General features: G+C 66.1%; 55 protein-coding genes and 1 tRNA gene (1 of these 56 cut by a window edge). 25 read left to right on the top strand and 31 right to left on the bottom strand.

Features of this window, described 5'->3' with window-relative positions; translation table 11 throughout:
• On the bottom strand, window positions 1–818 hold the beginning of the coding sequence (locus tag ABZ004_RS31210; protein WP_355684669.1) for an FtsX-like permease family protein. Its footprint begins 1966 nt before the window's first position; the window shows 818 of its 2784 coding nt (coding positions 1–818); it begins with the start codon at window positions 816–818; its stop codon lies off the left edge, out of view.
• 118 nt (window positions 819–936) lie between these two features.
• On the opposite strand from ABZ004_RS31210, the gene ABZ004_RS31205 reads away from it, so the two are divergent.
• Complete coding sequence (locus tag ABZ004_RS31205) at window positions 937–1578, top strand: hypothetical protein (protein WP_355684668.1); 642 nt, start codon at window positions 937–939, stop codon at window positions 1576–1578.
• Window positions 1578–2345, top strand: a complete 768-nt coding sequence (locus ABZ004_RS31200; protein WP_355684667.1) for a GNAT family N-acetyltransferase — start codon at window positions 1578–1580, stop codon at window positions 2343–2345. The genes ABZ004_RS31205 and ABZ004_RS31200 overlap by 1 nt, the downstream gene beginning before the upstream one ends.
• Before the next feature lie 388 nt (window positions 2346–2733).
• On the opposite strand, the gene ABZ004_RS31195 is transcribed toward ABZ004_RS31200, so the two are convergent.
• Window positions 2734–3180, bottom strand: a complete 447-nt coding sequence (locus ABZ004_RS31195; protein WP_355684666.1) for a GNAT family N-acetyltransferase — start codon at window positions 3178–3180, stop codon at window positions 2734–2736.
• Window positions 3181–3204: 24 nt separating this feature from the next.
• Window positions 3205–4722, bottom strand: coding sequence for a phospholipase D-like domain-containing protein (locus ABZ004_RS31190; RefSeq protein WP_355684665.1), 1518 nt, complete (start codon window positions 4720–4722; stop codon window positions 3205–3207).
• A gap of 43 nt (window positions 4723–4765) precedes the next feature.
• On the opposite strand from ABZ004_RS31190, the gene ABZ004_RS31185 reads away from it, so the two are divergent.
• The gene (locus ABZ004_RS31185; protein ID WP_355684664.1) at window positions 4766–5503 is read left to right on the top strand and encodes a hypothetical protein; all 738 of its coding nucleotides are present in this window, start codon (window positions 4766–4768) and stop codon (window positions 5501–5503) included.
• Here ABZ004_RS31185 and ABZ004_RS31180 read toward each other — a convergent pair.
• Window positions 5463–6848: an FAD-binding oxidoreductase gene (locus tag ABZ004_RS31180; protein WP_355684663.1), complete on the bottom strand. Its 1386-nt coding sequence runs from the start codon at window positions 6846–6848 to the stop codon at window positions 5463–5465. The two genes, ABZ004_RS31185 and ABZ004_RS31180, sit on opposite strands and share 41 nt — an antisense overlap.
• 180 nt (window positions 6849–7028) lie before the next feature.
• On the opposite strand from ABZ004_RS31180, the gene ABZ004_RS31175 reads away from it, so the two are divergent.
• Both ABZ004_RS31175 and ABZ004_RS31170 read left to right on the top strand, forming a co-directional pair.
• Window positions 7029–8276, top strand: a complete 1248-nt coding sequence (locus ABZ004_RS31175) for a lactate racemase domain-containing protein (RefSeq protein ID WP_355684662.1) — start codon at window positions 7029–7031, stop codon at window positions 8274–8276.
• 22 nt (window positions 8277–8298) lie between these two features.
• Window positions 8299–9786 (top strand): NAD(P)/FAD-dependent oxidoreductase, encoded by a 1488-nt coding sequence (locus tag ABZ004_RS31170; RefSeq protein ID WP_355684661.1) that lies wholly within the window; start codon window positions 8299–8301, stop codon window positions 9784–9786.
• A gap of 505 nt (window positions 9787–10291) precedes the next feature.
• Here ABZ004_RS31170 and ABZ004_RS31165 read toward each other — a convergent pair.
• Window positions 10292–11665 (bottom strand): cystathionine beta-synthase, encoded by a 1374-nt coding sequence (locus ABZ004_RS31165; RefSeq protein WP_355684660.1) that lies wholly within the window; start codon window positions 11663–11665, stop codon window positions 10292–10294.
• A gap of 77 nt (window positions 11666–11742) precedes the next feature.
• Between ABZ004_RS31165 and ABZ004_RS31160 the strand changes: the two genes are divergently transcribed.
• Window positions 11743–12756: an SGNH/GDSL hydrolase family protein gene (locus ABZ004_RS31160; protein ID WP_355684659.1), complete on the top strand. Its 1014-nt coding sequence runs from the start codon at window positions 11743–11745 to the stop codon at window positions 12754–12756.
• Between the two features lie 247 nt (window positions 12757–13003).
• Window positions 13004–13234 (top strand): DUF4287 domain-containing protein, encoded by a 231-nt coding sequence (locus ABZ004_RS31155; protein WP_355684658.1) that lies wholly within the window; start codon window positions 13004–13006, stop codon window positions 13232–13234.
• A gap of 285 nt (window positions 13235–13519) precedes the next feature.
• Here ABZ004_RS31155 and ABZ004_RS31150 read toward each other — a convergent pair whose 3' ends face one another.
• From ABZ004_RS31150 to ABZ004_RS31140, 3 genes are all read right to left on the bottom strand, one after another.
• A complete protein-coding gene (locus tag ABZ004_RS31150) occupies window positions 13520–14359 on the bottom strand; it encodes a Bax inhibitor-1/YccA family protein (protein ID WP_355684657.1) in 840 nt (279 codons plus the stop codon).
• Between the two features lie 143 nt (window positions 14360–14502).
• Window positions 14503–15051 (bottom strand): hypothetical protein, encoded by a 549-nt coding sequence (locus tag ABZ004_RS31145; protein WP_355684656.1) that lies wholly within the window; start codon window positions 15049–15051, stop codon window positions 14503–14505.
• Window positions 15052–15244: 193 nt separating this feature from the next.
• Window positions 15245–15985 carry a DUF4118 domain-containing protein gene (locus ABZ004_RS31140; RefSeq protein ID WP_355684655.1) on the bottom strand — a complete coding sequence of 247 codons (741 nt, stop codon included), beginning with the start codon at window positions 15983–15985 and terminating at the stop codon, window positions 15245–15247.
• A 224-nt stretch (window positions 15986–16209) separates the two neighbouring features.
• On the opposite strand from ABZ004_RS31140, the gene ABZ004_RS31135 reads away from it, so the two are divergent.
• Complete coding sequence (locus tag ABZ004_RS31135; protein ID WP_355684654.1) at window positions 16210–16677, top strand: peptidase inhibitor family I36 protein; 468 nt, start codon at window positions 16210–16212, stop codon at window positions 16675–16677.
• A gap of 130 nt (window positions 16678–16807) precedes the next feature.
• Here ABZ004_RS31135 and ABZ004_RS31130 read toward each other — a convergent pair whose 3' ends face one another.
• The 3 genes from ABZ004_RS31130 to ABZ004_RS31120 form a co-directional block, all read right to left on the bottom strand.
• A complete protein-coding gene (locus ABZ004_RS31130) occupies window positions 16808–17482 on the bottom strand; it encodes an alpha/beta fold hydrolase (protein WP_355684653.1) in 675 nt (224 codons plus the stop codon).
• 237 nt (window positions 17483–17719) lie between these two features.
• A complete protein-coding gene (locus ABZ004_RS31125; RefSeq protein ID WP_355684652.1) occupies window positions 17720–18100 on the bottom strand; it encodes a DUF4240 domain-containing protein in 381 nt (126 codons plus the stop codon).
• A 431-nt stretch (window positions 18101–18531) separates the two neighbouring features.
• Complete coding sequence (locus ABZ004_RS31120; RefSeq protein ID WP_355684651.1) at window positions 18532–18813, bottom strand: hypothetical protein; 282 nt, start codon at window positions 18811–18813, stop codon at window positions 18532–18534.
• 549 nt (window positions 18814–19362) lie between these two features.
• On the opposite strand from ABZ004_RS31120, the gene ABZ004_RS31115 reads away from it, so the two are divergent.
• Both ABZ004_RS31115 and ABZ004_RS31110 read left to right on the top strand, forming a co-directional pair.
• Window positions 19363–20748 carry a HEPN domain-containing protein gene (locus tag ABZ004_RS31115; protein ID WP_355684650.1) on the top strand — a complete coding sequence of 462 codons (1386 nt, stop codon included), beginning with the start codon at window positions 19363–19365 and terminating at the stop codon, window positions 20746–20748.
• A gap of 135 nt (window positions 20749–20883) precedes the next feature.
• Window positions 20884–21519 carry a hypothetical protein gene (locus ABZ004_RS31110; protein WP_355684649.1) on the top strand — a complete coding sequence of 212 codons (636 nt, stop codon included), beginning with the start codon at window positions 20884–20886 and terminating at the stop codon, window positions 21517–21519.
• A gap of 481 nt (window positions 21520–22000) precedes the next feature.
• Here the strand turns inward: ABZ004_RS31110 and ABZ004_RS31105 are convergent, their stop codons facing one another.
• Window positions 22001–24667 (bottom strand): NACHT domain-containing protein, encoded by a 2667-nt coding sequence (locus tag ABZ004_RS31105; RefSeq protein ID WP_355684648.1) that lies wholly within the window; start codon window positions 24665–24667, stop codon window positions 22001–22003.
• A 456-nt stretch (window positions 24668–25123) separates the two neighbouring features.
• Between ABZ004_RS31105 and ABZ004_RS31100 the strand changes: the two genes are divergently transcribed.
• Entirely contained in the window at window positions 25124–25486 is a 363-nt protein-coding gene (locus tag ABZ004_RS31100) for a tyrosine-type recombinase/integrase (protein ID WP_355684647.1), read from the top strand.
• Window positions 25487–25585: 99 nt separating this feature from the next.
• Here the strand turns inward: ABZ004_RS31100 and ABZ004_RS31095 are convergent.
• The 3 genes from ABZ004_RS31095 to ABZ004_RS31085 form a co-directional block, all read right to left on the bottom strand.
• A tRNA-Leu gene (locus ABZ004_RS31095) sits at window positions 25586–25666 on the bottom strand.
• Between the two features lie 46 nt (window positions 25667–25712).
• Window positions 25713–26267, bottom strand: coding sequence for a peptide deformylase (locus ABZ004_RS31090; protein ID WP_355684646.1), 555 nt, complete (start codon window positions 26265–26267; stop codon window positions 25713–25715).
• Window positions 26264–26770: an ACT domain-containing protein gene (locus ABZ004_RS31085; protein ID WP_355684645.1), complete on the bottom strand. Its 507-nt coding sequence runs from the start codon at window positions 26768–26770 to the stop codon at window positions 26264–26266. The genes ABZ004_RS31090 and ABZ004_RS31085 overlap by 4 nt, the downstream gene beginning before the upstream one ends.
• A 105-nt stretch (window positions 26771–26875) precedes the next feature.
• Here ABZ004_RS31085 and ABZ004_RS31080 point away from each other — a divergent pair, with 105 nt between their 5' ends.
• Both ABZ004_RS31080 and ABZ004_RS31075 read left to right on the top strand, forming a co-directional pair.
• On the top strand, window positions 26876–27994 hold the full coding sequence (locus tag ABZ004_RS31080; protein ID WP_355684644.1) for a histidine kinase: 1119 nt from the start codon (window positions 26876–26878) through the stop codon (window positions 27992–27994).
• Window positions 27991–28656 (top strand): response regulator transcription factor, encoded by a 666-nt coding sequence (locus tag ABZ004_RS31075; protein ID WP_355684643.1) that lies wholly within the window; start codon window positions 27991–27993, stop codon window positions 28654–28656. Before ABZ004_RS31080 ends, ABZ004_RS31075 begins: the two co-directional genes overlap by 4 nt.
• A 79-nt stretch (window positions 28657–28735) precedes the next feature.
• On the opposite strand, the gene ABZ004_RS31070 is transcribed toward ABZ004_RS31075, so the two are convergent.
• Together ABZ004_RS31070 and ABZ004_RS31065 are read right to left on the bottom strand one after the other, a co-directional pair.
• The gene (locus ABZ004_RS31070; RefSeq protein ID WP_355684642.1) at window positions 28736–30046 is read right to left on the bottom strand and encodes an NAD(P)/FAD-dependent oxidoreductase; all 1311 of its coding nucleotides are present in this window, start codon (window positions 30044–30046) and stop codon (window positions 28736–28738) included.
• Window positions 30047–30286: 240 nt separating this feature from the next.
• The gene (locus tag ABZ004_RS31065) at window positions 30287–31306 is read right to left on the bottom strand and encodes a zinc-dependent alcohol dehydrogenase family protein (RefSeq protein WP_355684641.1); all 1020 of its coding nucleotides are present in this window, start codon (window positions 31304–31306) and stop codon (window positions 30287–30289) included.
• Between the two features lie 147 nt (window positions 31307–31453).
• Between ABZ004_RS31065 and ABZ004_RS31060 the strand changes: the two genes are divergently transcribed.
• A complete protein-coding gene (locus tag ABZ004_RS31060; RefSeq protein ID WP_355684640.1) occupies window positions 31454–32320 on the top strand; it encodes a helix-turn-helix transcriptional regulator in 867 nt (288 codons plus the stop codon).
• Window positions 32290–32739 (top strand): cupin domain-containing protein, encoded by a 450-nt coding sequence (locus ABZ004_RS31055; RefSeq protein ID WP_355684639.1) that lies wholly within the window; start codon window positions 32290–32292, stop codon window positions 32737–32739. Before ABZ004_RS31060 ends, ABZ004_RS31055 begins: the two co-directional genes overlap by 31 nt.
• An 8-nt stretch (window positions 32740–32747) precedes the next feature.
• Here the strand turns inward: ABZ004_RS31055 and ABZ004_RS31050 are convergent, their stop codons facing one another.
• Both ABZ004_RS31050 and ABZ004_RS31045 read right to left on the bottom strand, forming a co-directional pair.
• Window positions 32748–33590, bottom strand: a complete 843-nt coding sequence (locus ABZ004_RS31050; RefSeq protein ID WP_355684638.1) for a uracil-DNA glycosylase — start codon at window positions 33588–33590, stop codon at window positions 32748–32750.
• A gap of 22 nt (window positions 33591–33612) precedes the next feature.
• A complete protein-coding gene (locus ABZ004_RS31045; RefSeq protein WP_355684637.1) occupies window positions 33613–35046 on the bottom strand; it encodes an MFS transporter in 1434 nt (477 codons plus the stop codon).
• 130 nt (window positions 35047–35176) lie between these two features.
• Here ABZ004_RS31045 and ABZ004_RS31040 point away from each other — a divergent pair, with 130 nt between their 5' ends.
• Window positions 35177–35749, top strand: coding sequence for a helix-turn-helix domain-containing protein (locus tag ABZ004_RS31040; protein WP_355684636.1), 573 nt, complete (start codon window positions 35177–35179; stop codon window positions 35747–35749).
• On the opposite strand, the gene ABZ004_RS31035 is transcribed toward ABZ004_RS31040, so the two are convergent.
• The 6 genes from ABZ004_RS31035 to ABZ004_RS31010 are packed head-to-tail and all read right to left on the bottom strand — an operon-like array spanning window position 35746 to window position 40585.
• On the bottom strand, window positions 35746–36687 hold the full coding sequence (locus tag ABZ004_RS31035) for a Ppx/GppA phosphatase family protein (RefSeq protein WP_355684635.1): 942 nt from the start codon (window positions 36685–36687) through the stop codon (window positions 35746–35748). The two genes, ABZ004_RS31040 and ABZ004_RS31035, sit on opposite strands and share 4 nt — an antisense overlap.
• Window positions 36680–37222 carry a DUF501 domain-containing protein gene (locus ABZ004_RS31030; protein WP_355684634.1) on the bottom strand — a complete coding sequence of 181 codons (543 nt, stop codon included), beginning with the start codon at window positions 37220–37222 and terminating at the stop codon, window positions 36680–36682. The genes ABZ004_RS31035 and ABZ004_RS31030 overlap by 8 nt, the downstream gene beginning before the upstream one ends.
• Window positions 37219–37821: a septum formation initiator family protein gene (locus tag ABZ004_RS31025; protein ID WP_355684633.1), complete on the bottom strand. Its 603-nt coding sequence runs from the start codon at window positions 37819–37821 to the stop codon at window positions 37219–37221. Before ABZ004_RS31025 ends, ABZ004_RS31030 begins: the two co-directional genes overlap by 4 nt.
• Window positions 37822–37839: 18 nt before the next feature.
• Window positions 37840–39120 carry a phosphopyruvate hydratase gene (gene eno, locus ABZ004_RS31020; RefSeq protein ID WP_355684632.1) on the bottom strand — a complete coding sequence of 427 codons (1281 nt, stop codon included), beginning with the start codon at window positions 39118–39120 and terminating at the stop codon, window positions 37840–37842.
• 59 nt (window positions 39121–39179) lie between these two features.
• Window positions 39180–39719: an RNA 2'-phosphotransferase gene (locus ABZ004_RS31015; RefSeq protein ID WP_355684631.1), complete on the bottom strand. Its 540-nt coding sequence runs from the start codon at window positions 39717–39719 to the stop codon at window positions 39180–39182.
• Complete coding sequence (locus tag ABZ004_RS31010) at window positions 39716–40585, bottom strand: LysR family transcriptional regulator (protein WP_355684630.1); 870 nt, start codon at window positions 40583–40585, stop codon at window positions 39716–39718. Before ABZ004_RS31010 ends, ABZ004_RS31015 begins: the two co-directional genes overlap by 4 nt.
• 70 nt (window positions 40586–40655) lie before the next feature.
• Between ABZ004_RS31010 and ABZ004_RS31005 the strand changes: the two genes are divergently transcribed.
• Window positions 40656–41174 carry a hypothetical protein gene (locus ABZ004_RS31005; protein WP_355684629.1) on the top strand — a complete coding sequence of 173 codons (519 nt, stop codon included), beginning with the start codon at window positions 40656–40658 and terminating at the stop codon, window positions 41172–41174.
• Here the strand turns inward: ABZ004_RS31005 and ABZ004_RS31000 are convergent.
• Window positions 41142–41987, bottom strand: a complete 846-nt coding sequence (locus ABZ004_RS31000) for a phosphotransferase (protein WP_355684628.1) — start codon at window positions 41985–41987, stop codon at window positions 41142–41144. The genes ABZ004_RS31005 and ABZ004_RS31000 overlap by 33 nt on opposite strands.
• Window positions 41988–42055: 68 nt before the next feature.
• Here ABZ004_RS31000 and ABZ004_RS30995 point away from each other — a divergent pair, with 68 nt between their 5' ends.
• Window positions 42056–42229: a hypothetical protein gene (locus ABZ004_RS30995; protein ID WP_355684627.1), complete on the top strand. Its 174-nt coding sequence runs from the start codon at window positions 42056–42058 to the stop codon at window positions 42227–42229.
• Between the two features lie 208 nt (window positions 42230–42437).
• Here ABZ004_RS30995 and ABZ004_RS30990 read toward each other — a convergent pair whose 3' ends face one another.
• The 5 genes from ABZ004_RS30990 to ABZ004_RS30970 all read right to left on the bottom strand — a co-directional run bounded on the left by ABZ004_RS30990 (window position 42438) and on the right by ABZ004_RS30970 (window position 49250).
• Complete coding sequence (locus tag ABZ004_RS30990; RefSeq protein WP_355684626.1) at window positions 42438–43481, bottom strand: MazG family protein; 1044 nt, start codon at window positions 43479–43481, stop codon at window positions 42438–42440.
• Between the two features lie 10 nt (window positions 43482–43491).
• On the bottom strand, window positions 43492–44157 hold the full coding sequence (locus tag ABZ004_RS30985; protein ID WP_355684625.1) for a SurA N-terminal domain-containing protein: 666 nt from the start codon (window positions 44155–44157) through the stop codon (window positions 43492–43494).
• Between the two features lie 17 nt (window positions 44158–44174).
• The gene (gene mfd / locus ABZ004_RS30980; RefSeq protein WP_355684624.1) at window positions 44175–47807 is read right to left on the bottom strand and encodes a transcription-repair coupling factor; all 3633 of its coding nucleotides are present in this window, start codon (window positions 47805–47807) and stop codon (window positions 44175–44177) included.
• 193 nt (window positions 47808–48000) lie between these two features.
• A complete protein-coding gene (gene pth / locus ABZ004_RS30975; protein WP_355684623.1) occupies window positions 48001–48576 on the bottom strand; it encodes an aminoacyl-tRNA hydrolase in 576 nt (191 codons plus the stop codon).
• Between the two features lie 47 nt (window positions 48577–48623).
• Entirely contained in the window at window positions 48624–49250 is a 627-nt protein-coding gene (locus ABZ004_RS30970) for a 50S ribosomal protein L25/general stress protein Ctc (RefSeq protein WP_355684622.1), read from the bottom strand.
• A 383-nt stretch (window positions 49251–49633) separates the two neighbouring features.
• Here ABZ004_RS30970 and ABZ004_RS30965 point away from each other — a divergent pair, with 383 nt between their 5' ends.
• Genes ABZ004_RS30965 through ABZ004_RS30935 form a run of 7 tightly spaced genes read left to right on the top strand, consistent with a single transcriptional unit; the run spans window position 49634 to window position 57046 of the window.
• Window positions 49634–51880, top strand: a complete 2247-nt coding sequence (locus ABZ004_RS30965; RefSeq protein ID WP_355684621.1) for a choice-of-anchor M domain-containing protein — start codon at window positions 49634–49636, stop codon at window positions 51878–51880.
• Window positions 51877–53406: an anchored repeat ABC transporter, substrate-binding protein gene (locus ABZ004_RS30960; protein ID WP_355684620.1), complete on the top strand. Its 1530-nt coding sequence runs from the start codon at window positions 51877–51879 to the stop codon at window positions 53404–53406. Before ABZ004_RS30965 ends, ABZ004_RS30960 begins: the two co-directional genes overlap by 4 nt.
• Window positions 53403–54158, top strand: a complete 756-nt coding sequence (locus ABZ004_RS30955) for a choice-of-anchor M domain-containing protein (RefSeq protein WP_355684619.1) — start codon at window positions 53403–53405, stop codon at window positions 54156–54158. The genes ABZ004_RS30960 and ABZ004_RS30955 overlap by 4 nt, the downstream gene beginning before the upstream one ends.
• Complete coding sequence (locus tag ABZ004_RS30950) at window positions 54155–54901, top strand: anchored repeat-type ABC transporter ATP-binding subunit (protein ID WP_355684618.1); 747 nt, start codon at window positions 54155–54157, stop codon at window positions 54899–54901. Before ABZ004_RS30955 ends, ABZ004_RS30950 begins: the two co-directional genes overlap by 4 nt.
• Window positions 54898–55767: an anchored repeat-type ABC transporter permease subunit gene (locus ABZ004_RS30945; RefSeq protein ID WP_355684617.1), complete on the top strand. Its 870-nt coding sequence runs from the start codon at window positions 54898–54900 to the stop codon at window positions 55765–55767. The genes ABZ004_RS30950 and ABZ004_RS30945 overlap by 4 nt, the downstream gene beginning before the upstream one ends.
• A gap of 11 nt (window positions 55768–55778) precedes the next feature.
• Complete coding sequence (locus ABZ004_RS30940; protein ID WP_355684616.1) at window positions 55779–56411, top strand: choice-of-anchor M domain-containing protein; 633 nt, start codon at window positions 55779–55781, stop codon at window positions 56409–56411.
• Window positions 56408–57046 carry a choice-of-anchor M domain-containing protein gene (locus ABZ004_RS30935; RefSeq protein ID WP_355684615.1) on the top strand — a complete coding sequence of 213 codons (639 nt, stop codon included), beginning with the start codon at window positions 56408–56410 and terminating at the stop codon, window positions 57044–57046. The genes ABZ004_RS30940 and ABZ004_RS30935 overlap by 4 nt, the downstream gene beginning before the upstream one ends.
• Window positions 57047–57160: the final 114 nt, after the last annotated feature.

Here is a 57160-nt window from a genome sequence, read left to right as displayed (position 1 = left end):
TCGATCGCCGCGGACAACATCAGCACGTTCCAGGTCACCCGCACGACCAGCCGGCCGACGGTCGTCCGGGGCAGCTGGAGCGCGTCGGAGTACCGGCCGTCGGCGTACCGCTGCCAGACCATCAATTCGGTCCGTTCGAGCTTCGTCGTTCCGTTGGCACCCGACGTCAGCGCGTTGCCGCAGATCGGGGTCCGGCGACGGCCCGGGGCGACCTCGAGGACGGAGTAGTCGCAGTTGGCGAACGGCGGCTTCTTCAACACGGTGCCGTCGGCGTAGATCGGGCCGGGCGGCTGCACGCCGACGACGATCTTCTCGCGATACAACGGGTTGCGGCTGAGGTAGACGTACTTCGGCGCATCGTCGATGACCGTGAGACCGCGGTCCGCGATCCAGGACGGGGTCAGCCGGAAGACCTGCTGGGTCGCGAACGGATCGACCTGATCGGTGAGGTCGACGAGTTGGTCGACCGTCGCGTAGGAGTAGCCGAGCATCGCGATCGGCGCGGCCACGTCGACGTCGCGAACGGCACGGATCTGATCGAGCTGCGCCATCGTGATCCCGCCGAACAATCCCGAGAGGTAGTTCGGCCGGACCAGGTTGTGTTGCTGCTCGAGCCCCGACCGAGCATCCTTCGGCCGAACCAGTACGTCGTACGCCGCGCGGTAGTTGGCGTCGACCGTCCCGGTGGTCCTCAGCTGGGACGTCTCGGCAGCACCACTCAACACCACGAACCCACTCGTCGCCGCCAGCACAGCAATCAGCAGAGCCACCGACCGGCGAACCCGTCCCCGCAACTGAGCAAGGACAAATCCGACCATCCACCAACTCTCGCACCCCGCAGGTCCACCCGCCTATGCGCGGCACAGCGGAGACTGACTGAGCTGCGGATTATCGTGTTGCTCATGATTGAGGAGACTGCTCGGGACGGGGTGGGCTGTGAGCTATGACCTGGCAGTCTGGGAAGGCGACTTGCCGCGTGATGACAAGGCTGCGGCGGGGGAGTTCGAGGAGTTGTACGAGCGGTACTTCGTGGAGTCGCCGCGGCGGGCGCATCCGGCGATCCGGGCGTACGTCGAGGCGCTCGTGGAGAAGTGGCCGGAGGATGGCGGCCCTTGGTCGACCAGCCCGCTGATCGACAGCGCGTCCGGGCCGATCGTGTACTTCTCGATGGTCTACAGCCGGGCGGGTGAGGTGTCCGAAGGTGCCGCGCAGTTGGCGGCGGAGCACGGGCTGGTCTGTTTTGACGCGAACCGGAGTGCTCTACGCGGGACGCACGAAGGTCTCACGGTGACCACGCAGTACGGGCCGGTTGCGATGCCCGCACTCTGGTTTCCCTTTGTGCTCAACGAGCTCCGTCAGTCCGATGGGTTCATCGTCGTCGGGCAGGGGCATTCCTACGCACAGGCTCGGAACGACGGCGGCACCTTGGTGCTGGAGTATCGCGAAGCAGGTGAGCACTTTCGGACCACCGGCGTACCGATGGATCAGATCGCGGATGCGTTGTCGCAATGGGCGGCTGGGCAGCACAGGTTCATCGCTCTTCACGCCTGGCAACGTCTCGAACTCAAGGATCAATGATGCGCCAGCGGGTACTGCAAGCAGCGAACGACTGGACCTGGATTCCACCGGACGCGCGGGACTACATCGAGGACGACTACCGGCTCACCATCTATCCCGACCGGACCAGCGTCCAGTGGTCCGCGACCGAGCGCCCGCTGGACAAGCTCATCGCCGAGGTCCGCGACCGCGCCCGGGGGACGAATCCGGTACTGCGCTGGTGGGTGAAGCCAGGCACCAAGCCGGACGACACGGCCGACACGCTCCTCGGCAACGGCTTCGAGCTGGTCGAGACCGTCGAGATCCTCGCGCGGCAACTCAGCAGCGCCGAGGAGATCGAAGCGGCCGTGAATCCGCCGAGCGAGGTCGACGTACGTCCGGCAGATACGCCGGATCTCCTCTACCTGGCCGGTCAGATCGACGCCGAAGTGTTCGACTGGCCGCCGCCCACTCCGGTGCAGCTCCAGCAGGAGAGCGACACGGCCGCCAAGGCCAAGGGCTCCCCCGGCACCGGCCGCTTTCTGGCCTACCTCCACAACCGGCCCGTTGGAGCGGCCGGCTTCACCATGACAGACGGCGTACTACGTCTGTGGGGTGGCGCCGTACTCGCCGAAGCCCGCGGTCGCGGCGCCTACCGCGCGCTGCTGGCGGCACGCTGCGCCCAGGGCATCCGGAAGGGCGCCGACCTCGCCCTGGTCAAAGGCCGAACCGGGACGTCGGCACCCATCCTGCGCCGAGCCGGTTTCACCTCGTACGGCATCGAACAGTGCTACCAGGAACGCCTGTGACCCCTGGTCAATTCGGCCGGCGAGGACGACTATCGAGCTGAAGCGTCCACAACGGGGTGGGGATCGAGATGTTGTTGGTTGTCGACGGCACCGGTGAGCTGGGTGGACGCGTCGTCCGCCTGCTCGGCGACCAAGGACACGGCCGCGGGCAAGGTCGCCGTCATCGGCAAGGGTGATACGCGGCAACGATAGATCAGCCAGGAGCCCAGACCGCTCGCCCGGCTCGCGGTCGGGCTGCTCGGCCGACCCAACGACGCACTGGCCTCGGTGTTCGGCGCCGGCCTGCTCCAGGACCTGCACGGCGCCGACTGGGACGACGGACCCCTTCGCCAACGCGGCATCGAGCCGCGCTCCACCACCACCTACCTCCAGGAACAAGCCCGCCAAGTCACCGAGGCAGACCGTCCGCGAGACGCAAGGTGATGAAAGGAATCGTGTCGCCCGGCAGCACATAGCGCTCGATCTCGACGAACCCATGCGACGCGGCGAAAGCAAGACCGTCCACGTTCGACGCCAGGACGATCGTCTCGACCGAATCCCCACCAAGCTGCCGAGCCCGATCCAGACCCCGCCGGTAGAGCACCTCACCGAAACCGCGCCGCCGGTACGCCGGGAGGATCCGCGCGATCACCGTCACCGCCGAAGTCTCCGCCGATGGCGGCCGAACCGTCGAGCAGCCAACCAGCACGTCGCCGTCATACGCGACCTCCAGCACATTCCGCCCGACCCGCTCGCGAACATCCTCCAGCGACAACGGATCGGTCGGAATGATCTCGTTGTGCACCAACTGCCAGTCGAGCATCAACGCTTCGCTGTCCACCCGCTCGATCCGCACCTTCGGCCCCTCGCCTGTCGACCTTCAGAACTCGCCCCGCCGCCGCATCGCCCGTGGACGACCGTCGGGATCATAGACGTGATCGCTCATGAACCGTGACCACACAGCCGTCAGCCCACGCACCGGCACCGGGCGGTGGACCCGTAGCTGACCAGTCGGCCGTGGACCTACCCGGCCAGCAGCATGCCAACCGTCCAACGCCGCCGCACTCTCAGCCCACTGAGCGAAGCCCTCCATCGGATCCAGCACCGGGTCCACGCCGAGATGCTCAGCCCACAGCTCGGACCGCAAAGACCGCGCGAGTCCTTCGCCGACCACCGCGCAGGTCAGCTCACTGTCGTTCGTCCAGGACCGCCGATTGAAGTTGTCCGACCCGCAGGTGAACCACTCGTCGTCGACCACACAAACCTTCGCATGCACATAGATCGGCACCCCCTCGGCATTCTCGAGGTTGTAGACGGCAACGCGATCAGGCGCCACCGCCCGCATCGCATTGATCGCCTGCAACTGCGCGTACCGAGCCGGTGGCCCGGTGATCCGCCCGTCCGAATCCGGATAGCGCGGCACCACCGCGATCACCCGCAATTCGGGGGCCCGCTCCAACGCCGTACAGATGCCCTCGGCAACCACTGTCGACCACAGGTACTGATCCTCGATGTAGATCAATCGCTCCGCCCGGCCGAACGCTTTCTGATAGGCCCGGGCAATGCTGTATTCACCTTTGACCGCAAAGGGAAATCCCGGATGCTTGTGCCCATAGGTCCGCAATACCTGTACGGCGTGCTGCCCTGCTGCCGGCGGATCCGGAAATGCCTCGGGTAGCGGTGAGGGATGTCTCGGCATCCGCGCCTTCCGCTGCACAGCGAACCGGTACGGCGTACGTCGGTCCAGCGGATGTGGATCGTCCCATCGCTCCACGAACGTCCGCAGCAGCTCACCGACCACCGGCCCGCGCAGCTCCAGCGCGACATCGTGCCACGGCGTCCGATCGCCGTACCGGGCATCCATCGGCGCCTGCTGCGGATCCCCCAGGTGACGGGCATCGTCGCGCCGCTGATGACTCAGATCGATCCCGCCGACGAAGGCGACATCCTTCGACGCGTCGCCCCGATGCCGGATCACGAACAGCTTCTGGTGATGCGAAGCCAACCGTCGTACCCGCTGATCGAGCAACACCTCCGCGCCGGCCTCGTTCAACTCCGTCCCGAGCAACTGGTTCTCCTGCGCATTGAACGACAGGTGATCCGAGTGCGACCGCCAGAGCAGACCCCGTACTTCGACGCCCGAGCGCGCCAGGTCGCAAAGCACCCGCCCCACCGAAGGACCGTCCGCGTACATCGCCTCGTCCGCATCACCACGCCAGTCGGTGAAGTACACCCGATCGCCGGACTCCAGCCCACACAGCTCGTCGTACAGGCGCTGAAAGTAGACCGCCCCGTGCACCAACGGCCGCACGAAGTTCCCCTCGGTCCACGACCCGCCGCGATCGATGGAAGTCGCGGGATTGCCGCGCTCGTCGGGAGTCAAGAACCAGGAGCTCACCCTGCACGGGTACCCGCGCAGAAACGGATGAGAGGGTTGCTGGATGGAGAAAAGAGCCGGGTGGTTGCTGACAGTGGGCCTGCTAGCGCTCACCGTGTGGACCACCGTGCTCGGCTTCCTGATGCCGAACTGGTTCGACGCGAGCGAGGACTGTGCGCTGCGGTTCGATCGCCCGGACAGCGGCGGGGTCGCAGTGGTCACCCATTGGTTGCCACCGACCGCAACCTGCGACTTCGGCGGGGGTGACGTGCGGCGTTTCATCTCGCCGGCGACGTCCGTCCTGCTCACCGCAGCCATGGTGGTGATCGCCGCGATCACGCTCGTCGGCCTGTACTTCACCATCCGTCGCTTCCTCGAGCCCGACGACGTGGTGCGCTCGGCCGAGGGCGTCGACCTCAAGGCCCGCTTGATCGCTCAGCTCGCCAGCGGCGCAGTCCTGTTCGTCCTGGCGATCGGCGTCTACACGGGAGCCAGCGCCTTCGCCATCATCGTCGGCGGCGCCTCCGGCGGATTGGTCTTCGGCCTCGCCGGTCTGATCATGGTCGCCGCATTGGGCGCCGCTCTGGATCGCCAGGTAGGCCCACTGCCGGCCACCCCACTGGAGTCCCGCCGCCGAGGTGCCACGGCCGGCCTCATCACCTTCGCCGGACTCTTCCTGATCACCGCAGTGACCGGCCGGATGCCTTTCTTCCGCATCTGGACAGCGCCTCTCGGCGCGGTCATCTACATCGCTGTCGTCCTCATTCAGTGGTCGCGGCGATCCAAGGTGATCGAGGCCTGATGTTCTGATTCAGGCGGAAGACGTTGTCCGGATCGAACGATGCTTTGACCCGCGCCAGCCGGTCGTAGTTGTCCTTGCCGTAGCCGGCGACGACGCGATCGTGGCCCTCGTCGCCGATGAAGTTGAGGTAGACGGCGCCGGTCGAGTACGGCCGCAGGTCGGCGCAGACGTTCTTCGCCCAAGCGATCCCGGCCGAATCATCGGCCGGCGAGGACCACACGCCGTACGACTGGACCACCCAGGGCGCAGTGCGGTGCGGCAGCGGCCACTTGTCGGCGTACCGGGAGACGGCGCCGCCCCACGGGCAGACGAGTTGCTGGGAGGTCTCCGGTGATGGCATCTCGACGGCCCGCGCGCTGAACACATCGATCGCCTCATCGGGCCACGACGCGAGATGCTCGGCTGACCAGTAGTTCCGTAAGCCCGGTGGATCATCGAGCGCGGACTGGACCTCGGCGTACGGCATCTCGGCGAGCATCATGCCGTCCGGAGCCAACGCGAGCACCGGCGCCAACGCCTCGCGCAGCTGGGCAGCGGATCCGGTGTAGGTCGCGGTCACCCCCACGGCCGGGCGGCCCTGCAACGACGCCGGCACGAAGTCCTTGCGAGGGGCGGCGGCGAAGAACACGCTGCCGCCGAGCTCATCCGGCGCGCCCTGCTCGAACAAGTCACGGTAGGCGCGGATCACCGTCGTACCGGCGTCCGCGGGCCAGAACAGCCGGGCGAGCGTCATTCCGGGCAGCGGATGCAGCCTGAGCGTCAGCGCAGTGGCGACGCCGAAGTTGCCGCCGCCTCCGTGCAGCGCCCAGAACAGCTCGGTGTTCTTGGTCTCGTCGGCGATCACCAGCTCGCCGTCGGCGGTGATCAGCTCCACCGACACCAGGTTGTCGCAGGCCAGGCCGTACTTCCGCTCCAGCCATCCGGAGCCGCCACCGAGCGTCAGCCCGGCAACACCGGTGGACGACACACGGCCGCCGGTGGTCGCCATCGCATACGGCCACGAGGCTCCGTCGACATCGGACCAGGTCGCCCCGCCGCCGGCCCGGACGAGCCGTGCGTCCGGATCGAGCTGGACGTTCCGCATTCTGCGTAGATCGATGACCAGCCCGCCGTCACTCACGCCCGTGCCGGCGACGCCGTGGCCGGCACCCCGGATCGCGATCTCGAGCCCTTGGCGTACGCCGTACCGGACGGCCGCCGCGACATCCGCGGCCGACTCGCAGAGCGCGATCACCCCGGGCCGCTTGTCGATCATCGCGTTGAACACGACCCGCCAAGCGTCGTACTGCGGGTCGCCCGGCCGCACCAGCACCCCACCGAACCCCTCGATCGGCCGACCGGCCATCGACCCTCCCCTGCCGCGAGCCCACCCCAGGCGAGCCTGATGCTGCCGTGCGGCGCCGACCCCGGTCAACGGCTCAGCACTGCGACCACCGGCCGCATCGACGGACCGACCGCTCACCCAGCGCGGCGATCCGGAGCCTGTAGGTTCTGCGGCAATCGTTTGCCATTTAGGATCGGCAGCATGACGACGACAGACGCGCGGCCGGTCGCTCTGCTGGGTGGAGCCGGCCAGGTGCTGGCCGAGGACGAGGTGCGGACGTTCGTCCGGGATGCGCTGGCCGGCGCCGGGCTCGACGGCCGAAGCGTCTGCGTGATCGTGCCGGACGCGACCCGGAGCTGCCCGCTGCCGTTGCTGCTGTCGGCGGTGCACCAGGCGCTGACCGGACGGGTGTCCCGACTGACCGTTTTGGTTGCCTTAGGCACCCATGCGGAGATGTCGGCCGCGGAGCTGACGACGCACCTGGGCGGCTCGTACGACGTACTCAATCACGAATGGTGGAAGCCGGAGACCTTCGTCGAGCTCGGCACGATCAGCGCCGAGCGGGTCGCGGAGATCTCGGGCGGGCTGCTGCACGAGAGTGTGCCGGTGCGGCTGAATCGCGCGGTCGTGGAGCACGACGTCGCGCTGGTCGTCGGGCCGGTGTTCCCGCACGAGGTGGTCGGGTTCTCGGGTGGCAACAAGTACTTCTTCCCGGGCGTCGCCGGTCAGGAGGTGATCGACCTGTCGCACTGGCTGGGCGCGTTGATCACCAGCGCCGACATCATCGGTACGCCGGGCGTGACGCCGGTGCGCGCGCTGATCAACGAAGCGGCCGCGCTGATCCACGCCGAGAAGCTGGCCCTGTCGGTGGTTGCCCAGTCCGGAACGAATGCCTTGCACGCCGTGGCTTTCGGCGACACCGTCTCCTCCTGGCAGGCAGCGGCCGAAGTCTCCGCGCAGACCCACGTCCGCTACCTCGACCAGCCCGTACGCCGGGTGGTCTCGCTGATGCCGCCGCGCTACCAGGACATCTGGACCGCCGCGAAGGGCTTCTACAAGGTCGAGCCGATCGTCGCGGACGGCGGCGAGGTCATCCTCTATGCACCCCACGTCACCCAACTGGCCGCGATGCACCCCGAGATCGAGCAGATCGGCTACCACTGCCGCGACTACTTCCTCGGCCAATGGGACACCTTCCGATCCCACCACTGGGGCGTCCTGGCCCACTCCACCCACCTCCGCGGCGCCGGCACCTGGTCCTCGTCGGCCGGCGAACACTGCCGCCTCACAGTCACCCTCGCCACCAGCATCCCGGAGAACGTCGTACGGGCCGCCAACCTGAACTATCTCGATCCCGCCGGCTTCGACGTGGCGGACTACGAGAACGACCCGGACACCTTGGTGTTGCCGAACGCCGGTGAAGTCCTCCACCGGCTGACAACGAGGTGACTCGCAAGTAATGTTCGCGAGCATGGCGCAGACCGAGGTTGTCGTGGTGGGGTCCGGGTTCGCCGGGCTGTGTATGGGGATCAAGTTGCGGCAGGCCGGGTGCGAGGACTTCGTCATCCTGGAGAAAGCCGACGAGCTCGGTGGGACGTGGCGGGACAACACCTATCCGGGGTGCGCGTGCGACATCCCGTCGTACCTCTACTCGTTCTCCTTCGAGCCGAACCCGCACTGGACCCGGATGTTCGCGCCGTGGGACGAGATCCTGGCGTATCTGAAGCACTGCGCCACGAAGTACGGGATCGCCGACAAGATCCGGTACGGCGCGGAGCTCACCGAAGCCGTCTTCGACGAGACGACCGGCCGCTGGACCGTCACTGTGAACGGCGACGAGACCATCGAGACGCAGGCCCTGGTGACCGGCGTCGGCAGCCTGCACCTGCCGAAGGTCCCCGACCTGCCCGGCCTCGACACGTTCACCGGCACGACCTTCCACTCGTCGCACTGGGACCACGATCACGACCTCACCGGCCGCCGGGTCGCCGTCATCGGCACCGGCGCCTCCGCCATCCAGTTCGTCCCGCGGATCGCCGAGCAGGTCGCCCACCTCGACCTCTACCAGCGCACCCCACCGTGGATCACCCCCAAGCCGGACCGCGCGATCGGCGCCCGCGAACGCGCCCTGCACGAACGCTTCCCGGCCGGACAGCGCGCGATCCGCAACGTCATCTACTGGGGTCTCGAAGCCCGCGGCGCAGGTCTCGCCGGCAACCCGAAGCTGGTCAAGGGCCTCGAACTCCAAGCCCGCCGGCATCTCCGCAAACAAGTGAAAGACCCCGTACTCCGGGCACAGCTGACCCCCGATTACCAGATCGGTTGCAAGCGGATCCTCATTTCGAACGACTACTACCCCGCACTCGCCCGCGACAACGTGGACCTGATCACCACCGGCATCAGCCGGATCACCCCGACCGGCGTCGTGACGACCGACGGGGTCGAGAACCCCTGCGACACGATCGTGTTCGGCACCGGGTTCGACGTCGCCGCCAACCTGACCCGGCTCCGGATCACCGGCAAGGACGGTGCCGACCTGGCCGACACCTGGAAGCAGAACGGGATCGGCGCCCATCTCGGCATCACCGTCGCCGGCTTCCCGAACCTCTTCCTGCTCACCGGCCCGAACACCGGCCAGGGGCACTCGTCGGTGATCTTCATGGTCGAGGCGCAGGTCCGGTACGTGATGCAGGCGCTCGATCTGCTCCGGCGCCGTGGCGCGACGTACCTGGAGGTCCGCGAAGACGCCCAGCAGGAGTTCGTCGGCAAGGTCCAGGGCGAACTCGACGGGACGGTCTGGCAATCCGGCTGCGACAGCTGGTACATCGACGACCAGGGGCGGAACTCCTACATCTGGCCGCACTTCACCTTCGCCTACTGGCGCCGGACCCGCCGGCTGGACCCGTCCGACTACGCCCTGGTTCGTTGGTCAGGGTTTCCCCGGGCAACCCTAGGATGAGCCGCCGGGGTCGTGACTACGACCATGGGATGACCCGAAGACAGGTCTTCAGGCCGATGTGACAACGCCCGGCGCGGGGCAATCTTGAGGCATGAACCTGATCCAGATCCTCAGCGCGGTCGCCATCGTCGCCGGTGTGCTCGTCACGGCCCTGATCGCCATCGTGCCGTCCGTCGTCGACCGCTGATCTCTCTTCTCCGACGCCCAGGTGCGCGTCCGGAGACCCGCGTCCGCAGAGCCTGTTCCCCCCGGCTCTGCGGACGTTCGCGTTTTCTTGCTCTCAGCAACAAAAGTAGGAGCATGAGGCAACTGGCTGCGACCGCGGGATGACGGCAGGACAGGTCCGCGGACCGATGTCCGGGCCTGCTTGCCGAAGGACTCTTGAAGTATGGAAATCCTTCAGATCCTCGGTACAGCAGGCATCGTGCTCGGCATCCTGGTCACGGTCCTGATCGCCATCGTCCCTACCGTCGTCGACCGCTAGGCCGCGCTTCCAGCCTTCGCTTCAGTCGATGGAGAGGTGCCCCAGCAGGTCCTGGCGGGTGAGGACGCCGACCGGCTTGCCGTCGTCCAGCACCATCAGCGCGTCGCGGCCCTCGAGCAGTTCGACCGCCTTGGCGACCGGCTCGCCCGCGCCGAGTGACGGCAGCGCCGGGTCCATGTGCTGCTCGACCATGTCGGCCAGCCGCGCCTTGCCGGAGTACAGGGCGTCCATCAGCGTCCGCTCGGAGACCGCGCCGGCCACCTCGGCCGCCATCACCGGCGGCTCCGCCCGGACGACGGGCATCTGCGATACGCCGTACTCGCGCAGGATCTCGATCGCCTCGGCGACCGTCTCGTGCGGGTGGGTGTGCACCAGCGGCGGCATACTGCCGTCCTTGCCCGCCAGCACCTGGCCGAGCGTGGTGCCCTGCCGCGCGTGCGCGAGGAATCCGTACTGCGCGAGCCAGTCGTCGTTGAACACCTTGGTCAGGTAGCCCCGGCCACCGTCGGGAAGCAACACAACGATCACCGCGTCGGGATCATCGAGCTCCTTGGCCAACCGGATCGCCGCGGCCGCCGCCATACCGGCTGAACCGCCGACCAGCATCGCCTCTTCGCGTGCCAGCCGCCGGGTGACGGCGAACGACTCCGCGTCGGAGACCTCGATGATCCGGTCGCAGATGGTCTTGTCGTACGTGTCCGGCCAGAAGTCCTCGCCGACGCCCTCGACCAGGTACGGCCGGCCGCTGCCGCCGGAGTACACCGAACCCTCCGGGTCGGCGCCGATGATCTGCACCTTGCCGCCGGAGACCTCCTTGAGGTACTTGCCGGTGCCGCTGATCGTGCCGCCGGTGCCGACACCCGCCACGAAGTGGGTGATCTTGCCCTCGGTCTGCTCCCAGAGCTCCGGGCCGGTCGACTCGTAGTGCGAGATCGGGTTGTTCACGTTGGCGTACTGGTTCGGCTTCCAGGCGCCCTCGATCTCGCGGACCAGCCGGTCGGAGACGTTGTAGTAGGAGTCGGGGTGCTCCGGGGCGACCGCGGTCGGGCAGACGACCACCTCGGCGCCGTACGCCTTGAGCACGTTGCGCTTGTCCTCGCTGACCTTGTCCGGGCAGACGAAGACGCACTTGTAGCCCTTCGCCTGGGCAACCATCGCCAGCCCGACGCCGGTGTTGCCGGACGTCGGCTCGACGATCGTGCCGCCCGGCTTGAGCTCACCGGAGGCCTCCGCGGCCTCGATCATCCGGACCGCGATCCGGTCCTTCACCGAGCCGCCGGGGTTGAAGTACTCCACTTTGGCGAGCACGAGCGGCTTGGCACCGTCGGTCGTCCTCGTGAGCCGCACCAGCGGGGTGTTGCCGACCAGGTCCAGGAGAGATTCTGAGTAGCGCACGAATCTCACTGTATGGGACAGCGTGGCGATCCCCCTATTTCGCTTGCTTCGAGGTCACAGCGTGTAATCCTTGACTCATGAGTAAAGCCCGGGCCGCGAAGCGACTGGCCCAGGCCGCAGCTTTCGGGGGCGGGGGGCTCGGACTCATCGGGGCGATGCTGTACGGCGTACTGAGCGCGGAAGCTGAGTACGCCAAACGACTGATCGGGCCGATGAGGTACTACCCCACCCGGGGCGACGGCTTGTACGGCCGCTATCCAGGACATCCGATCACGTTGGCCATGATCGGCGATTCCAGTGCCGCCGGATACGGCACGTCCTCCCCCGACGAGACGCCCGGCGTCCTGCTGGCGAGCGGCCTGGCCGAGCTCGCGCAGCGACCGGTCCGGCTGGTCGACGTCTCGAAGACCGGTGCGAAGTCGATCGATCTGGCCGGGCAGGTGGACACCGCGCTGCTTGCGGGGCCGCATGTGGCGGCGATTCTGATCGGCGTGAACGACGTGAAGGCCCAGGTGCCGCCGTCCGCCTCGGTCCGGCTGCTGGACAGCGCCGTACGCCGGTTGCGCGCCGCCAACTGCGAGGTCGTCGTCGGAACCTGCCCGGATCTCGGGGTCGTCCGGCCGATCATGCCGCCGTTGCGCCAGGTGGCACGGACCTGGAGCCAGCGACTCGCCGCGGCCCAGACGATCGCGGTCGTCGAGGCCGGCGGGCGGACCGTCTCGATGGGGTCGCTGCTCAGCGAAGCCTTCCGGACCAACCCGTCGATGTGGGGACCGGACAATTTCCACCCCTCCGTCACCGGGTACGCCGCTGCGGCTGCTGCCTTGCTCCCGTCGGTCGCTGCTGCCGTCGGTGTCGGGACCGAGTCGTTCGCCAACCTCGAGTCGTTCCGCGGCGAGGCGGTTCTCCCGATCGCCGAAGCAGCCGTCCAGGCAGCCCGGACCGCGGGCACCGAGGTCGCCGCCGCCCAGGTAGCCGGCAACGACCAAGGCCCCCGAGGCCGCTGGGTCCACCTCCGCCACCGCCGCCGCCACCCCAAGCCCGAGGTCGACCGCATCGACGACGCGACCCCGATTCCAGCGGCCACGTAAATCCGCCCTTTGCGTCACCCCAACCACAGGCAGAAGAAGGCCGGGAAGCCTGCTGTGGAGAGATCGTGTCCGCGCCTACCCACCGCCTTCCCTCACCTCGACCACAATCGATGGAGGCGCGGGAACCCTGCCTGTTGGGCGATTGTGTGTCCGCTGAGCGATGACTTTCATCAAGAGGGGCTTGATTGCGGCCTTCTCCTGGTGCACAGTCGATAACTACGCATTACCCCGCTGACGGGAGGCGAAGATGGGCCTTAACCACTCCGAGGAGACGCACCAACGTCTGGTGGAGAAGGTGCCCCAGTGCACCGGGCGTGAGATGACCGAGTGGTTCAGGCTGATGAACGACGGACCGTCGTTCCTGCGCTTCGACGACAGGGTGCGGTGGCTTTCCAGCGAGTACGCCCTCGCTCACGGGCACGCCACAGCCATCGTCCACGAATACGACCTGGTCAAAGCGCACCGGCGTATGGGCTGACGAGCCGAACGGAGAATCTTTCAGCAGAAAGCCTGCCCTTTCAGGTGGAAGGGCAGGCTTTCTCTGCATCTCCACCCCCGCCTCTCGTACGACGCGATCCCCCAAACCCCCACTCCACAAGGCATCTCAGGCATCCGGCGCGTCCCGTGCACCTCAGGCACCCGATGTAGCCCGCGTACCGGCGTACCGGCGTACCGGCGTGAAAATACTGTGCGGGAAAGGCAACAGCCCGGCTCTCCGTTGGGAGAGCCGGGCTGTTGCTTGGGGCTAGTAACTGCTCGGGTGCTAGTTGCCGCGCAGGATTGCGAGGATGCGGAGCAGGTTCCAGTACAGCCAGACCAGCGTGACGGTCAGGCCGAACGCCGCCCGCCAGGCCTCGTTCTGCGGGGCTCCGGCGCGCACACCCTGCTCGATCATGTCGAAGTCGAGGATCAGGTTGAACACCGCCAGACCGGCGCCGATCGCGGCGAACAGCAGACCCAGCGGGCCCATGCCGGAGATGCCGGTACCGATGCCGAACAGGCTGAGCACCAGGTTGATCAGGATCACGCCGGCGAAGCCCATCGTCGCGACGACGACCATCCGGGTGAACCGCGGCGTGACCTTGATGTTGAAGTACTTGTACGTCGCGAGCGTCAGCCCCGCCGTCACCATCGTGGCCAGCACGGCCTGGACGACGATCGTCGGGTCACCGACCCAGTTCGCGATGAACTTGCTGCCGATCCCGAGGAACGCACCCTCGAGCACCGCGTAGACCATCACCAGCGCGGGGTTGATCTTCCGCGCGAACGACAGCACCATCCCGACCACGAACGCACCCAGCAGACCGGCGAGGAACACCGGCGTCACCAGGCTGGTCGGAACCGCCCACCACGACACGGCGGCGGCCGCGACGACCACACCCAGCGTCACGGCGGTCTTGACGATGACGTCGTCCAACGTCATCGGACGGCTGGCCGCCGGCGCCCCCTGGTACTGCTGGGGCGGCATGCCGGGTCCGCCGTACTGGCCGGGTTGACCATAGGGACCGGGCTGGCCGTACGGAGCCGCCCCGGGGTAAGCCTGGCCTTGGCCAGGCGCAAACGCACTCGACCGGTTCAGCACCGGGTTACTGCTCCTCTGCATGCCATCCTCCAGATGACCCAACTGTCGACCCACTGTGGGCCGTGCTCAGATACTACGGGCCCACCCTTAACAACGCCTGAGGATCAGCTAGGTGTTCCCCAACCGGAACCCCGCGCACGCAAACGGTTGCGCAACCCAACCGTCTACAGCCAGCTCAGGCGCTCCGGCGGCAACGGCAGAGCCCCCTCATAGAGCCACCCGAAGCTCCGCGGCCACGCCTTGCTCTCGGCCAGCCCCCGGAGCGCGCCCTGGAACACCTCAGCCCCCATCAAGTCGGCGAGCCGCCGATCCACCCGCCGCATGAACCGCCGGTTCCAGAACCACTCGTAACTCGACCAGGCCACCGGAATCGCCACCACCGCCGCCAGAATCGCCGGCCACACCCCCACCACGAAGCTCAACAAGATCCCCAGCACCACGATCGGCACCCCGATCACCAGCGGCAGCACCTGCCGATGCCTGGCCAACCCCAGCTGCACCATCACGTATTCCTGCAGAAACACCAGATCCAGCACACTCCCGCGCAACGCGGCCCCTTCAGGCGTCACATACATCACCACACCGGACGAACTCCGCAGCTCGAGGGCGACGTAGCGCCCCTCCCGATCCGACTGCGCCTTCACCACCTCCGGCATCGCGAACCCAGCCCGAATCGCCATCCCCACCGCCCGCTGCCCCACCTCGTCATCCATCACCCGCCAACCCTGCCCCATCCCCCCACCCCTAACCACCCATCCCGGCGCGCCGCCCGGTCCGACCCTTCGCGCAGGGATCAGGCCGCGTTGACCAGGCGGGTGCGGAAACCGGAGCAGCGCCGTACTTGTATGGGCAAGTACGGCGCCGGAGCCGGTGACCACCCGGGAGAGGTTCTTCCCGCAGGCCAGGTCAGGGGGTTGCGTGTTCGGCGGCCAGGGCGGCGCCGACCTGGTCGGCTAGGGCTACGGCGACCAGGCGTTGTTCGAGGTCGGGGCGGGTGATGCGGGCGGCCGCGGTGAGCAGGAAGCGGCCTTTCGGCGTACCGGCGTGTTGCACGACCAGCTCGATCTCCGCGTTCGTGGGCAGCCCGTCGCGCTCGACCTTCAGCGGGTGACCGCCGCGCGAGACCGAACCGTCATGGTTGAGCTGCGGTGCGTTCGTACGCTTGCCACCGGCAACGAACCGGCACTGGTCGATCTGCAGTACTGCGACCAGCTCGGCCGTCACCTGTTCGATCAGGTCTTCGGTGGACGAGCCTTGCGCGGCAGCGTTCGATGCGGTGAGAACCCCGTCCAGGTAGCCTTTCTGGCGACTCGCCCGTGCTTGTTGCCGACGGCCCCAGATCGCGATCTCGGTGACCGCGGCGCCGATCACGACCAGCAGGATCGTGGTCTCGATGTCGTTGCCGTCGTCGATCGTCAGCCGGTTGTACGGAACGGTGAGGAAGAAGTCGAACCACACCGCGCTCGACACCGCCGCGACCACGCCGGCCGGCCGGATTCCGACCGCAGCTACGGCGACGATCAGCAGCACCAGGAGCAATGCCGCGTTCGCGTTGTCGAAGCTGTCCCGGAACGGACTCAGCACCGCGCAGACCACCAACGGCCCCAGCACGGCGCCGGTCAACACCTGACCACGGTAGGTACTCACGTCTCCATTGACGCGCGCCGCACCCGCGCAATCAACGTTTCCGCCTCAACTCTGTCCGCTCTCTCACAGCCGCGCGACCGCCCACCAACAGCCGGTGGATGTTTTCGAAACATTCATGGTCACTAAATAACGGGCCATTGAATTTCTCAGTGACTTGTTGACGGACAGTCAACTTCGGCGCACTATCTGTTGCTAGTAACCGCCCCTCAGAAGGAGTCCGCCCCATGAATAAGGTACGAATTGCCGTGGCTTTGGCAGCGACCACCGCTGCCGCATTCTCCGTCGCTCTGCTGCCGGCGTCGGCCGTTTCGGCGCAGCCGTCGCTGACCCAGAAACTCACCGCGCAGGGCGGGCAGCTCAGCGCCGACGGCCGCTGGATGCGGATGCCCGGCGGCGTCGATGTGTCGATGTCCCCGACCGTCTTCGGCGACTGCCCGTCCGGCTGGGTCTGCCTGTGGCAGGACGGCAGCTATTCCGGCCGGATGCTCAAGTGGAGCTCATCCGGTACGTCGATCGCCCACCTGAGCGACTACGGTTTCAACGACGAGATGTCCTCCTGGGCGAACCGCGGTTCGCACCTGGCCCGCTGGTGGACCGACGCCAGCTTCAACGGCACCCACCACGACATGCCGGCCGGCAGCTCCGCGGCCCACGGCGGCGGCGACACCGCCAGCTCACTCAAGATTTACTGAACCACCCGGCGCCGAATTCACTGAATCGAATTCAACGCGCGCCACGTACAAATTCCGCACTCCGTAATGGCCCGGCCGGCAACCCCGGCCGGGCCTTTGCCTTAATTCACTCCCAGCAAAAGTCCCCGCTTTACCTATCTCCGGCGATCTCCTGAAGAATGTCCGCCAACCGCTGCGGATCCCGACGCGCGATGTTGTGCCCAACCGGTACTTCGTATACCCGCCACCCCGAGTCGCTCCGCAACCGTTCGGTCAACTCCACGAACGGACTGCCGTCCCACGAACCCCCACTGATGTACGTCCGCCCGACCGCCTGCCCAACCCCACCCCGCAGCCGCACCGACTGCACAAAGCTAGCCAGCGGATGCGCCCGCGCCCGCGGATCCATCCCCTCCGGCGCCGCCACCCACCGCCCGTCGCCACGTGCTCCGGCGATGAACAGCTCCCGGAAACTGTCGCTGGTCAACGACCAGCACGAGTCCCCGTCCTCCGGCACATACGCATCGATGAACACCAGCTCATCAATCCGCTCCCCCACCCCATCCGCAACCCCGGCGATCACCAGCCCCGCATAACTGTGCCCACACAACGCAACCGGCTCCCCACCACCCCGCTCCACCACGCCGGCGACCTGCTCGACATGATCCGCAAGATTCGCCGGCAACTCCCCCTCCCCCGGCCCCTCACTCTCCAACCCCGCAAGCGTCACCGCCTCCACCACATGCCCACCCCGGCGCAACTCCGCCGCCACCTCGTCAAACACCCACCCGCCCTGCCACCCACCCGGCACCATCACAAATCTCATCCCGGGATCGTAGGCCCACCCGCCCGCCCGCCGACCCAAGCCCGACCCGACCAACGCAGTACCTCCAAGCCCGACCGACGAACGCAGAACCCCCAGGCCCCGTCCCGACCAATGCCGTACCCCAAGCTCGTCCCGATCGACAGGAAATACCCGCGCCCCCGCCCGCCCACCACGCTCACCCAAGCGACGGGCGCCCGCAGTACAGGCCCTATCTCCTGTCGATCGGGACGGCGGTTGTCAGTTGGGTTGGAATCGGGCTGCGAAGAGTTGGCTCAGGTCGGGGAGGCGGTTGCTCCACTCGGCTTCGCTGCGGAGATCCCAGCGATCGTCGGCGGGTGCAACGAGGCCTGCGCGGAAGTCGGCGAATCCGTCATCGGAGAGATATCTGTACTCGATGTTCCAGCAGGCCGCACGGCCGTTCCACAGGTCGGCCTGGGCACGCACGTCGCTGAACAGGTCGTCGAACGCGATGATTTCTGGACGAGGAAGTCTCACCAGCTCTGCCACCAACGCCTCAGCGACCGCACTCGGCCGGCCGTCTGCGCGGGCTCGATCCGCGTCTGATCCGGCCGCAACTCGGGCAGACTCCACCACTCGCCAGAATCCGTCGATATCCACGCACCCGAGTATCCGCAACCACAGTGCCCGGGACGGGATTCGAACCCGTATGCCTTTCGTCTGCGAGGTTTAAGTTCGACCTGAGGCCATACCGGACAGTCCGCAGTCGTTCATCTGAGCCACAAGACCTTAGGGCGGTACCACGCCGACCAGTGGTGAACAGCACTGAACTGCAACCACCCACGGCTTCTTGCAGCAGTTGTGAGCGATCAAATCTGACCTCTTCCATGCCATGGGCGGGAGTCGTGGCAGCCTTCTACGCGGGATGGCGCTCGATGCCTTTACTGCAAGGCGATCTCACGCTTCTGATTGCAGCGCGTTGGATTCGGTTTCGAGCCGTTCATACGCCTGGCGATCTCGCAAATCTCTCCCACGAGAGGCCTATCGATGTCGCGACCTGCGGGGCTCGATGTGAGGCTGTACGACTCCTTTTAGAGGTCAGCAGGATCGCCACGTCCCGGCATCGCGGGGATCGCGAACTCCGGGTAGTTCCCATCGTCATCGACGAATCGGGGCAGCACACTGCCGCCCATGTAGTTGACTCCGCTCTCCTTCAGCCGTTCGTAGGCGCCTCGCATGAAGATGCTCCCTGCCATACTTCCGGCGTCCGGCGCTTCGATCATCATGAGTTCACCGGTAGGCGAGGTGCCTTCGAGGCCGTAGGCAGTCTTCAGGGCAATCAGGTCGGTGATCTCGACCTCGAACTCAATCACGATTCGATGGAACCTGGCTTCGTCGCTACTGTCCGTCATACTGATTCAATCGCGAACGGGCTGCCGACGTTACCGATGGCCACACTGCGCTGGCGTCCATTGACACGTAGGCGTCAACTAGCCAGCATCGAACACATGTTCTACTGTTGCTCGCATGGGCGGCAACAAGCGATACCCCCGACCAAGGCGCCCGGACCCCTTCAAGAGACACTGCTGGGTCCTCGGAGACAACCGGGGCCAACGTGGCCCATGGGTTGGTCTGATCCTGGAGTGGCAGAAGATCAACTCTGAGGACTGGATGGCTCGCGTGATCTACATGCGCAATCCCAAACGCGGGGAGGCTGTCGAAGAGTGGCTCCAAGCTGGCCTCTTGAGGCCAGCCGATTCATCGACATTCGAAAAGCTTGCAGACGAAGCTCACTACATCGACACCCTGGACTCTAGCCAGAGACCATCGCGAGGTGGAGGATGTGGTTCCTCGTAGGTATCCGGTGGGGGCATCGGGAGACGCGAGACCAAATCAATCAGGACGCGCGTAGGGGGAAGACAATGGCAAACGAAGCCTTTGAAGTGAATGGCAAGTGGTGGCTGCCGGAAAAGCCTGCGAATGCAGTAGTCGGGCGACTATCGTACGATCCGGACAAAGGTACAGAACTCGTACTGGCGGGCACTCTTAAAAGTTATGATGAGAAGTCCACTGTATTGGAAGATGGCTCGATACAGACCGAGCTAACTGAATCTTCACTGGATGGGTCTTATCCGCTAATCCATGGCCAAAGTGGATCTAGCGCATTCACGCTGATTGATTGCTTCAGAACCAAAGGATCAGCCCACTTCCCGTCAATGCAGGAAGAGGAGATCATCAGAGCTAATTCAGCTATAAAGGGCGCCTGGTTCGATGGTGATCCAATGGACGCTGAGGGCGTCAGCGTGAGCACACGGTATCTGAGCCATTGGATCGATATTGGCGGCTTCGAAGAAGACTTGGAGAGTACGCCTTCAGGTGAGCTCACGAAGACTTTACGCATCACGCAACGGCCGGCCGAGCAAGCCGACCTAGCCAACGGCATGAAATGTACTCTCGTGCACGGTATTGGCTGGGCAGGCGAAGGCATAGTCAGTCGCGAACTATCTCAGAACTACAAGTTCACGATCCGAAATTCTGCTCTGGTCGAACTGCAAGACTTGCTCGACATGACAAGCGATTTCCAGGATTTGGTATCCGTGGGAACTGGCAGGATAGCTGAATACACTCATATCTGGTTCTCGCGGCCTGATGTACAGGAACAGACGCTCGCTGGCACAGATGTTGGTGAGTTGGCGCTTCATTACTACGCACGATGGAACGTCCGCGACAACGCAGCAGCGAAGAAACTGGCGCCACATGAGATGTACTTCTCCTACGGCGACCTTGGAGGTATGTCCGGCGTCAAACAGTGGCTCGACTGTGCAGCCGATTACCGATCTCTCCTGAGCGCGGTAATGGCTACCAGCTATTCGGAATCCATGTTTGTCTCCGACCGCCTATTGAATCGAGCCGCGGCATTAGAGTCTTTCGACAAGACGGTCACCGGATACCAGGGGAGCAATTTCAAGACCCGGATCGAGCGCTGCGGAAAGCTCGCTGGTCCAGAGTTTTTAGCATTACTCGGCACGAGTGCTGAAGAGTGGGCAAAAGCGGTCAAATTTGAGCGCGACGATATCGCTCATCACCTCGGCAGGCACATACGGCGCGACGCTCCAGATCTTTACTTCCTCGCGGAATCACTATACTGGGCATTCGTCTTATGCTTCTTGCGTCAGATGAATGCACCCCAAGCTGTATTTACAAGGATTATGAAACATCAACAATGGGGCTTCCTAGGGCCCAAGGTCACGGCCGCAATCAAAACCGTTGCTGCGATGGCAGACGCTGAGGATAGCTCGAATACTTGACCGTTAGATGTCAAGGCACGCGGCAGTCCTGCATCGAGGCGATACATTCTCGACGAAGGACTTGCGCATCCATACCGTATCCGCAAACTGGAAGCATCCGGACTATTGACTCCGGGCAGAAAATAGGGGAAGACGTTGACTGAGCGCCAGTGGCCATACTGGACTATCAGATTCTTTTGTATTGCGACCTTCATCGCTGGATCCATTCTCATCATTGGCGGACTGCCTGGCGGGCTGATGAAGAAGTGGCCAGAATCATACGTTCCATCGGGCGCTGGAATGGTCGCCTCAGGCCTCGCAGCTTTCGTCGGCTTGCAAGCAGCTGTCGGTTGGCGCCAACAGCGCCGTCGCGAGCTAGAGGTTTCAGAGCATCGACATCGCGAGGATATATACGAAAAGTTGATCACTCACATGACAGAGTCGTTCGTCAAGGACCTGTCTAGCGGCGGGCCAAAAGCATCAGAATCGCTCATCCGATCTCAGGCAGCTCTCTGGGGCAGCAAGGAGACCATCGAGGCCCTCCGCAGTTGGCATAAACATACATACCTCATCGTGACGAACTACGGTGGCAATCTCCTCGATCACCCAGATGCCAAGTTAGAACTTTGGGATCGGTACGCTGCGGTCGTCACTGCAATACGAAAAGAATTGAGCCCGTCATTTCGCAAGGATCCACTTGCCAAGGAATTGATCCTCGGGATGATATTCAACGACTACCCCGAGAATGCTGGGAAGAAAATAGAACCAAGCCCAACCAAAATTGGCCAATGACAGTTACGTGTCAAGCAGCGGGCAGTCTTCTCGCATCGTCCCGATAGCTGCCGACCTCAGGTCCGGTTCGGCGTGGGTCCAGGGGCGAGCTTGCTCGATCGCGGAGCGACGCTGGAGGCGCCCTTGACGCGGGCCGGGCCGGACCGTCCCTCCCATGATTGCTAGCGGGACGATGCGGGAACCCACGATCAGACGGCGGCCCACCCTGGACCACGGCGGCGGGTAGCCGGCCGATTGGCGAGTAGCTAGATCACAGGGTGTCGATCGTTGATGGCGAGTTCTGCTGTCTGCAACCGGCACCCTTGGCACATGCGCGCCAAGCCAACGGGGGACGGGGCCGACGAGCCCTTAGGCGAGGAGCCGGAGGCTCCCCCGCTCCCCCGGTCCTTCGGTGGCGGCGCGCTTTCGGGCCCTGGAAGGGGCCCGTCTTGAAGACGTAGAGAAACTTGTCAGGCCGCATGGCGGCAATTCTGCGAAGTGGCTACTTGGGGTTGCCGACGAAGCTAAGCTCTCCGTTAAACCAGCGAACCACGAGATCGGACGCCCCGGGTAGTAGATTTAGAGGCCCGATGATTTTCTCCGAGATCCGCGAATCAGCTTCCACCGCGTCATCGGCGGTGCGCCAGAATTTGCGAGCTCCTGGCTCCTCCAGGTCTCCAGCGAAGCTGAACAGCAGTCTAGAGCGGTTCCTTCTGACGCGGGTCGCGCTTCGCGCATGGGGCCAACGCACTTCCCACAGTGCGAGCTTAGCTAGCACAGCCACCGACCGGTGCGTGGGACTAACCTTCTGCATCAAGCCCGGCACAGTGCCAACAAATGCAATCTCGCGGTAAGGTCTACGGTCGCGCAGCCAGGGAAAGTCAGATTCAATCAAGATTTCATAGAACTCAGCAAGTTGCGCCTCCGTGAGCACCATGTCGCGCATGGTCAGTCCATTAGCTGTTGCACACGCCAGGTAGGCCGGAGGAAGCATCAGCAGATCGCCGGTCTGATGCGGATCAAACAGGGCACTCATTCCGAATTTAGAGAAAAGCTCCTTGAGCGAGTAGGCTTTTTGAACAGCTAGCTTAGTTGCAACCCACGGAATGGTTCGCGCCTGTACTTCTATAAAACTCGATAAAAGTTCAGCGTACTCCTCCTGCTTCAGTTCCCAGAACTCTTCTGCTTCAGGTTGAATCTTGTTCCTGCCATAGTCAACGATGGACCAAGCTAGCAGAAGAGCAGGCTGATCCATTGGCTCAGCCTTCAACCTCTCCAGAATTCTGTTCTCGAAATATTTTGCGGTCAGCTTCTGATTTTCCAGAGCGACACCAGATATTCCTTCCGCAAGGGCAGTGAAACTGCGGCTGGGAGATTTTACAGTACCCCATTTGGAACAATGGCTATCAACTACCGATTCAACGATCAGCCGAAGGACGGCTGGGCGAGGCACAATGAAGTTAAGCGCTCGGCAGGCGAACGCTAATCCATTATAAGACTCGATGGGCCGCTTTGAGCGGATAGATCGCTCGACCAAGAGGTGCAGGAAGTCATCGGCGCCGTCATCAACTGATTTTCCAAGGATTTGAAGGGATAGTTGGGCAACGACTTCCCATTCGGCTCGCTTGATGTGTGGCCAAAGTTCAGCGAATAGAGACCGTGCACTTCGCTTCGTTTTTACAAGCTGACTTGCGGCAAAATATTCCAGGAATGTTCGATGCGTGAAACCATATAATTCGGCACCCACGTCAGTGAGAACCCAGGCTCGACCCTTACAAAAATCAATGAACTCGGTAGCAGCCTGCTCTGCATCGTCTTCATTATCAAACCGCTTCTCTAGCAGGTAAGACCTGACCCACTCAATTAGCTTGCCGCGTGACAGGCCGGTCTGCGCCTCGGTCCGCGGGTATAGCCATAAGGCGAGCGCTCGCATTGCCGACTGCACGTGTGCATCGAACGGCAACGGAGCTACGATGCCGCGCTGCCTATCCCATTTCTCGAATAGCAACAGCGCGCAACGCTCGTAGACGTCTGGGCGATTCTTCGGTATATACCGTTCGCTAGCATAGAGGCCGCACATAAGTGAAAGTAGGAGCGGATTAGAAGTCAGATCCCGCACAAACTGACTGTCAGAAAGAAAGGCATCGGTCAAGGCCTTGCGGTTTTCGTTTGGCACGGACGCGTCGAGCTTGAACCACTTCTCCGCATATTCTCTAACTTGACTGAAACTGAACCTGTCAAGGTGCACTTCATGAAAGAGGTCTGGGTCGAGTGGCGCTTCTTCGTAACCGACTTTCCGCGATGTCACCAACACTGGGGTCGTTGGGAATCGATGACAAAAGCCTTCGACCGCTTGAACAATTTCACGGCGGAGCGAAGTGTCCAACAACTCGTCTAGACCATCGAATACGAGAACCGCGCGCCCATTCAAAAGACTATGCTCGATTGAGGCATGGGATACGGTTATGTGATAAAGGGCGGAGGTAGTGGTAATTATATAGTCGACCAGCGAAAGCTTCTGCTCACTATATTCGCGCGCAAAGTCACGCAGAACGACCAGGAAGCATATCGTCGCCGGTAGGCCGCGTGCCTTGCCGGCGTTAATGTCGTGAGCAAGTTTTATTGCAGAAGTAGACTTGCCGCCGCCTGGGTCACCAAGGAGTACTAGTCGGTGAGTTTCCCCTAGCAGTGAGGGGAGATCGCGTTCCTTTGCCGACTCCGGAAGGCGCGCTTGGGTATCCGCGGCGATTAGGAACGGCTGCACGAACAATTGCGAGTAGGGGACCTGCCTAGTCGTTCCGGCGTGAGGCAGCCGCATCTTTGAATGCGAATTCCTGTAGGCCGCCTTTAATTCTTGCTCAACTTTACGGAATCCGACAAGATCGTCCAGATGGCTCAGAATATCCGCATTCCGCGTAGTCGCTGCCGCTACATTGCCAGCCATCTTGGCAATCGAAGCTCGCATCTGAGGCGTCAATTGCTTACCTTGATCGAAATATTGTGCCACCTGTGCGGTGACGTTAGTTTCAATCAAGTCAAACACGACTGTAGTTAGCTTTGATAGAATGACCTCATTGGTGATACAAATATTGAGGCGCAGTGCGTGCCTGAGTTCTGTCTTTAAGTCGTCTAATTGAACGATAGACCCCTCGCCCAGGGCCTGAAGCATCTGTAGTGACGCTAACGAGAAGGTGATCCTCTCGAACTCGACAGTTGCGAAGAATGCATGCAGGGACTCGCTTTCTAGCTCGTCAAGTTCATCGAGGAGGCTGAGTTCGCTGCTTGACGAGGCCGACTGAGATAGCTGCTGCTTTGTTTGCCGCGTCGCCCACCTTTTGCTTAAACTTCCACTAGCCCAATTCATAGCCCGAGAGGCTCCCTTTTGGGCTGCGGACAGCGCAATACCTTCAACTACCACGACAATTCCCCCACACTTAGCAAATACACACCCCCACAGTGTGAGTGAGACAGATTAGTCTAGTTACTCGTACTTGTCATCGCCCTGTGACGAGTAGATGCACTGTGCCCTCATGGTTGATGGTGTGCTAGAACAGTGGCGTGGAGCTTCTTCATCAGGGCAAGGTTCGCGATGTGTACAGCGATCGGCCTGGGGAGGTGATCCTCGTTGCGACTGATACCGCAACTCAAGGCGCAGAAGGCTGCCCAGTCCGCGGAGCGTCTCGCTGCCGGAGATCAGTGGGAAGACTGGGATCTCGTTTTTGCGGGCCCAACCGGCAAACCCGTCAACCCAAGGGCTGACTGGGGCGAGTTCAAGGCCATGCTCCAATCGGCCGGCCTTCGCAACGCTCGACCCCACGACGCACGCCACACCGCCGCCACCCTCCTGCTCGAACAAGGCGTTGACATCCGGGTTGTACAAGAGATCCTCGGACATTCCAGTCTCGCCGTGACCAAGCGGTACACGCACGTCACGAGCAAGCTTGCCGAAGACGCGGCCACCAAGATGGGCAAGGCGTTGTGGGCATGAGTCCGAGCGCAATTGCAACCACTGGTGCAACCAAAGTGGCCATCCTTGCGGCGTGGCTAATATTCCTCGCCAGGCATCTGCGCAGGTCAGTCCGCATAGTGCCCGGGACGGGATTCGAACCCGTATGCCTTTCGGCTGCGAGGTTTAAGCTCGCTGCGTCTGCCGTTCCGCCACCCGGGCCTACGTCAGGGGATGACGATACAAGGAACGGGGGTGGACCGCGCTGTTAGAGGTAGACCTTGCGGGGGTAGAGGGCGTGGGCGCCGGCTACCCGGTCGAGGAAGAGTTTGCCGGCGCAGTGGTCGAGTTCGTGCTGGATCGCGCGGGCCTCGAAGGCGTCGGTGGTGAGGGTGAGCAGATCCACCGTGCCGGGGAGGGTGCCGCGGATGGTCAGGCGGGTGGCTCGTTTGACGTCGCCGGTGAGGTCGGGGACGGACATGCAACCCTCGCGGGCCTTTTCCTGGCGGGTGGCTTCGATCACCGACGCGTTGCAGAGGACGAAGACGCCATGGCAGGTGCGGGTCTTCGGGTGGCCCGTCACGTCCAGAGCGAACATTTGGGCGGCGACGCCGACTTGAGGGGCCGCCAGGCCGACGCAGCCGGGCGAGACGCGCATCGTGGCGACCAGGTCTGCTGCGAGGGCGATCATCACCGGGTCCATGGGGTCCACGTCGGCGCCCTCGGTGGCGAGGACGGGGTGAGGCGCGCGGATCACCTCCAGCACATCGCCGACGAGCCCGAGCTGGGCCGGCGTCCAGGTCTCGAGAAGCTGGTTGATCACAGGTCGTCGCTCTCGGCTGGGCGCAAGGTGACGCCGACGCCGAGTTCTTCCGCGGTGATCTCGAGAGCGCGCTGGAGCAACTCCAGGTCGGCCGTTGCGGGCAGCTCGACCTCAGCCGTCAGCACATACAGAGCACCGCTCAGCCGCGTGGTCAGATCGGTGATGGTCCCGCCCACCGAGGCGATCATCCGGGTGACAGCAGAGACGATCCCCGGCCGGTCCGCTCCGTGCACGCTGAGCATGTACGGCGCTCCGATCGCCGCATGAGCCAGTTCGGGACCCATCTGGCGCACCGTGATCACCAGTTCCCCGCGGAGCGGCTCCAACGCTTCCTTGACCGACGAGAAGTCGCCGGCGCAGACGATCATCATCGCGAAGTGCCCGCGCAGCAGGGTCATCGAGGAGTCCTCGAGGTTCACGCCGGTACCGACCAGGGCCTCGGTGACGTCGGCGATGATGCCCGGGCGGTCCGGACCGATGACGGTGACTGCGAGCTGACTCATGGCGCAGAACCTACCTGGCCGAAAGTCTCGACCTGCCATGACTTCGGTATTCGGACTCCCCGGGAAGCCCTCGAACAAACCCGCGGCGCCACTATCGTCGTCACCATGACCACACCTCACCGGCGGAGCCGCCGTGACTGGGTGGTCGACACGTTCGTCTTCATCGCGGCTCTGCTGGGCAGCCTCCTCCTGTACGACGCGGGCGACCACGACCCGATCTCGTCCGGCCTGCTGGCGCTCGACTTCGTCAGCGGGATCGTGCTCTGCTGCGCGCTCTGGTTCCGCCGCCGCTGGCCGGTCCAGCTGGCCATCGCCGGGGCGTTGATGACGACGTACTCCGACGCCGCCGGCGCCGCGACCCTGATCCTCGTCATGACCGTGACGATCCACCGCCCGCTCCGCGCCACCTTCTGGGTCTTCGTGGCGAACATCGTCAGCATCGTCATCTACGCCGAGGTACGCCAGAAGCCCGAGCCCTGGGGCGTCACCATCGGCTTCTCTCTGGCGATCTACGCGGCAGTCGTCGGCTGGGCGCTCTACATCCGCTCCCGCCGCCAGCTCCTGCAGACTCTCAGAGACCGCGCCGACCGCGCCGAGACCGTCGCCAAACTCCAGGCGCAGCAGGCCCAGCTCCGGGCCCGCGAGGAGATCGCCCGTGAGATGCACGACGTACTCGGGCATCGTCTGTCCCTGCTCAGCGTCCACGCCGGCGCCCTCGCGTACCGACCGGACGCGTCGGCCGAGGAGGTCGGTGGTGCCGCCGAGATCATCCGCGCCAGCGCCCACCAGGCCTTGCAGGACCTGAGAGAAGTGATCGGCGTACTACGAGCGCCCGTCGGCGAACTCCCCCAGCCCACCTTCGCCGACCTCCCGATCCTGGTCGAGGACTCCCGCAAAGCCGGTCTCCCGGTCGAACTCGATTTCGATGCCCCCGGCATCCTTCCCGACCACGTCGGCCGGACGGCGTACCGGATCGTCCAGGAGGGCCTGACGAACGCGCTCAAACACGCACCTGGCGAACCGGTCCGGATCCGCGTGATCGGTGCCCCGGGCAACGGGTTGGAGGTCGAGGTGGTCAATCCGGCACCGCAGCGGGGTACCGGCGACGGGCAAGGGCTCAGGGGATTGACCGAGCGAGCAGCGCTGGTGGACGGGCGGCTCGAGCACGGGCGGACCGATGCGGGCGACTTCCGGCTCGCTGCTTGGTTACCGTGGCCTGCATGACGATTCGGGTCCTGATCGTGGATGACGATCCTTTGCTGCGCGCCGGGCTCAAGTTGATGCTGGGTGGCGCGCCGGACATCCGGGTGGTCGGTGAGGCGGGCGACGGCGCCGGCGTGACCGGGCTGATCGACCAGCTCTCCCCCGACGTCGTGCTGATGGACATCCGGATGCCGGGGACGGACGGCCTGACCGCGACCGAGACGCTCCGCCGCCGGCCGGGCGCGCCCGAGGTCGTCATCCTGACCACGTTCGATGCCGACGAGCACGTACTACGGGCGCTCCGCGCCGGTGCGGCCGGTTTCGTTCTCAAGGACACCCCGCCGGCCGAGATCGTCGAGGCGGTCCGCCGGGTCGTGAACGGCCAGCCGGTGCTCTCCCCCGCGGTGACCAAGCGGCTGATCAGCCGGGTCGCGGACTCCGGTCAGGACCAGCGCAAGTCGAAGGCTGCCGATCGGCTGGCGGTGCTGAACGACCGGGAACGCGAGATCGCCGTCGCGGTCGGCGAGGGCAAGTCGAACGCCGAGATCAGCGCGACCCTCTACCTCAGCGTCCCCACGGTCAAGACGCACGTCTCCCGGATCCTGACCAAGCTCGACCTCAACAACCGCGTCCAGATCGCCCTGCTCGCCCACGACGCCGGCCTCCTCGACGAAACCCGCTGAGATCCGAACAAGCCAGGTTGCGTCCGAAGAAGTGGACCGCACATCCCTCCGCTTCTTCGGACGTAACGCGAGACGACTGTTACTTGGAGCCTGCCGCGCGGCGGAACTCGTCGTTGGGGGTCTGCAGGCTGCCGAGGCTGGTGACCTCGCGACGGAAGAACAGCGCGAGGGTCCAGTCGAGGATGACCCGGGCCTTGCGGTTGAAGGTGGGCACCCGGGAGACGTGGTACGTCCGGTGCAGGAACCAGGCCGGCCAGCCCTTCACCTTCACGCCGTACAGCTGGGCGACGCCCTTGTGCAGGCCGAGGCTGGCGACCGAGCCCACGTACTTGTGCTTGTAGTCCTGCGGCGGCTGCCCGTCGACGACGCGGAGGATGTTCGCGGCGAGCCGGTGGGCCTGGCGGACGGCGTGCTGGGCGTTCGGGGCGCAGTACGCACCGGTGTCCGAGGTCAGGTCGGGGACGGCCGCGTTGTCACCGGCGGACCAGGCGTCGTCCTCGCCCTCGATCCGCAGGTTCGGGAGGCACTTGATCCGGCCGCGCTCGTCCAGCGGGAAGTCGGTCATCGCCAGCGCCGGGTTGGCCTTCACGCCGGCCGTCCAGACGATCGTGTCGGCGTCGAACTCCTCGCCGTCGCTGAGGACGACATGGCCCTTCTCGCAGGACTCCAGCCGGGTCTCCAGCTTGATGTCCATGTTGCGCTTGCGGAGCTGGTCGACCGTGTATTTGCCGAGCTCCTCGCCGACCTCCGGGAGGATCCGGCCGGTCGCCTCGACCAGCACCCAGCGCATGTCCTCCGGCTTGATGTTGTCGTAGTACCGGGTGGCGTAGCGGGCCATGTCCTCCAGCTCCGCGAACGCCTCGACGCCTGCGTATCCACCACCGATGAAGACGAAGGTCAGTGCGGCCTTGCGCAGCACCGGGTCGGGCTGGGAGGACGCGACGTCGAGCCGGTCCAGCACCTTGTTCCGAAGGGCGATCGCCTCTTCGACGTTCTTGAACCCGATCGCCTGCTCGGCGAGACCGGGGATCGGCAGCGTGCGGGCGATCGAGCCGAGCGCGACCACGATCTGGTCGTAGCCGAGCTCGTAGTCCGGGCCCTCCTCCGGCATCACCTTCGCGACCTTGTGCGCGTGGTCGATGCTCGTCACCCGGCCGGTGACGACCCGGCATCCCTTGAGCGTCTTGCGCAGCGGCACCACGACGTGCCGCGGCTCCACCGAACCGGCCGCTGCCTCGGGCAGGAACGGCTGGTACGTCATCACGGACCGCGGGTCGACCACGGTCACACGGATCCTCCCGCGCCTGGCAGCCTTGCGCAGGCCGTAGGCGGTGTACATCCCGACGTAACCGCCCCCGACGACGAGGATGTGCGGTACCTGGGCTGTCATCCGGCTCACTCTCCCTGAGTGGTGCTCCAACTTCATGTCTACTTCAGGATACTGCGCTCGTGAAAACTTTCACAAGCCCTCTTCCGAGTGATCTCACCCACCGGAATCTGCCCCGTCCGAGGGGGCCCGCTGCCCCTATCCTGCGGCCTGCCGCCCCGCTGGACCAGCTACTCGACCGCCCGGTACACAACCGCAAACCCCCGGACGCCGATCGGCGTCCGGGGGTTTGCTGGATCAAGGTCAGACGGTGAGCAGGACCTTGGTGGCGGTCCGCTGGTCCATCGCCCGGTATCCCTCGGCGGCCCGGTCGAGGGGCAGGGTCAGGTCGAAGACCTTGCCGGGGTTGATCTTGCGGTCCCAGATCAGCTGGACGAGCTCGGGCAGATACTGCCGGACCGGGGCAGGGCCGCCGTGGATGTGCACGCCGGCCATGAACAGTTCGTCGCCGGGGATCGCCACGTCGTGGGAGACGCCGACGAACCCGACGTGGCCACCCGCCCTGGTGGAGTGAATCGCCTGCATCATCGCTTCCTGAGTGCCGACCGCCTCGATCACCGAGTGCGCTCCGAGCCCGCCGGTGAGCTCCTTGACCCGGGCCACGCCGTCCTCACCGCGCTCCTCGACGATGTCGGTGGCGCCGAACTCCTTGGCCAGCGCCTGCCGATCGGCATGACGGCTGAACGCGATGATCCGCTCGGCGCCCAGTTGCTGCGCGGCCAGGATGCCCAACAGGCCCACGGCACCGTCACCGACGACCGCGACCGTCTTCCCCGGTCCGGCCTCGGCAGCGACCGCGGCGAACCAACCGGTGCCCAGTACGTCGGACGCCGCCATCAGCGATGGGATCAGGTCCGGGTCGGGCATTCCCGGGGTGGCGACCAGAGTGCCGTCGGCCAGCGGGATGCGGGCCCGTTCCGACTGGGTGCCGCGGGTGCCCATCAGGACACGGTGCACGCAGTAGGCCTGGTAGCCGGCCCGACAGATCTCGCAGGTGTTGTCCGACGCCCAGAACGAGCCGACCACGAAGTCACCGACCTTGACGGTCCGGACCTCATCACCGATCTCCTCCACGACACCGACGTACTCGTGGCCCATGACCTGGTGGTCGACGGGCTCGGCGCCTCGATAGGGCCACAGGTCACTCCCGCAGATGCAGGTCGCCGACAGCCGGATGATCGCGTCGGTCGGCTCGACGATCTTCGGGTCCGCGCGGTCCTCGACCTGAACGTTCCCGGGGCCGTACATCACAACCTGGCGCATCGCGTGCAACTCCTCCTGATCAAACGAGTGGGGCACCTTCGAGTGAACCCGTCGGCTTGCTGAGGAAGAAGTCACTGTCGATGGGTGTACTGACAGGACATCCCTCATGCCCTTTGACACCGCTGCGGGCGGGCTAGGGTCGATGTCGTGGACAACCGTCAGGAGGTACGCGAGTTCCTCACCACTCGTCGTGCCCGCATCACCCCGGACCAGGCCGGGCTGCCCACCACCGGCAGCCGGCGGGTGCCTGGTCTACGCCGCAGCGAAGTGGCAACCATCGCCGGACTGAGCGTCGAGTACTACGCCCGCCTCGAGCGCGGCCAGATCGCCGGAGCCTCGACCGGCGTCCTCGACGCACTCGCCCGGGCGCTGCAGCTGGACGACACCGAACGCGCTCACCTGTTCGACCTGGCCCGCGCCGCCGACGGAATCCCGGTCTCGGGCCGACCGCGCCGCCGTACGCCGGGCAAGGCTGCCTCGCGACTCAGTTTGCAATGGACGCTGGAGGCGATCACAGACGGCGTCGCCTTCGTCCGCGATTCGCACCAGAACCTGCTCGCCACGAACACGCTCGGCCGGGCCTTCTACTCACCCGTCCTCGGCGACGGCGGACGCACCCCGAACCTGGCCCGGTTCCAGTTCCTCGACCCGGCCTCGCGGGACTTCTACCCGGACTGGGAGCTGTTCGCTCAGATGTGCGTCGGCATCATGCGCGCCGAGGCCGGCCGCGACCCGCACGACCGTGGCCTCCAGGACCTCGTCGGTGAACTCTCCACCCGCAGCGAGACCTTCCGCCAGCTGTGGGCCGACCACAACGTCCGCACCCACTGCTCCGGCACCAAGCGGTTCAACCATCCCGTCGTCGGCGAACTCACACTCGCCTACGAAGAACTCGCGATCACCGCCGAGCCAGGACTGGTACTCCTGGTCTACACCGCCGAACCCGGCTCACCATCCGCCGAAAGGCTCCAACTGCTCGCCTCATGGGCACAAACCCCGACGACTTCCAGCTAGAGGAATCCATGCAGATCACCCGCAGCTCCCTCGACACCGTCAAAGGACCGGCCGACTGGTTCACCGGCGACGTCTACATCGACGCGGTCGCCGCGGCCCCGGCCCCCTCCCGGATCGCCGCGAACCTCGTCCACTTCATGCCCGGCGCCCGGACCCATTGGCATCGCCACCCGTTGAGCCAAACCGTCTTCGTCACCGAAGGCACCGGACTCTGCCAGCGCCGAGGCGGCCCCATCGAGGTCATCCGCCCCGGCGACCGGGTGCTCTTCGAAGCTGACGAAGAGCACTGGCACGGCGCCGCCCCCAACCGCCTGATGGTCCACCTCGCCATCAACGAGGCCGACGAGGACCATGCCACCGTCCACTGGCTCGACCCAGTCACCGACGAGGAATACGCGGCCGCACTGCCTATTGACTGAGTGGCGAGCTACAGGTCGGCTAGGGACTTGGCTCGGGTGAAGATTGCGTCGAGCATGGGTTCGGTGAGTTTGCCGGTGAAGGTGTTCTGCTGGCTGGGGTGGAAGCAGCCGAGGACGGTGACTTCGCCGTACGGGCCCGGTACGACGTACTCGGCGGCGTGACCGAATTTCGGGCGCGGGCGGGGGACGGCGCCACCGACGGCCTGGAGGGCGTTCAGGAGGACGTCGAAGCCGAACTTGCCGAGGCAGACGATGACGCGGGTGGTCGGGAGGACCAGGCGGAGTTCCGCGTGGAACCACGGGGCGCAGGTGTCGCGTTCCTCGGGAGTGGGTTTGTTGGCGGGTGGTGCGCAGCGGACGGCGGCCATCATGCGGGCGCCGAGCAGGTGCAGGCCGTCACCGGCATGGGTGCTGGTGGGTTGCGACGCGAGGCCGACCCGGTGGAGGGACGCGAAGAGCCAGTCGCCCGACCGATCGCCGGTGAAGACCCGGCCGGTCCGGTTGCCGCCGTTGGCGGCGGGGGCCAGCCCGGCGATCAAGATCCGCGGCGACGAAGCGCCCCAGCCGGCGATCGGGCGGCCCCAGTAGGGTTGGTCCGCGAACGACTTTCGCTTGCTCAGGGCAACTTCTTCGCGCCAGCCGACGAGCCGGTCGCAGGCCCGGCAGACGGAGACCCTGGCGTCGAGTTCCGCCAGGGCATCCGTCGCCGGGAGGTCGTCGGCGAGCGCGACTACGGCAGCAGGGTTGCCGGCGATCGGCGTACGGGGTGAAGCCGGATCCTCGGGCCAGCCGGTGCCGGGTGGTACCGGGCTCTCGAACAGCTCCCCTGTCAGCGGGTGCGGCAGCTTCATCCCCTCAGCCTAAGACTGCGGGTCAGCTGACGAGTTCCTCCAACACCGGATCCGGAGCGGCGTACTTCGTCCGGCGGGCGGCCGGGATCGCCAGGGCGAGCAGGACCGCTGCCGCGGAGAATCCGGACAGCAGCAGGAAGGTGTCGGTGAAGCCGGACTCCGCGGGCAGACCGGACGGCTGGAGGTGACCGGTGATGATCGAACTGGCCACCGCCGTACCGATCGAGCCGCCGATGGTGCGGATGTTGGCGTTCATGCCGGTAGCGGCACCGGTCTGCTCCCGCGGAACGTTCTGCACGATCAGGCTCGTCATCGACGCGTAGGCCAGGCCGAGTCCGATCCCGAAGAGCGCGGTCGACAGCGCGACCTGCCACGGGTCGTCGTGGTACTCCGCGAAGGCGAGCGAGGCGACCAGGCTCAGCGCCGATCCCAGCACCACCTGCGCCTTCGCCCCGAAGTACGGAGTCATCGGCCCACTCAGTGAACCGGTGACGGCCATCGTCACCAGCATCGGCAACATCAGCAGACCCGCCTGCGTCACGCTCGAGCCGAAGCCGAATCCTGCCGCGGTGGGAATTTGCATGAACTGCGGTACGAACGCGTAGACCGCGAACATGGCCGCACCGAAGAGCAACGCCACCAGGTTCGTCGTCCAGACCGCCGGCAACCGCATCATGCGCATGTCGATCAGCGGGTTCCGCGAACGGAGCTCGACGGTGATCCAGCCGACCAGCAGCACGACGGCCGCCACGAACAGACCGATAGTCCGAGCCGACCCCCAGCCCCACGACCGCCCCGCACTCAACGGCAACAGCAGTGCGATCAGCCAGCCCGACAGCATCGCGGCGGCCAGCCAGTCGATCCTGCCGGGCACCCGGTTCGGCGACTCGGGGACGTAGCGGCGCACCATCACCGTGGCGAGCGTGACGATGATCATCGGGATCCAGAACAGCCAGCGCCAGCCGAGTGCTTCGACGATCGGCCCGGCGAGCACGATCCCGAGCCCACCACCGGCCGCGATGACGGCCGACACCAGGCCGACCACGGACGGGACCCGCTCGGCCGGGAACTCGTCCCGGATGATGCCGAACGACAGCGGGAACACGGCGCCGCCGAGCCCCTGGATCGCGCGGGCGCCGATCAGTACGCCGATGTTGGGCGCGACCGCTGCGAGCAGACAGCCGATCGCGAGGGCGACCAGGCCGATGAGCAGCGTGCGTTCCTTGCCGACCATGTCGCCGACCCGGCCGAGCAGCGGTGTCGCCACCGAGACGGACAGCAGCAAGGCGGTGAAGACCCAGGTGACCATGCTCGGGGTGGTGTGCAGATCGCGCTGGATGAGAGGCAGTGCCGGGGTCACCAGCGACTGCAGCATGGAGAAAGCAGCCACGACGGTCGCCAGCACAGCCAGCGTCAGTCGCGGCGAAGTCGTCTTTCGATGCCTGATTGTGGGCATGCCGAAGTCCTTCGAGAGGGTGTGAACGCGCCACGCGACGGCGGCGCCGGAGTCCCGACCTGGTAAAGTCGAGGTATGCCTCCACTATAGCGGAGGCTTGCCTCCGGTACTAGTCGATAGGGTGGTTGGGGTGACAGAGAACTCGCGTCCCGCGCTGGGCGTCGCCGTGAAACGCCCCGTCCGCAGCGATGCCCGCCGGAACTTCGACGCCCTGCTGAGCGCCGCCCGGGACGCCTTCGCCGAACACGGCACCGGGGCCTCGCTTGAGGAGATCGCCCGCCGCGCCGGCGTCGGGATCGGCACCCTCTACCGCAACTTCCCCACCCGGCAGGACCTGTTCGACAGCGTCTACCTGGGCGAGATCGAGGAGCTCTGCGCGGCCGCCGTCCAGGTCGCCGACCTGCCGCCGTGGGAGGCGCTGGAAGCCTGGCTGCAGCGTTTCGTCGAGTACGCCGCCACGAAGAAGGCCATCTACGAGGAGCTGAATCGCGACTCCGAGGCGTTCCGCGTGGCCCGGGAGGCGATGTACGCCGCCGGCCAGCCGCTCTTCGACCGGGCCCAGGACGCCGGCGCGCTGCGCACCGACGCACTCTTCGACGACGTACTCCGGATGGTCAGCGGGCTGACCGGCGCCGGCTTCGTCGACGAGGATCAGCGAACCAGGGTCCTCCAACTCGCCCTGGACGGCCTCCGCCCGCGTTAGTCGCCGGCAAGGGACAGCGCGACCCCGTCGAGGATGTCGTGCTCGGAGACCAGCAACTCGTCGTACGCGAGGTGGTCGGCCACCCGATCATGCAACCGCTGCAGAATCAGCGCCCCAGCACCGATCACATCAACTCGTCCAGGATGAATAGCCGGTACGGCGGAACGCGCCGCCCGGGTCGACCCCATCAGCCAGGCCGTTGTGTCGAGCAACAAAGGCGCCGGGATCCGCGCGTGATGGATCACGCCGGGGTCGTACTCGGTCAACTGCAGAGCAACTGCGGCGACCGTGGTCACCGTGCCGGCCACGCCGACCAAACTCCTTGCCTCCGACAACGGCACGGCGCAGGACTCGAGCAACGCGTCGACATCTCTGGTCGCCGCCGCCATCTCCTCGATCGAGGCCGGATCCGATGCGAGGTGGCGCTCGGTCATCCGCACTGATCCCATGTCGAGCGATTCCGCCGCGATCACTCCGGAGGCGTCGCCCAGGATGAGTTCGGTCGATCCGCCACCGATGTCCGCGACCAGATACGGGCCCGGTACGTCGATGGTCGCAAGTCCCCCGGTCGCCCCGGTGAAGCTCAGTGCGGCCTCTTCGGCACCGGAGATGATCTCGGGCTGGACTCCGAGCCGCTGCTCGATCCCGGCGAAGAACTCGTCCCGGTTGCTCACGTCCCGCGCGGCGGAGGTGGCGACGAAGCGGACCCGCGCGACGTCCGCCGTACGGATCAGAGCCGCGTACTCCGAGGCGGCGGCGAAGGTTCGCTCCAGAGCTTCCGGTGCGAACGCTCCCGATGAGTCGACTCCTTGGCCGAGCCGCACCACTCGCATCTGCCGATCGACCTCGGTCAGCACCCCGTCCGCACAGTCGGCAATCAGCAACCGAATCGAGTTGGTCCCACAATCGATCGCCGCGACACGTACCGCGTCAGTCATCGAGCCGCTCGGCCCCGCCCGCACCGGGCGCGTCCGGCGCCGGGTCGACGCACGGGCCGCGCCGGCCCCAGTCCGACAGGGCGCCGAGTGCTTCGTCGCCGAGCGGATTCACGCCGGGACCAACTGCCAGGGAGTGGCCGATCAGGACGTGGAGGCATTTGACCCGGGTGGGCATGCCGCCCGCGGTGATGCCGTCGATCTCGGCGACGTGCTCGATCGACTCGCGGTGTGCGAGGTACGACTCGTGCGCCGCCTGGTAGGACTTGGCGAGCTCCTCGTCGACGGCGAGGCGCTCGGTCATCTCCTTCATCATCCCGCCGGCCTCGAGCGTCCCGATGGCGGACGCGAGGCGGGGACACGTGATGTAGAAGGTGGTCGGGAACGGCGTACCGTCCGGCAGCCGCGGCTCGGTCTCGACCACGTCCGGCAGCCCACAGCTGCACCGATGCGCGATCGACCGGATCCCGCGAGCGGTCCGCCCGAGCTGGGCGCTCACCGCTGCTTGATCGGCAGCGTCGATACTTTCTGAGGTCACCGATTGGCCTTGGGGGTCAGGATGGGTTTCGGGGTGGGCTTCGCCGGCGGCGGCGCGGCCGGTTTGACCGGTTTGCCGGCGCCCTGCACGCTGCCCCACAGCTTCGTGTACCAGGTCGGGTCCTGCTTGTCGGCCGTCGGATCGGTCGGACCAGCGGGCTCGGGCGGCGCTCCGACCGGCTTTCCGTCGGCACCGATCACCCGGTAGCCGACCTCGCCCGGCATCACCCAGCCGAGTCGTTGCCGGGCCTGGGCGCGCACATAGGCGTCGTCGTTCCAGCGGGCGATCTCGTCGTCCAGCTGGTTGACCCGCTTCTCGCGATCGCGGATCTCCTGCTGCAGGGCGCTGATCTGCTGGTGCTGGTCGAACCAGACCCGCAGGCTCTGCGCGTACGACACGACCAGCGCACCGAGCACGAGCAGCACCACGGCTGCCCGGCCGGTGAGATTACGGGAACCCCGGGTCCGGACCGGGCCGGCCGGGGTGCCCGTCGTACGGCGTTTGGGTTGGTGAGCGTCCCGCCGGGCAGGTGGACGCGACTGGCTGCGACTCGCTGGTCGCGAGCCAGGCCGTGCACCTGGATCCCGGCGGGAGGACATCCAAGAACCTTAGCCCGGTCAGCCCTTGAATCGCGGGAACGCCGAGCGGCCGGCGTACCGGGCTGCGTCGTCCAGCTCTTCCTCGATCCGGAGCAGCTGGTTGTACTTCGCCGTCCGGTCCGACCGGGCCGGGGCACCGGACTTGATCTGGCCACAGTTCGTGGCGACCGCGAGGTCGGCGATCGTGGTGTCCTCGGTCTCGCCGGAGCGGTGGCTCATCATGCAGGTGAAGCCGTTGCGGTGGGCGAGGTCGACGGCGTCCAGCGTCTCGGTCAGCGAGCCGATCTGGTTCACCTTGACCAGCAGGCTGTTCGCGGCCTTCTCGTTGATGCCACGCTGCAGCCGCTCGACGTTGGTGACGAACAGGTCGTCGCCGACGATCTGGATCTTGTCGCCGAGCTGACCGGCGAGGTTGATCCAGCCGGCCCAGTCCTCCTCGTTCAGCGGGTCCTCGATCGAGACGATCGGGTAGGAGTCGACCAGCTCCGCGTAGTACGCGATCATCTCGTCGGACGACTTCTTGCCACCCTCGAAGGCGTACACGCCATCGGTGTGGAACTCGCTCGCGGCCACGTCCATGGCCAGCGCGATGTCCTTGCCCGGCTGCAGGCCGGCCTTCTCGATCGCGACCAGGATCAGGTCGAGGGCGTCGCGGTTGCTCGGCAGGTTCGGCGCGAAGCCGCCCTCGTCACCGAGGCCGGTGGACAGGCCGCGCTCGTTCAGCACCGCCTTCAGCGCGTGGTAGACGCCGGCGCCCTGCATCAGGGCCTCGGAGTACGTCGCCGCGCCGATCGGGGCGATCATGAACTCCTGCACGTCAACGTTGCTGTCCGCGTGCGAACCGCCGTTGAGGATGTTCATCATCGGCACCGGGAGCACGTGCGCGTTCGGGCCGCCGACGTAGCGGTACAGGTCCAGACCGGCGCTCTCCGCGGCGGCCTTGGCGACCGCGAGGCTGACGCCGAGGATGGCGTTCGCGCCCAGCTTGGCCTTGTTCGGCGTACCGTCCAGGTCCAGCATGGCCTGGTCGATCAGCCGCTGCTCGTGGACGTCGTACCCGACGATCTCCTTGTCGATGTCCTCCAGGATGGCCGCGACGGCCTTCTGGACACCCTTGCCGCCGTAGCGGGACTTGTCCCCGTCGCGCAGCTCGACGGCCTCGAACTGGCCGGTGGAAGCGCCGGAGGGCACTGCCGCCCGGGCTACGGTGTCGTCGTCGAGCAGAACCTCGACCTCGACAGTGGGATTGCCGCGCGAGTCAAGAATCTCGCGAGCGCCGACGGCCTCGATGGTGGCCACATCTACTCCTCTGTTCACACCTGATGTCAGCCCCGAGCCTAGCGTCCAGACCACCGGGCTCAGTGGACCGCGTCCGCCTTTTCCACAACGCGGATCGCGTGCGCAGGCACGAATCTGGTCAGCAGTACGCCGTTCGGCGCCTCGAAGACGGGCTGCCCGAGCGCGGCCGGGTCGATCCCGAGCAGCACGTCGACCGCGGATCGCCTGCCCACACGGCTGTTCTTCGCCGGTGCGAGGTGCACATGGGTACGCCGGCCGGCCAGCAACCCGTGTTCCTGGATCTGCGCCAGCGCGCCCTGATTCGTCCCGTGCCAGAGCAGGTGATCGGGCTCCACCCGTCGCCAACTGTTCTCCAAGGCTTCACGCGTGACCGGCATATTCTCGACCGAGTGCCCCTGGCAGGCCCGGATCTTCTGCCCGTCCACCTGCAGCCGCTGCTTGTCGTTCTCGCGCACTGCCAGGTCCAGGCGATCACGGTCCATTCGGAGCACCCGTAGTACGTCGTCGATGTCAGCCCAGCCGTCGGCACTCATCGCGAGGCCACGCTCACCCGCCGTGTGCCTGAGCAGCTTGGAGATCGCCCGGCTGTCCTTACTCACGGTACGTAGCGTTGCAGCAGGTCGCGCAATGTGTCGAGACGTTTGTCCTGCGGCCGGTTCGGGCGGGTGACCAGGTAGTACCGCACCGGCGGCAGATCTTTGATCGGCACGGTTCGCACGGCGGCCGGCGTACGGACGAAGCCGTTGACCACTGCCGGTCCCACGCCGAGGCGGACGAAGTGGACCAGCAGCGCCCAGCCTTCCGCCTCAACCGCGACGGCCCAATCAACCCCTGCATCAAGCAGGCTCCGCTCCAGTTGCACGCGATGCGGTCTGGTGGACGGAGGCACCACCAGAGCTTCGCCGGCCAGATCTTTCAGCCGGAGCGAGCGGCGGCCGGCGAGGCGGTGATCCGGCCTGACCGCCAGAACCTGCGGGTACTGCTTGAGCGGGCGGCAATCGAGCTCGTCGGGCGGCACCACCAGTGCGGTCACCCCAAGATCAGCGCTGCCGTCCCGGAGCGCGCCGAGAGTCGCGTCCGCGTCGGTGGTGATCAGCCGGAGCTCCTGCTTCTTGGCCAGGAAACGGCGGATGGGTTCGCCGAGGAGATACAGATAGGCCCCGGATCCGGCCGCCAGGACGAGCGGGCGAGACGGGCGCGAGTCGAGCTCGGCGAGGAACTCGGCCGCGCGGGTCCTCGTGTCATTCGCGAAGGCGGCAAGCTGTTCGCCGGTCTCGGTCAGCCACAGAGCACGGCCGTGCCGGGTGTACAGCGGGCGGCCGAGGGTCTGTTCCAGCTTGCGGATCCGGGCGTGCAGGGCCGGCTGGCTGACGTGCAGCTCGTTCGCCGCGTGGGTGAAGTTGCGGTGTGCGGCGAAGACCGCGAACGCCGCCAGGTCCTCGGCGACCAGCCGATCCAGAATCATTACCTGAAACTATAGCTGTGTCGCCAATTCATAGTTCTGCTGACTGTTCGGATTGGCGCACGCTGGCAGCATGAACAGATTGGGCATCGATATCGGCCGAGTGATCATCGACGGATCGGCCGCCGTCGGCGGCGACACCGCCTTCTTCCAGGGTTCTCAGGAGACCATGCTTCGTACACCCTCCGTGCCGGGTGCCTTCGAGTCCATAGCACGGTTGGTTTCGCTGGTCGACGGCCAGGCTTGGCTGATCTCGAAGTGCGGCCCACGCACCCAGCAACGCTCCCTGGACTGGCTGCGCCACCACAATTTCTTCGACCGTACTGGCGTTGCCGACGGCAACTATCGCTTCTGTCTCCGCCGTCCCGACAAGGCCGTGCATTGTGCCGAGCTCGGCATCACCCACTTCATCGACGACAAGCCTGACGTCCATCAAGCTCTTGCCGGGGTTGTGCCCTGCCGGTATCTCTTCGGCCCGCAACAGAGCGGGCGGGTGCCGGCGGGAGTGGTTCCGGTGAGCGACTGGCCTGCCGCCGAGCACGCCGTACGGGCGAGTCTTCTAGACGTTGAACCAGCGGCGGGCGTCGGATAGGCCCTTGTGGTTGCCGTCGCTGGTGGTGAGGCCGGTCTGGACGTCGGTGGCGAGGCGCCAGGCGAAGTACGCGGCCTGGATCGCGAAGCGGAAGTTGATGAAGGTGTCGAGGTGGGTGCTGACTTCCTCGGTGAGTGCGGGGCGTTCGGCGAGGTAGGCGGCGATGACGCGGTCCGGCTCGGACAGGTACATGACGAGTGAGCCGAGGTCATAGAGAACGGGCCCGAGCATGGCGCCACCCCAGTCGATCAACGCGGTCGCGCCATCGGGTTGCCGCAGGAACGCCTCAGCCGCGGGATCACCGTGCAACCCCGCCCAGCTCAACCCCGCCGTCTTCCGTACGCCGTCCAGCGCACCTTCGACGGCCGGGCGGATCCAGGGCTCGAGATCCAGGTACTCGTCGAACACCCCCGTCATCCGGTCGACCCACCCGCCGATATCCGCAGGCTCAGCCGCCAGAATCGCGTGCACCCGAGCAATCGTCGCCCCCATCACCGCGTGGTCCTCAGGCCCGCCGACCAGCGGAACCCCGTCGACAAACTCCAGCACAGCGACCTGATGCTCCCCGTCCACCTCCACCAGCCGCCCACTCCGACTGGCCACCGGCGCCCCCGTCACCACCCCACCCGCCTGCAACCGAGCCGCCATCTCCAACCCAGCCGCAAACGCGTCATCCCTCACCCCCACCGCCTTCACCACATACTTCTTGCCCCCAGCAACCACCATCCACACCCGGGAGTTCATCCCACCCACCAACACCTCAACCCGCTCAACCCGCAATCCCCACCGCGTCTCCACCAGCCCCTCAAACATCCCGCCACCCTCCCACTCCACCCCCCACCGGTCGATCCAATTTCGCCCGGCGCTGCAAGGATGATCAGGTGAACAGCGACAAGGAAGACGATCGGCAACACGAGCAGCGCCACCTCGGCGAGCTGCTGGCCGAACTCGCCGAGGTCCACGATCCGGCGACTGAAGAGGAACTCGCAGCCGCCCGCGCCGAATGGCCCGACCACTCACCGCGCGCAGGAACGCCGGCGTACCGACCGACATGAGGTACGCCTCGCCAACGCCCTCCGAGGTGTGCCGCTGAGCGTGGCCTTCGACCTGAAGGACGCATACCTCATGTCCGTCGGTACGCCTAACGCCAGAAAAGGCCCTGCCGGACCGCGGCGGTGGGTCCGAAGCACCCCGGCGAGACCGTTGGCCCAGAGCCGGGGCTGCCGGGTGGCAGGCGACGCTGCTGACCCGGGCCAGGGAGGGCTAGTGGCTGGATTCGGTGGTGCGGATTTGGGTGGCTAGGTGGTGGGTGGCCTGGCGGAGGGCTTGTTCGGGGTCGATGCCTTCGGCGCGGGCCTCTTGGACCAGGAGGAGGAGTTTGTCGCCGAGGGTGGGGGTGGTGGGGGGTTCGTAGGGGTGGATCTTGGCGGAGCGGCCCAGGACCTTGTCGGCGAGGGCCAGGGCGGGGAGGGCTAGGGGGATGCCTTCGAGGACCGAGGTGCGTTGTTTTTCGGCGGCCTTGATGGTTTCCCAGTTCGCCTCGACGGCTGCGGCGTCGGCGGCTTCGGCCGAGGCGAAGACGTGCGGGTGGCGGCGGATGAGTTTTTCGACGATGCCGGCGGCTACGTCGTCGATGGTGAAGCCGTCGGCCTCGTCCTCGGCGGCGATCCGGGAGTGGAAGGCGACCTGGAGCAACAGGTCGCCGAGTTCCTCGCGGAGGTGGTCGCGGTCGCCGGTGTCGATGGCTTCGAGGGTCTCGTAGGTCTCCTCGAGCAGGTACTTCGCCAAGCTCTCGTGCGTCTGCTCCTGGTCCCACGGGCAGTTGCTGCGCAGCCGGTCCATCACGCGCACGAGGTCGATCAGCCGCGCCCCCGGTACGTCGTACGAGCCATGCACGATCTCGATCCCGTACTCCGGGCGCAGGCCGGCCTCAGCTTCACGGTGCAACGCGTCGGCGATCAACCGGATCAACCCCGGCTCACCGTCATCCCCAACCAACCACGCAACCCGCAGCCCAGAAGCAGCAGCAGAACTCATCCGAGCCCAGTGGTCGTAGGCATCCCCATCAACCCGGCCCACCACATAACCGGCGGCTTCGAGCGCCAGCACATCCGGGCGCTCCACCGGAGCCAAACGGACGGCGCCACTGGCGGACGCGCCGGCTGGTGCGGCGGGCTCGGCGGCTCGCGGCGTGCCGGAAGCGGCGAGGACCTCGTCAGCTTCGTCGAAGGCTGCCCAGGCGGGGCGGGTGAGCAGTCCTGGCGCTACCCGGGGGCTGGTGAGGACGACTTTGATGGAGCCGGGCACGGGGGGACGATCAGCCTTGGGGTTCCGGCGCCGGCTGGTTCGGGTCCTGGGCGTTCGGGTCCTGGGCGTTGGGGTCCGCGTTCGGGTCGGCCGGCTTGCTGCTGGCCTTGGTCTGGTCGGACAGTGTCGACAGGGAGCCGGAGACCTTGGTGTCGAGACCGGCGTCGGTCCACTTGCCGAACCGCGGCGCGATGTCGATGGTGATGTTCTTCGAGGCGTCCTTGACGATCGTCAGGCCGGCCTGCTGGGCCTGCTGGGCCTTCGGGTCCCTGATCCCGGTGCCGCCGCCGAGCTTGATCGTGCCGATCCCTGCCACGGCGAAGTCGCGTAGGAAGCTGTTCGCGACCGGGTCCTTGGCGAACTTGTCGTAGACCGCCGGGTCCGAGACGGCCGACTTCATCCCTTCGGCGACCTCGGCGTCGGTGATGGTGATCGACCGCTGGTCGGCGATCTGCTTGACCAGCGCGCTGTTCACCAGGTTGTTGAGCGCGACCTCCGGGGTGAACGGCTGGCCGAGCGCCGCGCTCACCGCGCGGGCGGTGTCCTCCACGTCGGTGACCGAGATCTCGGTGTTGCCGACCTGGGCGGCGGCGCCGGGGTGGGTGCCTGCGGCACAACCGCCGAGCAGCACCATCGCAGCCAGTACGCCCGTCACCTTGACGAGGTTTCTGCTCAACGGACTCTCCTCCAGCATCAGGCCTTAGCCCCCACGGGCTCGGCGATCACATCGTCGATCAGTCTCGTACACCACTGCAGCAGCTCCTGGTCGCGGAGCGGCTGGCCGCCGACCGGCCGGGTGACAGGTCGTGGCACCAGGATCGTACGCAGTTGCGGCTTGACCAGACTCTTCGGGTACAGCCTGTTCAGCCGGAGCACCTTCGAATCGGGCAGGTCGACCGGTCCGAAGCGGATCAGATTGCCCTGCAGCGTCACGTCCTGCAACCCCGCAGTACGGGCGTGGTTGCGGAACTTCGCCACCTCGATCAGGTTCAGCACCGGCTGCGGGATGTCGCCGTACCGGTCGTGCAGTTCCTCCACCAGCTCGGCGATCCCATCGGCGTCCCGTACGGCGGCCAGCCGCTGGTACATCTCCAGCCGGAGCCGCTGCGACGGAACGTAGTCGTGCGGAAGATGCGCGTCGATCGGCAGCTCGATCTTCACCTCTGCGACGGTGTCCTCCTCGGAGCCGTCGTTGCGGTACTCCGCGACCGCCTCGCCGACCAGCCGGACGTACAGGTCGAACCCGACGTCGGCGATGTGCCCGGACTGTTCGCCACCGAGCAGGTTGCCGGCGCCGCGGATCTCGAGGTCCTTCATCGCGACCTGCATGCCGGCGCCGAGGTCGGCGTGCTGGGCGATGGTGGCGAGCCGGTCGTGCGCGGTCTCGGTGAGCGGCTTCTCCGGCGGGAAGAAGAAGTACGCGTAGGCCCGCTCGCGACCACGGCCGACCCGGCCGCGGAGCTGGTGCAACTGGGAGAGCCCGAGCAGGTCCGACCGCTCGACGATCAGCGTGTTCGCGTTCGAGATGTCGATGCCGGACTCGACGATCGTCGTACAGACGATGACGTCGGACTCCTTCTCCCAGAAGCCCTGGATGACTTGTTCCAGCTGGTGCTCCGGCATCTGCCCGTGGGCGACCGACACCCGGGCCTCCGGGACCAGCTGGCGGATCCGGGCGGCCGCCTTCTCGATCGTGTTCACCCGGTTGTGGACGAAGAAGACCTGACCCTCGCGCAGCAGCTCGCGCCGGATCGCGGCGGTCACCTGGCCCTCCTCGTAGGCGCCGACGAAGGTCAGCACCGGGTGCCGTTCTTCCGGCGGCGTCGCGATCGTCGACATCTCCCGGATGCCGGTGATCGACATCTCCAGGGTGCGCGGGATCGGCGTCGCGGACATGGTCAGTACGTCGACCGCCGTCCGCAACTGCTTCAGCTGCTCCTTGTGCTCGACGCCGAAGCGCTGCTCCTCGTCGACCACGACCAGCCCGAGATCCTTGAACGCGACCTCGCCGCTGAACAGCCGGTGCGTCCCGATCACCACGTCGACCGAACCGTCGGCCAGCCCGTCGATGGTGGCCTTGGCCTCCTTGTCGGTCTGGAACCGAGACAGCGGCGCCACGTTCACCGGGAACGCGGCGTACCGCTCGGCGAACGTCGCATAGTGCTGCTGGACAAGCAGAGTCGTGGGCACCAGGACGGCGACCTGCTTGCCGTCCTGGACCGCCTTGAAAGCAGCCCGTACGGCGATCTCCGTCTTGCCGTAACCGACGTCGCCACAGACGATCCGGTCCATCGGCGTGACCCGCTCCATGTCGCGCTTCACGTCGTCGATCGTCGCCAGCTGGTCCGGCGTCTCGACGAACGGGAAGGCGTCCTCGAGCTCACGCTGCCAGGGCGTGTCCTTCGCGAACGCGTGCCCCTTGGTCGCCTGGCGCGCGGCGTACAGCTTGATCAGCTCGCCGGCGATCTGCCGGACCGCCTTGCGTGCGCGGCCCTTGCGCTTGGCCCAGTCGCCGCCGCCCATCTTGTCCAGCGACGGCTGCTCGCCGCCGACGTACCGGGTGACCTGGTCGAGCTGGTCGGTCGGCACGTACAGCCGGTCGCCGGGTTGGCCGCGCTTGCTCGGCGCGAACTCGATCACGATGTACTCGCGAGTCGCCTTCTGGGCACCGGTGCCGACGGTCCGCTGCATCATCTCGACGTACCGGCCGACGCCGTGCTGCTCATGCACGACGTAGTCGCCGGGTGCGAGCTCCAGCGGGTCGACAGCCTTCTTACGCCGACTCGGCATTCGTTGCTGCGAGCGCCTTTCGGCCGCAGATCGCTGCCCCGCAAGGTCATTCTCGGTCAGTACGGCGAACTTGATGCCTTCAGCAATGAATCCTTGATCCAGCGCACCTTGGGAGATCAGTACGACGCCAGGCTCGGGCACCCCGTCGATCGACTCGACAGTCCGGGCCGGCAGCTCCGCCTCGGAGAACACCTCGGCCAGTCGCTGGGCCGGGCCGTGGCCCTCGGTGACGCAGACGACGCGCCAGCCGTCCCGCAACCAGGCGCGCACATCCTCAACGGCAGCAGCGGTTTCGCCGCGGTACCGGTCGACCTCGTGCGCGTTCACCTGACGGCTGCGGACCGCGCCGACCTCGGTGTCGATGTCGATCGAGATCCGCTCGCCCATCGAGTCGCGCAGCTCCGACGGCGCATCGGCCGGCGCCGCCGCGAACGGCGACATGCTCCACCACGCCAGCCCCTTGGCCAGCGCGTGCGAGCGAACGTCCGCCAGCGACATGTACGCCGCCGCACCCAGGTCGATCGGTGCGTCGCCACCACCGGCAGCAGCCGCCCAGGACGCCTCCAGGAACTCCTGACTGGTCGCGACCAGGTCGTGCGCCCGGGCCCGGACCCGCTCGGGGTCGCTCACCACGACGTGCGTCCCGGCCGGCATCAGGTCGACCAGCAGCTCCATGTCGTCGACGAGGACGGGCGCGAGCGACTCCATCCCCTCGACCGCGTGTCCTTCAGCGAGCTTCTCGAACAACTCGGAAAGCTCAGGGTGTTCCTTGGCCAGTACTGCGGCCCGGGCGCGCACCTCGTCCGTGAGCAGCAGCTCGCGACACGGCGGAGCCCACAAGCCGTGCTGCGCGATCTCCAGCGACCGCTGGTCGGCGACGGCGAAGTACCGGATCTCTTCCACGTCGTCGCCGAAGAAGTCGACCCGCAGCGGGTGCTCCTCGGTCGGCGGGAAGACGTCGATGATGCCGCCACGGACGGCGAACTCACCCCGTCGCTCGACCAGGTCGACCCGGTTGTACGCCGCGCCGGACAGCCGGGCGACGACGTCCTCGAGGTCGACGGTGTCGCCGACGTGCAGCTGGACCGGGCGGAGATCGGCGAGACCGGCGACCTGGGGCTGCAGGACGGAGCGCACCGGGGCGACCAGGATCTTGATCGGGCCGGTGGTCTCGTCGGAGGGATCGGGGTGCGCGAGCCTCCGTAGTACGGCAAGGCGGCGGCCGACCGTGTCCGAACGGGGTGACAACCGCTCGTGCGGCAGCGTCTCCCAGGCGGGGTAGTAGGCGACCGTGCCGGGCTCGACCATGCACTGGAGTGCCTCGGTGAGCTCCTCGGCCTCGCGGAAGGTCGCGGTGACCGCGAGCACCGGGCGGTCGGCGCCCTGACGAGCGGCCAGCGCAGCCATCAGGACAGGGCGGATCGAACCGGGAGCGCTCAGGTCGAGCGTCGTGACGCCTTCCGTCCTGGCATCACGGACGGCCTCGGCCACCACCGGATCGGTGATCAGGGTGTCGACCAGACCAGCCAGCTTCACAATGTCCTGCCTCTCGGCTCCATGCGTCAGCTCCGGTGTTCAGGTGGGTGCATCGCAAGGCGGAGCGAAGGGCTCGATGCTTTCCCATCGTGCCCTTTGCTCCAACGCCGCGAGGCGCCCGCCTGGGCGCCGGAGATGGCGTATGGAGCCGAAAGGCAGGACATTGGGTTACCACTCTCACGAGTTGTGTGTCTCAGGAGTTGTATTTGGCTTGGGTGACTTCTAGACCGTCGGTGAGCAGGGACTCGACCGCGTCGGCGCTGCGGTCCACCGCGAACGGCAGGTCCTTGCGCTCGGCCGAGGAGAACTCGTCCAGCACGAAGTCGGCCGGGCTCTGCCGCCCCGGCGGCCGGCCCACCCCGAACCGCAACCGATAGTAGTCACCGGTGCCAAGCGATTTCCGCAGCGACTTGAGCCCGTTGTGGCCGTTGTCGCCGCCGCCGAACTTGGCCCGCAGTACGCCGAAGTCGATGTCGAGCTCGTCGTGCAGGACCACCAGCGTGGCCGGCTCCACCTTGAAGAACTTCAGCAGCCCGGAGACCGGACCGCCGGACTCGTTCATGTACGACCGGGGCTTGGCGAGGATCGTGCGGATCCCGCTGACCCTCGCCTCCACCACCTCGGCCTTGGCCTGCTTGTGCTGTTTCCAGCTGCCGCCGACCCGGGCCGCCAGTTCGTCGGCGACCATCTGGCCGACGTTGTGCCGGGTCTTGGCATAGGAAGGGCCGGGATTCCCCAGCCCGACGACCAACCACACGTCGTCCGCCACGGATCCCGGCCTTCCTGTTCTCGCTCTGTGCTTGAGGAGTCCCGCTACTACTCGGCCGCGGCCGCGACCGGCTCGTCCTTCTCGATGCCCGCCTCGGCCTCGGCCTCGGCCAGCTCGGCGTCGGCCTGCTCGGCCGTCTGCGCCGCGGTCACGTTGATGACCAGGGTGTCCGGCTCGACAGCCAGCGTCGTACCGGCCGGCAGTTTGAGGTCGGAGGCGTGGATCTGGGCGCCGGCCTCGAGGCCCTCGACGGAGACAGTGACGCCGTCGGGGATGTGGGTCGCCTCGGCCTCGACCAGGATGGTCTGGCTCTCGACGACGACCAGGGTGTCGCTGACCGCGTCGCCCTCGACGTGCACCTGGATCTCGACCTGGACCTTCTCACCGCGCTTCACGATGACCAGGTCGACGTGCTCGATGTGGCCCTTCAGCGGGTCACGCTGAACCTGCTTCGGGAGCGCGAGCAGGCTCTCGCTGCCCTCGACCTCGATCAGCAGCAGGGCGTTGGCGGTCTTCAGCGCCAACATCGTGTCGTGACCGGGCAGCGTGATGTGCACCGGGTCCGTGCCGTGGCCGTAGAGAACGGCGGGCACCTTGTTGTCCCGGCGGATTCGGCGGGCAGCACCCTTGCCGAACTCCGTGCGCGACTCGGCTTGGATCTTGACCTCGGCCACGAGATGAACTCCTCAAAAAGCGTTGCGGTGATCAGTTGTCAGTGGTGACTGCGTTGTCTGGAACTGGAGTTGCTGGCCTCAGCAGGCGCGTCTTGACTCCCGAACAGGCGTCAGGCAACGAACCACCGCGTCGATCACGGAGCCGCGCCCGCCAGGTCTTGTGAAGGACTTAGTCCGGGGGGCGTCCCTCGCCGAGGCAACCAAAACAGTCTACCCACCACTACGCCCAGACGTGAAATCTGGTCAAGAGGTACCGCCCCGGGTTCTCCGGAGGTGACTTTCCACTGCCATCGGGGCAGTTTCTTCTGCTGTTACTGAAAATGATTGTCGATTCAGATAAGGTGCGGGCTGTTCACATCTCATCCGACCTCTGGGGGACCTCGGTGACCGCCGCTCACCACCGGCTTCGGCCTGCACTGCTTGCCGTCCTGACGCTGCTTTTCCTGCTTCTGCCGTCTTTTCGCTCGTACGCCGCGGAGCCGCCCGAGGTGTTGCGGGCGGTCCACACGGATGCCCTGCACACGACGTACGACGGGACTTCGGTCGGGCTGAGCACCCGGATCGGGCTGGGCGAGTACCGCGTCGCTGACCCGGCCGGGCTGATCTTCAACCTGGAGGACAGGGGGTCGGCGCGGGTCGAACTGCCTGATCTGCCGGCGTTCTCTTTCCTGGGTCAGCCGGGTGATTCGGTCTGGATCGCGCCGGAGTCGCAGGATCCGGAGTTGATCTGGCCGGGGTGGGACACCGAGACGATCGTGCCTGGGGTGCTGGCGGGCGACTCGGTCGATTTGACGTTGCTGTCGTCGTCGGGGCCGGGCAACGTGGAGGTGTTCTTCAACTACGACGAGTTCACGGGGGCAGCGCAGCGGTTGTTCAGCGCGGCCGATCCGGGGCTGCGGGTACTCCACCAACCGGTCGGACGACACGTCCACGCCAACTGGGCCTTCACCCAACTCGGCACCTACCAACTCACGTTCCAAGCCACTGCCACCACGGCCGCAGGCGTACCGGTCACCTCAGGTCCCGTCACCTACACCTTCGTAGTCGGCCCCTACGAACCTCCAACCCCACCGACAACTCCGCCCGGCACTCCCCCGACCACACCGCCGGGTACTCCGCCGACGACACCGCCGGGCACACCTCCCACGACACCACCGGGTACTCCGCCCACCACCCCGCCGGGCACACCTCCCACCACCCCGCCGGGTACTCCGTCGACCACGCCGCCTGGGGCGCCCTCCACGACTCCGCCGACCACCCCGCCGACTTCGGCACCGACCGGTCAGCCGACGACGAAGCCGCCTGTCACCGCGGCCACCACCACCACGCCGTCCGCCACCCCGACGCAGGTCGTGCCGGGCTCCACCTCGACGCACGGCTCCGCGGACGGCGGCGCCGATTCACCATCCGGCGGCGGGGTCCAGAACCAGTCGAGCAAGCTGCCACCCTGCGTCGTCACCAGCACACCGTCAGGCGACGGAACGAACGGCTCGACCAACTCACCCGGCAGCACCAACTCCCCAGGTGGCAGCAACTCCCCCGGCAGTTCCAACTCCCCGGGCGGCAGCAACTCTCCCGGCAACCCGCCTGGCGGGCAGGGTGGTGACCAGACTCGGACGACCTTGTCGAGCGGGCATGCCGACTACGCCGTACGGATGGAAGGCGGGAAGCTTGCTTCCCGGGTGAAGGACGGTACGAAACCCGGTACGCCGGTGTGGCGTGACCCGGCGAAGGTGACGATCCAGCTGACTGCTGCGTCCCAGACGCGTGCACCTGGTGGAGCGTTCGCCTTCCTCGGCCCGGCCGGTGCGCCGCTCTGGCAGATCCCGCAGACGCAGAAGGACGGCGTCGTCTGGCTCGGCTGGAATACCGAGGAGCTCTCGAGCAGCCAACTCTCCACCGGCGTCGACTGGCGGCTCGACCGCGTCACCGGTCCCGGCAACCTGGCTGTCTTCGAATTCGACTCGTTCGGCCGCCCGAAGATCATCTTCAACTCCGGCGACGGCGTACCCGACACATACCGCATCCCGCTAGGCACCCACGCCCACGGCAACTGGTCGTTCACCAAACCAGGCACCTACCGCGCAACCTTCACCCACACAGCCACCCTCACCACCGGCGCCCCCTCAACCACCACCTCCACCCTCACCTTCGCCGTCGGCACCACCACCGCCCACAACTCCGCCCACACCGGCGCTAACGCGCGTGGCACGGGCGGCCCTCACGCGCAGAGCGCGGCAGGCACGGGCAGCGCTCACGCGCAGAGCGCGGTCGCCACGGGCAGCGCTCACGCGCAGAGCGCGGTCGCCACGGGCAGCACCCATGCGCAGAGCGCGGTTGCGGTCAGCCCGGCCGACGCTGGCGCGCAGAGCGCGGTCTCGGTTGGGGGTGGCGCTGGGGTTGATCGCATTTCGGCGGGGGACCTTGTGCCCCGGTTGACCAGATCTGGCGCGGAAAACGGTCAACTCGGGCACAAAGTCGCCTTCTCGCCGACGGCGCCTTCGGGTGGGTGCAAGTTGGCGTCTACCGGTGGCGAGGTTGGGGTGGGGTGGATCGCCGGCGGGGCGGCGCTTGCCGTGGCTGGCGTCGTAGCGCTGGTTGCCACTCGGCGTCGCCAGGGTGACGCGTGAGGCGCGGTAGGCGGGTGGGGCCCGCGGTGGTGGCGTTCGTCGTACTGGTTAGTGGGTGTGGTGGTGGGGCTGCGGGGGGCGACGGGAAGGTCAATGTCGTCACGACTACCGAGATTCTGGCTGAGCTGGTGCAGCAGGTTGGTGGGGATCGGGTGTCGGCGTCGTCGCTGGTGCCTGCGGGAGGGGATCCACACTCCTACGAGCCGACACCCGCCGACGCCAAGCGCGTTGCCAAGGCGGATGTCACGTTCACCAATCACCTGCTGCTGGAACCACAGGCGTTGATCAAGACCATCGACGCGAACGCCGCCAAGGACACTCCGAACGTGTCGCTGGCCGAAGCGGCTGAGTCGTACGGCGCGCACGTGATTCCGTTGGTGGAAGACATCGGGCTCGATGTGCTCTGGCTCGGATTGCGGGTGCGCGGTTCGGGCAAGGCTCGCGGCGCCACCCGTACGTCGTCCGTCCAGCTCACCGCCACCAAGATCGACGGCCCGGGCAAGCTGATCGCGTACCTCACCGAATCGCTCGGTCAGCCAGACCTCTACTTCGACTCCGGCAACCCGGCCGACAGTACGACGCTCCCGCCGGCCGCCCACACCCATCTCAACTGGGCGTTCACCAAACCCGGCGTCTACCACCTCACTCTCGAAGGCAAGCTCGACACCGGCCAGCCGCTCGGCAAAGGCACCTTCACGTTCGCGGTCGGCGTCGAACCGCATCAGGTGAAGCCGGCCGACGGCGGTACCGCGACGGTTCTCGACGACGGCCATACCGACCTCACCGTCGACCTCGACACCGGTCAGGTCTACGCGTACTCCGATGCGAAGCGCGTCGGCGCCGAACAATCCGTCGTACCGGCCGGTCGCGTTGTCATCGACGTACCCGGTAAGGCGTTGGAGACAGTGCCGGACGATCCGCGGTTCGGCTTCCTCGGTACGCCGGGCGCCCAGATTCACCAATTGCCGCAAGCGGTGCTCGGGAAGCACGTGCACGGCGAGATCGACCCGCATCTGTGGGAGGACGTCGCCAATGCGAAGGCCTATGTGCAGCTCATGCGCGACACGTTGATCAGCGCGGATCCGGACGGGAAGCAGGCTTATCAGGAGAACGCGGCCAAGTACCTTCGAGAACTCGACGAGCTGGACTCGTACATGCGAACGCAGTTGGCGAAGATCCCGGCCGATCGGCGGCAGCTCATCACGACGCACGACGCTTTCGGGTACCTGGCTTCGGCGTACGGGATGAAGGTTGCCGGCTTCGTCGTACCGAATCCGGCGCAGGAACCGAGTGTCGACCAGGTCCGGAAGTTGTCCGAGACGATCCGGAATCTGAAGGTGCCGGCCGTTTTCACCGAGCCGAATCTCGCGCAGCGGGCGTCGGTGCTGACGCAGGTCGCGCGTGATCGCGGTGTGCGGGTGTGCTCGATCTATGGGGATTCGTTCGATGAACATGCCCGTTCGTATGTCGCGATGATGCGGCACAACGCGGATGAACTGCTGCTTTGTCTGGGGGAGACGAAGTGAAACTGCTGCTCGCGCTCTTGTTGCCGGTGGCAATTGTTCCGGCTGGTGTTCCGCCGGCGGAGCAGGTGGTGATCGCCGACGGGCATGTCGATCTCGGGCCGCGGTTCGTGGACGGCAAGTGGACGATCCAGTTGCGGGACGACACGGGCGATCCGGTGGTGTGGCGGCCGTTGGAGAACGTTGTTCTCCAGGCGAACGATGCCGCGGTGGTGTCGGTGCCCGCGGATCCTTCGTATGCGTTTCTTGGTACGCCGGGCGCGAAGGTGTGGGTGATTCCGCAGGTGCAGAAGGCCGGCGTCGTCTGGCCGGGCTGGAACACCCAAGACCCTGACGTGGCGAGCCGGGTCGATCGCGAGGTCACCTGGAAGCTCAACGGAGTCGAAGGGCCGGGTGCCTTCACGCTCTTCCTCAACTCGGACTTCGGCAAGCCGGCTCCGGTCTTCGACAGCCGCAAACCTTTTCCGCAGGAGACGGGCGTCGACGTCAACACTCATGTCCACGGCAACTGGACCTTCGCCACCCCCGGCGCCTACCTCCTGGACATCACCATGACCGCCAAACTCACCGACGGCACCACAGTCACCGACACCCGCCCCCTCCACCTCCACGCCGGCCCCGGCGACCCCCGCGAAGCCTTCAAAACAACAGTTGTCGTGGATTCAAACGATCAATTTCCGTGGTTATGGATTGCCGGTGCGGTTGTTCTGTTGCTTGTAGGCAGCTTCGCGCTGATTCGGCGGAGGCGGGCATGAACGTTCTCCAACTAGAAGAAGTCGCCGTCGAGCTCGGTGGGCGGTCGGTCCTGTACGACGTGAATCTCAAGGTCGCCGCGCACGAACAGGTGGGGTTGATTGGGCCCAATGGGGCTGGGAAGACGACGTTGCTTCGGGCGTTGTTGGGGTTGGTGGCTGTGAGCGCCGGGGTGATTGCGGTGGAGGGAAGGTCGCCGCGGGAGGCTCGGGGGGCGGTTGGGTATGTGCCGCAGCGGCATGAGTTTGTTTGGGATTACCCGGTGGATGTGCGGACGGCGGTGATGACCGGGCGGACTCATCGGATCGGGTGGTTGAGGCGACCGGGGGGTGAGGATCGCGCGGCGGTGGCCGAGGCGTTGGAGCGGGTGGATCTCAGCGACCTGCAACGGCGACCGATCGGGGAGCTGTCCGGTGGGCAGCGGCAGCGGGTGCTGGTGGCGCGGGCTCTGGCGTTGCGGCCGAAGTTGCTGTTGCTGGACGAACCGTTCACCGGGCTCGACGTACCGACGCAGGAAATCCTCACGAGACTGTTCCGCGACCTGACCGCCGAAGGCACGGCGATCTTGATGACCACGCACGACCTGCCCGCCGCCGCAGACACCTGCAGCCGCCTGTGCCTGCTGAACGAAACGGTGATCGCCGACGGTTCACCCGACGAGCTCAGGGATCCAGCCGTCTGGCTGCGCGCGTTCGGCGTCGCCCGGTCCGAGCAACTGCTGCACAGCCTGGGAGTCGCCCGATGATCGAGTTCTTCACCGAACCCTGGCAGCACGTGTTCATGCAGCGCGCCTTCCTCGTCGTACTGATGTCCGGCGTCGTCTGCGGCGTGATCGGAAGTCACGTCGCCCTGCGTGGGATGGCCTTCATCGGCGACGCGGTGGCGCACGCCGTCTTCCCCGGCATCGCGATCGCGTTCGTCCTGCATACCAGTCTGGTGGTCGGCGGCATCGTCGCCGGACTGATCACCGCACTCGCCGTCGCCGTCTTCTCGCAGAACAGAAGGCTCAAGGAAGACACCGTGATCGGGGTGTTCTTCGCCGCCGCCTTCGGGCTCGGCATTGTCGTGATGAGCACGGCGCCCGGTTACGGCGGATCGCTCGAGTCGTTCTTGTTCGGCTCGGTGCTCGGGATCAGCGACGCGGACGTCATCACGGTCGCCGTCGCGGGCGCAGTACTGCTGCTGATCAGCGGCGCCCTGCACAAGGAGTTCGTCACCGTCGGCCTCGATCGCGAGACCGCCCGCTCGGTCGGCCTGCCGATCTTCTGGCTCGACATGGCCCTGTACGCGATGGTGACGATCGCGATCGTCATCTCGATCCAGGCGGTCGGCAACATCCTCGTCCTCGCGTTGCTGATCACCCCGGCCGCCTGCGCGCGGCTGCTGACCGACCGGATCGGCCGGATGATGCTGATCGCTCCGCTGATCGGCGCGTTCTCCGGCCTGACCGGTCTCTACCTCTCCTACGCGCTCAACCTCGCCGCCGGCGGGTTGATCGTGCTGACGGCAACCGCCGTCTTCATCGCCTGCTGGGTGTTCGCACCCCGGCACGGCCTCCTCAGCCACCGTCGCAGTACTCCTGCAACGGCTTCAGTTCCCGCCCGTCCGTGAAAGGAAAGTCAATGCGAAGAATAGCTTTGCCCGCCGTGGCACTGCTCGCTCTATCCAGTCTGGCCGTCCCAGCCAGTGCCACCACCCGGGTCAACCTCGATCAGGGCCATGTCGACGTGATCGGCATCGCCTTCGAGAACGGCGCCTTCGACCTGCATGTGCACGACGAGGAGCACGGCGTCGAGTACGCGCCGTCCGCGGTCAACCTGGTCGCCAAGCCCGGCTCGGAGATCGCCGTCCCCGACGACCCGCAGTACAGCTTCCTCGGTACGCCGGGCGCCCGGGCCTGGGTGCTTCCCCAGGTCCAGGACCCGGAACTTCTGTGGGCCGGGATCGGCGCCGAGGAGATCGAGCCCGGTGTCTTCAAGGACGATGCGCTGAAGGTCGACGTCATCGGCGTCACCGGCCCGGCCGACCTGAGCGTCTTCACCACGGATGCCTTCGGTGCGCCGACCGTCCTCGTAGACAGCGGCAACGGTCTGCCGGACCGGATCAACACGTCGGCCGGCGGTCACCTGCACGCCAACTGGGCGTTTGAAGCAGCTGGTACGTACAAGGTGACGGTCAAGGTCAGCGGCACAGTTCTTGCCACCGGCAACAAGGCGTCCGCCATCGCGACCTACACCTTCAAGGTCGCACTGTGAAGGGCCGGGTGTTCGCGGGCGCCGCTACTGCCGCGCTGGTCACGCTGCTCTCGGTCGCACCGGCTCACGCCCTCACGACGATCTCCCAGGGTCACGTGGATGCGGTAGACGTCGACTGGACCGGCTCTGCGCTCACGCTGGATCTGCGCGACGGCACGGTGACGCCGACCGTCGACCGGAACCCGGCGGACGTCGTACTGAATGCTGTGTCGGCCAGTAAGACCACGGTGCCGTCCGGGTCGGCGTACTCGTTCCTTGGTACGCCGGGGTCGGCCGTGTGGATCCTTCCGCAGACACAGGTGAGCAACATCGTCTGGCCGGGCTTCAACACCGAGGGTGTTCCTAGTGGAGCGCTGCAGGGCAACACGCTCAACGTGAAGCTGATCTCGGTCAGCGGACCGGCTGACGTGAGCGTCTACACCACCAGCTCGCTCGGCAGCCCGACCGTCTGGTTCGACAGCGGCAACGGGCTGCCGGACACGCGGGCGATCGCCATCAACACCCACGCCCACGCCAACTGGGCCTTCGAAGCAGCCGGCACCTACACCGTCACCTTCGAAGCCACTGCCACCACGGCAGGAGGCACGGCGGTCACCACGGGCCAGAAGACGTACACCTTCACTGTCCAGCCGTAACCCGTACTGCGCGGGAGAGGTGGGCGCCCCCCTAACCCCCGCGACAGGGCTTCAAACACGGCGTGATACGGGAGCCCCACCGCCACAACCCACACCCACCCTCATAAAACAGAG

The sequence above is a fragment of the Kribbella sp. NPDC006257 genome (assembly GCF_040613535.1).
Lineage (GTDB): Bacteria > Actinomycetota > Actinomycetes > Propionibacteriales > Kribbellaceae > Kribbella.
Note: the sequence above shows the minus strand (reverse complement) of the source record. Positions and strands in the feature narration are given on the sequence as shown.

Bases quoted from the DNA above. Each gene is read 5' to 3' on its own strand.
- ABZ004_RS31185 (WP_355684664.1), top strand. From the start codon at position 4,766: ATGGAGAAAAGAGCCGGGTGGTTGCTGACAGTGGGCCTGCTAGCGCTC.
- ABZ004_RS30945 (WP_355684617.1), top strand. From the start codon at position 54,898: ATGATCGAGTTCTTCACCGAACCCTGGCAGCACGTGTTCATGCAGCGC.
- ABZ004_RS31170 (WP_355684661.1), top strand. From the start codon at position 8,299: ATGGCGCAGACCGAGGTTGTCGTGGTGGGGTCCGGGTTCGCCGGGCTG.
- ABZ004_RS31180 (WP_355684663.1), bottom strand. From the start codon at position 6,848: ATGGCCGGTCGGCCGATCGAGGGGTTCGGTGGGGTGCTGGTGCGGCCG.
- ABZ004_RS31035 (WP_355684635.1), bottom strand. From the start codon at position 36,687: ATGACTGACGCGGTACGTGTCGCGGCGATCGATTGTGGGACCAACTCG.
- ABZ004_RS31085 (WP_355684645.1), bottom strand. From the start codon at position 26,770: ATGAGTCAGCTCGCAGTCACCGTCATCGGTCCGGACCGCCCGGGCATC.
- ABZ004_RS31055 (WP_355684639.1), top strand. From the start codon at position 32,290: ATGGGCACAAACCCCGACGACTTCCAGCTAGAGGAATCCATGCAGATC.
- ABZ004_RS31155 (WP_355684658.1), top strand. From the start codon at position 13,004: ATGGGCCTTAACCACTCCGAGGAGACGCACCAACGTCTGGTGGAGAAG.
- ABZ004_RS31175 (WP_355684662.1), top strand. From the start codon at position 7,029: ATGACGACGACAGACGCGCGGCCGGTCGCTCTGCTGGGTGGAGCCGGC.
- ABZ004_RS31160 (WP_355684659.1), top strand. From the start codon at position 11,743: ATGAGTAAAGCCCGGGCCGCGAAGCGACTGGCCCAGGCCGCAGCTTTC.
- ABZ004_RS31115 (WP_355684650.1), top strand. From the start codon at position 19,363: ATGGCAAACGAAGCCTTTGAAGTGAATGGCAAGTGGTGGCTGCCGGAA.
- ABZ004_RS31130 (WP_355684653.1), bottom strand. From the start codon at position 17,482: ATGAGATTTGTGATGGTGCCGGGTGGGTGGCAGGGCGGGTGGGTGTTT.
- ABZ004_RS31005 (WP_355684629.1), top strand. From the start codon at position 40,656: ATGAACAGATTGGGCATCGATATCGGCCGAGTGATCATCGACGGATCG.
- ABZ004_RS30940 (WP_355684616.1), top strand. From the start codon at position 55,779: ATGCGAAGAATAGCTTTGCCCGCCGTGGCACTGCTCGCTCTATCCAGT.
- ABZ004_RS30950 (WP_355684618.1), top strand. From the start codon at position 54,155: ATGAACGTTCTCCAACTAGAAGAAGTCGCCGTCGAGCTCGGTGGGCGG.
- ABZ004_RS31000 (WP_355684628.1), bottom strand. From the start codon at position 41,987: ATGTTTGAGGGGCTGGTGGAGACGCGGTGGGGATTGCGGGTTGAGCGG.
- ABZ004_RS31045 (WP_355684637.1), bottom strand. From the start codon at position 35,046: ATGCCCACAATCAGGCATCGAAAGACGACTTCGCCGCGACTGACGCTG.
- ABZ004_RS31065 (WP_355684641.1), bottom strand. From the start codon at position 31,306: ATGCGCCAGGTTGTGATGTACGGCCCCGGGAACGTTCAGGTCGAGGAC.
- ABZ004_RS31150 (WP_355684657.1), bottom strand. From the start codon at position 14,359: ATGCAGAGGAGCAGTAACCCGGTGCTGAACCGGTCGAGTGCGTTTGCG.
- ABZ004_RS31135 (WP_355684654.1), top strand. From the start codon at position 16,210: ATGAATAAGGTACGAATTGCCGTGGCTTTGGCAGCGACCACCGCTGCC.
- ABZ004_RS31070 (WP_355684642.1), bottom strand. From the start codon at position 30,046: ATGACAGCCCAGGTACCGCACATCCTCGTCGTCGGGGGCGGTTACGTC.
- ABZ004_RS31200 (WP_355684667.1), top strand. From the start codon at position 1,578: ATGCGCCAGCGGGTACTGCAAGCAGCGAACGACTGGACCTGGATTCCA.
- ABZ004_RS31075 (WP_355684643.1), top strand. From the start codon at position 27,991: ATGACGATTCGGGTCCTGATCGTGGATGACGATCCTTTGCTGCGCGCC.
- ABZ004_RS31050 (WP_355684638.1), bottom strand. From the start codon at position 33,590: ATGAAGCTGCCGCACCCGCTGACAGGGGAGCTGTTCGAGAGCCCGGTA.
- ABZ004_RS31025 (WP_355684633.1), bottom strand. From the start codon at position 37,821: ATGTCCTCCCGCCGGGATCCAGGTGCACGGCCTGGCTCGCGACCAGCG.
- ABZ004_RS31145 (WP_355684656.1), bottom strand. From the start codon at position 15,051: ATGGATGACGAGGTGGGGCAGCGGGCGGTGGGGATGGCGATTCGGGCT.
- ABZ004_RS31010 (WP_355684630.1), bottom strand. From the start codon at position 40,585: ATGATTCTGGATCGGCTGGTCGCCGAGGACCTGGCGGCGTTCGCGGTC.
- ABZ004_RS31105 (WP_355684648.1), bottom strand. From the start codon at position 24,667: ATGCTTCAGGCCCTGGGCGAGGGGTCTATCGTTCAATTAGACGACTTA.
- ABZ004_RS31080 (WP_355684644.1), top strand. From the start codon at position 26,876: ATGACCACACCTCACCGGCGGAGCCGCCGTGACTGGGTGGTCGACACG.